54 protein-coding genes (2 of these 54 only partly in view) are annotated in these 57,671 nt (G+C 57.1%); 15 read left to right on the top strand and 39 right to left on the bottom strand.

The window, feature by feature from the left end:
• Positions 1-454, bottom strand: partial view of a GTP-binding protein gene (locus tag ACQR3R_RS17725; RefSeq protein ID WP_428273747.1) — the 5' portion only. It extends 518 nt beyond the left edge of the window; the window shows 454 of its 972 coding nt (coding positions 1-454); the start codon lies at positions 452-454; its stop codon lies off the left edge, out of view.
• Between the two features lie 27 nt (positions 455-481).
• Here ACQR3R_RS17725 and ACQR3R_RS17720 point away from each other — a divergent pair, with 27 nt between their 5' ends.
• Positions 482-838 (top strand): hypothetical protein, encoded by a 357-nt coding sequence (locus ACQR3R_RS17720; protein WP_428273745.1) that lies wholly within the window; start codon positions 482-484, stop codon positions 836-838.
• 4 nt (positions 839-842) lie between these two features.
• Here the strand turns inward: ACQR3R_RS17720 and ACQR3R_RS17715 are convergent, their stop codons facing one another.
• Together ACQR3R_RS17715 and zigA are read right to left on the bottom strand one after the other, a co-directional pair.
• Positions 843-1,493, bottom strand: a complete 651-nt coding sequence (locus tag ACQR3R_RS17715) for a DUF1826 domain-containing protein (RefSeq protein WP_428273743.1) — start codon at positions 1,491-1,493, stop codon at positions 843-845.
• Positions 1,493-2,704: a zinc metallochaperone GTPase ZigA gene (gene zigA / locus ACQR3R_RS17710; RefSeq protein ID WP_428274440.1), complete on the bottom strand. Its 1,212-nt coding sequence runs from the start codon at positions 2,702-2,704 to the stop codon at positions 1,493-1,495. Before zigA ends, ACQR3R_RS17715 begins: the two co-directional genes overlap by 1 nt.
• Before the next feature lie 139 nt (positions 2,705-2,843).
• Between zigA and ACQR3R_RS17705 the strand changes: the two genes are divergently transcribed.
• On the top strand, positions 2,844-3,221 hold the full coding sequence (locus tag ACQR3R_RS17705) for a hypothetical protein (RefSeq protein WP_428273741.1): 378 nt from the start codon (positions 2,844-2,846) through the stop codon (positions 3,219-3,221).
• Here ACQR3R_RS17705 and ACQR3R_RS17700 read toward each other — a convergent pair.
• The gene (locus ACQR3R_RS17700) at positions 3,218-4,411 is read right to left on the bottom strand and encodes an N-acetylmuramoyl-L-alanine amidase (protein ID WP_428273739.1); all 1,194 of its coding nucleotides are present in this window, start codon (positions 4,409-4,411) and stop codon (positions 3,218-3,220) included. The genes ACQR3R_RS17705 and ACQR3R_RS17700 overlap by 4 nt on opposite strands.
• A gap of 87 nt (positions 4,412-4,498) precedes the next feature.
• On the opposite strand from ACQR3R_RS17700, the gene ACQR3R_RS17695 reads away from it, so the two are divergent.
• The 4 genes from ACQR3R_RS17695 to ACQR3R_RS17680 are packed head-to-tail and all read left to right on the top strand — an operon-like array spanning position 4,499 to position 7,612.
• Positions 4,499-5,194, top strand: coding sequence for a GTP cyclohydrolase, FolE2/MptA family (locus tag ACQR3R_RS17695; protein ID WP_428273737.1), 696 nt, complete (start codon positions 4,499-4,501; stop codon positions 5,192-5,194).
• The gene (locus tag ACQR3R_RS17690; protein WP_428273735.1) at positions 5,191-5,859 is read left to right on the top strand and encodes an ATP-binding cassette domain-containing protein; all 669 of its coding nucleotides are present in this window, start codon (positions 5,191-5,193) and stop codon (positions 5,857-5,859) included. The genes ACQR3R_RS17695 and ACQR3R_RS17690 overlap by 4 nt, the downstream gene beginning before the upstream one ends.
• A 47-nt stretch (positions 5,860-5,906) precedes the next feature.
• Positions 5,907-6,725 (top strand): metal ABC transporter permease, encoded by an 819-nt coding sequence (locus ACQR3R_RS17685; protein WP_428273733.1) that lies wholly within the window; start codon positions 5,907-5,909, stop codon positions 6,723-6,725.
• Between the two features lie 11 nt (positions 6,726-6,736).
• Positions 6,737-7,612: a metal ABC transporter solute-binding protein, Zn/Mn family gene (locus ACQR3R_RS17680; RefSeq protein WP_428273731.1), complete on the top strand. Its 876-nt coding sequence runs from the start codon at positions 6,737-6,739 to the stop codon at positions 7,610-7,612.
• 56 nt (positions 7,613-7,668) lie between these two features.
• On the opposite strand, the gene ACQR3R_RS17675 is transcribed toward ACQR3R_RS17680, so the two are convergent.
• Positions 7,669-8,190, bottom strand: coding sequence for a DUF3617 family protein (locus ACQR3R_RS17675; RefSeq protein WP_428273729.1), 522 nt, complete (start codon positions 8,188-8,190; stop codon positions 7,669-7,671).
• 132 nt (positions 8,191-8,322) lie between these two features.
• On the opposite strand from ACQR3R_RS17675, the gene cls reads away from it, so the two are divergent.
• Entirely contained in the window at positions 8,323-9,762 is a 1,440-nt protein-coding gene (gene cls / locus ACQR3R_RS17670) for a cardiolipin synthase (RefSeq protein WP_428273727.1), read from the top strand.
• Here the strand turns inward: cls and cfaB are convergent.
• The 5 genes from cfaB to hflK (ACQR3R_RS17645) form a co-directional block, all read right to left on the bottom strand.
• Positions 9,759-10,943, bottom strand: coding sequence for a C17 cyclopropane fatty acid synthase CfaB (cfaB, locus tag ACQR3R_RS17665; protein ID WP_428273725.1), 1,185 nt, complete (start codon positions 10,941-10,943; stop codon positions 9,759-9,761). The two genes, cls and cfaB, sit on opposite strands and share 4 nt — an antisense overlap.
• A 181-nt stretch (positions 10,944-11,124) precedes the next feature.
• Positions 11,125-13,038 (bottom strand): heavy metal translocating P-type ATPase, encoded by a 1,914-nt coding sequence (locus ACQR3R_RS17660; RefSeq protein ID WP_428273723.1) that lies wholly within the window; start codon positions 13,036-13,038, stop codon positions 11,125-11,127.
• Positions 13,035-14,093 carry an SPFH domain-containing protein gene (gene hflK, locus ACQR3R_RS17655; RefSeq protein ID WP_428273721.1) on the bottom strand — a complete coding sequence of 353 codons (1,059 nt, stop codon included), beginning with the start codon at positions 14,091-14,093 and terminating at the stop codon, positions 13,035-13,037. The genes ACQR3R_RS17660 and hflK (ACQR3R_RS17655) overlap by 4 nt, the downstream gene beginning before the upstream one ends.
• Complete coding sequence (hflC, locus tag ACQR3R_RS17650) at positions 14,090-15,130, bottom strand: SPFH domain-containing protein (RefSeq protein ID WP_428273719.1); 1,041 nt, start codon at positions 15,128-15,130, stop codon at positions 14,090-14,092. Before hflC ends, hflK (ACQR3R_RS17655) begins: the two co-directional genes overlap by 4 nt.
• Entirely contained in the window at positions 15,127-17,091 is a 1,965-nt protein-coding gene (hflK, locus tag ACQR3R_RS17645; RefSeq protein WP_428273717.1) for an SPFH domain-containing protein, read from the bottom strand. Before hflK (ACQR3R_RS17645) ends, hflC begins: the two co-directional genes overlap by 4 nt.
• 214 nt (positions 17,092-17,305) lie before the next feature.
• Here hflK (ACQR3R_RS17645) and lpdA point away from each other — a divergent pair, with 214 nt between their 5' ends.
• Positions 17,306-18,706, top strand: coding sequence for a dihydrolipoyl dehydrogenase (gene lpdA, locus ACQR3R_RS17640; RefSeq protein ID WP_428273715.1), 1,401 nt, complete (start codon positions 17,306-17,308; stop codon positions 18,704-18,706).
• A gap of 36 nt (positions 18,707-18,742) precedes the next feature.
• On the opposite strand, the gene ACQR3R_RS17635 is transcribed toward lpdA, so the two are convergent.
• Positions 18,743-19,219, bottom strand: a complete 477-nt coding sequence (locus ACQR3R_RS17635; protein WP_428273713.1) for a winged helix-turn-helix transcriptional regulator — start codon at positions 19,217-19,219, stop codon at positions 18,743-18,745.
• A gap of 145 nt (positions 19,220-19,364) precedes the next feature.
• Between ACQR3R_RS17635 and ACQR3R_RS17630 the strand changes: the two genes are divergently transcribed.
• Positions 19,365-19,994, top strand: a complete 630-nt coding sequence (locus ACQR3R_RS17630; protein WP_428273711.1) for a LysE family transporter — start codon at positions 19,365-19,367, stop codon at positions 19,992-19,994.
• Between the two features lie 3 nt (positions 19,995-19,997).
• Here ACQR3R_RS17630 and ACQR3R_RS17625 read toward each other — a convergent pair whose 3' ends face one another.
• The 21 genes from ACQR3R_RS17625 to mnmG all read right to left on the bottom strand — a co-directional run bounded on the left by ACQR3R_RS17625 (position 19,998) and on the right by mnmG (position 42,839).
• Positions 19,998-22,130, bottom strand: a complete 2,133-nt coding sequence (locus ACQR3R_RS17625; RefSeq protein WP_428273709.1) for a hypothetical protein — start codon at positions 22,128-22,130, stop codon at positions 19,998-20,000.
• Entirely contained in the window at positions 22,117-23,313 is a 1,197-nt protein-coding gene (locus ACQR3R_RS17620; RefSeq protein ID WP_428273707.1) for a DUF3142 domain-containing protein, read from the bottom strand. Before ACQR3R_RS17620 ends, ACQR3R_RS17625 begins: the two co-directional genes overlap by 14 nt.
• A gap of 34 nt (positions 23,314-23,347) precedes the next feature.
• Positions 23,348-25,378: a 2Fe-2S iron-sulfur cluster-binding protein gene (locus tag ACQR3R_RS17615; protein ID WP_428273705.1), complete on the bottom strand. Its 2,031-nt coding sequence runs from the start codon at positions 25,376-25,378 to the stop codon at positions 23,348-23,350.
• Positions 25,379-25,407: 29 nt separating this feature from the next.
• Positions 25,408-26,034: a glutathione S-transferase N-terminal domain-containing protein gene (locus ACQR3R_RS17610; RefSeq protein ID WP_428273703.1), complete on the bottom strand. Its 627-nt coding sequence runs from the start codon at positions 26,032-26,034 to the stop codon at positions 25,408-25,410.
• 104 nt (positions 26,035-26,138) lie between these two features.
• On the bottom strand, positions 26,139-27,068 hold the full coding sequence (locus ACQR3R_RS17605) for a LysR substrate-binding domain-containing protein (RefSeq protein WP_428273701.1): 930 nt from the start codon (positions 27,066-27,068) through the stop codon (positions 26,139-26,141).
• A gap of 76 nt (positions 27,069-27,144) precedes the next feature.
• The gene (glmS, locus tag ACQR3R_RS17600; RefSeq protein ID WP_428273699.1) at positions 27,145-28,977 is read right to left on the bottom strand and encodes a glutamine--fructose-6-phosphate transaminase (isomerizing); all 1,833 of its coding nucleotides are present in this window, start codon (positions 28,975-28,977) and stop codon (positions 27,145-27,147) included.
• Between the two features lies 1 nt (position 28,978).
• Positions 28,979-29,755 carry a DeoR family transcriptional regulator gene (locus ACQR3R_RS17595; protein WP_428273697.1) on the bottom strand — a complete coding sequence of 259 codons (777 nt, stop codon included), beginning with the start codon at positions 29,753-29,755 and terminating at the stop codon, positions 28,979-28,981.
• Positions 29,756-29,852: 97 nt separating this feature from the next.
• The gene (gene glmU, locus ACQR3R_RS17590; RefSeq protein ID WP_428273695.1) at positions 29,853-31,220 is read right to left on the bottom strand and encodes a bifunctional UDP-N-acetylglucosamine diphosphorylase/glucosamine-1-phosphate N-acetyltransferase GlmU; all 1,368 of its coding nucleotides are present in this window, start codon (positions 31,218-31,220) and stop codon (positions 29,853-29,855) included.
• Positions 31,221-31,337: 117 nt separating this feature from the next.
• Entirely contained in the window at positions 31,338-31,763 is a 426-nt protein-coding gene (locus tag ACQR3R_RS17585) for a F0F1 ATP synthase subunit epsilon (RefSeq protein WP_140665201.1), read from the bottom strand.
• A 45-nt stretch (positions 31,764-31,808) separates the two neighbouring features.
• A complete protein-coding gene (gene atpD / locus ACQR3R_RS17580; protein ID WP_123408561.1) occupies positions 31,809-33,188 on the bottom strand; it encodes a F0F1 ATP synthase subunit beta in 1,380 nt (459 codons plus the stop codon).
• Positions 33,189-33,215: 27 nt separating this feature from the next.
• Complete coding sequence (atpG, locus tag ACQR3R_RS17575; protein ID WP_133835239.1) at positions 33,216-34,076, bottom strand: F0F1 ATP synthase subunit gamma; 861 nt, start codon at positions 34,074-34,076, stop codon at positions 33,216-33,218.
• Between the two features lie 50 nt (positions 34,077-34,126).
• The gene (atpA, locus tag ACQR3R_RS17570; protein ID WP_008007884.1) at positions 34,127-35,671 is read right to left on the bottom strand and encodes a F0F1 ATP synthase subunit alpha; all 1,545 of its coding nucleotides are present in this window, start codon (positions 35,669-35,671) and stop codon (positions 34,127-34,129) included.
• Between the two features lie 21 nt (positions 35,672-35,692).
• Complete coding sequence (locus ACQR3R_RS17565; RefSeq protein ID WP_428273692.1) at positions 35,693-36,229, bottom strand: F0F1 ATP synthase subunit delta; 537 nt, start codon at positions 36,227-36,229, stop codon at positions 35,693-35,695.
• Between the two features lie 12 nt (positions 36,230-36,241).
• Positions 36,242-36,712, bottom strand: a complete 471-nt coding sequence (locus ACQR3R_RS17560; RefSeq protein ID WP_008027535.1) for a F0F1 ATP synthase subunit B — start codon at positions 36,710-36,712, stop codon at positions 36,242-36,244.
• A gap of 56 nt (positions 36,713-36,768) precedes the next feature.
• Positions 36,769-37,026, bottom strand: a complete 258-nt coding sequence (gene atpE / locus ACQR3R_RS17555; RefSeq protein ID WP_002555987.1) for a F0F1 ATP synthase subunit C — start codon at positions 37,024-37,026, stop codon at positions 36,769-36,771.
• Between the two features lie 133 nt (positions 37,027-37,159).
• The gene (gene atpB, locus ACQR3R_RS17550) at positions 37,160-38,029 is read right to left on the bottom strand and encodes a F0F1 ATP synthase subunit A (protein ID WP_428273688.1); all 870 of its coding nucleotides are present in this window, start codon (positions 38,027-38,029) and stop codon (positions 37,160-37,162) included.
• Between the two features lie 16 nt (positions 38,030-38,045).
• On the bottom strand, positions 38,046-38,453 hold the full coding sequence (locus ACQR3R_RS17545; protein ID WP_428273686.1) for a F0F1 ATP synthase subunit I: 408 nt from the start codon (positions 38,451-38,453) through the stop codon (positions 38,046-38,048).
• 148 nt (positions 38,454-38,601) lie between these two features.
• Positions 38,602-39,474, bottom strand: a complete 873-nt coding sequence (locus tag ACQR3R_RS17540) for a ParB/RepB/Spo0J family partition protein (protein ID WP_428273684.1) — start codon at positions 39,472-39,474, stop codon at positions 38,602-38,604.
• 9 nt (positions 39,475-39,483) lie between these two features.
• A complete protein-coding gene (locus tag ACQR3R_RS17535) occupies positions 39,484-40,281 on the bottom strand; it encodes an AAA family ATPase (protein WP_428273682.1) in 798 nt (265 codons plus the stop codon).
• Between the two features lie 18 nt (positions 40,282-40,299).
• Positions 40,300-40,935: a 16S rRNA (guanine(527)-N(7))-methyltransferase RsmG gene (rsmG, locus tag ACQR3R_RS17530; RefSeq protein ID WP_428274438.1), complete on the bottom strand. Its 636-nt coding sequence runs from the start codon at positions 40,933-40,935 to the stop codon at positions 40,300-40,302.
• 5 nt (positions 40,936-40,940) lie between these two features.
• Positions 40,941-42,839 carry a tRNA uridine-5-carboxymethylaminomethyl(34) synthesis enzyme MnmG gene (mnmG, locus tag ACQR3R_RS17525; RefSeq protein ID WP_428273680.1) on the bottom strand — a complete coding sequence of 633 codons (1,899 nt, stop codon included), beginning with the start codon at positions 42,837-42,839 and terminating at the stop codon, positions 40,941-40,943.
• 752 nt (positions 42,840-43,591) lie between these two features.
• Between mnmG and ACQR3R_RS17520 the strand changes: the two genes are divergently transcribed.
• Entirely contained in the window at positions 43,592-43,765 is a 174-nt protein-coding gene (locus ACQR3R_RS17520) for a hypothetical protein (protein WP_428273678.1), read from the top strand.
• Between the two features lie 151 nt (positions 43,766-43,916).
• On the opposite strand, the gene mnmE is transcribed toward ACQR3R_RS17520, so the two are convergent.
• From mnmE to rpmH, 5 genes are all read right to left on the bottom strand, one after another.
• Positions 43,917-45,287 (bottom strand): tRNA uridine-5-carboxymethylaminomethyl(34) synthesis GTPase MnmE, encoded by a 1,371-nt coding sequence (gene mnmE / locus ACQR3R_RS17515; protein ID WP_428273676.1) that lies wholly within the window; start codon positions 45,285-45,287, stop codon positions 43,917-43,919.
• Between the two features lie 79 nt (positions 45,288-45,366).
• On the bottom strand, positions 45,367-47,073 hold the full coding sequence (gene yidC, locus ACQR3R_RS17510; RefSeq protein WP_428273674.1) for a membrane protein insertase YidC: 1,707 nt from the start codon (positions 47,071-47,073) through the stop codon (positions 45,367-45,369).
• 2 nt (positions 47,074-47,075) lie between these two features.
• Positions 47,076-47,321: a membrane protein insertion efficiency factor YidD gene (yidD, locus tag ACQR3R_RS17505; protein ID WP_074872215.1), complete on the bottom strand. Its 246-nt coding sequence runs from the start codon at positions 47,319-47,321 to the stop codon at positions 47,076-47,078.
• Complete coding sequence (rnpA, locus tag ACQR3R_RS17500) at positions 47,314-47,751, bottom strand: ribonuclease P protein component (RefSeq protein ID WP_428273672.1); 438 nt, start codon at positions 47,749-47,751, stop codon at positions 47,314-47,316. Before rnpA ends, yidD begins: the two co-directional genes overlap by 8 nt.
• The gene (rpmH, locus tag ACQR3R_RS17495; protein ID WP_003213577.1) at positions 47,732-47,866 is read right to left on the bottom strand and encodes a 50S ribosomal protein L34; all 135 of its coding nucleotides are present in this window, start codon (positions 47,864-47,866) and stop codon (positions 47,732-47,734) included. Before rpmH ends, rnpA begins: the two co-directional genes overlap by 20 nt.
• A gap of 567 nt (positions 47,867-48,433) precedes the next feature.
• On the opposite strand from rpmH, the gene dnaA reads away from it, so the two are divergent.
• The 4 genes from dnaA to gyrB are packed head-to-tail and all read left to right on the top strand — an operon-like array spanning position 48,434 to position 54,643.
• On the top strand, positions 48,434-49,954 hold the full coding sequence (gene dnaA / locus ACQR3R_RS17490) for a chromosomal replication initiator protein DnaA (RefSeq protein WP_428273669.1): 1,521 nt from the start codon (positions 48,434-48,436) through the stop codon (positions 49,952-49,954).
• 38 nt (positions 49,955-49,992) lie between these two features.
• On the top strand, positions 49,993-51,096 hold the full coding sequence (dnaN, locus tag ACQR3R_RS17485) for a DNA polymerase III subunit beta (protein ID WP_017341709.1): 1,104 nt from the start codon (positions 49,993-49,995) through the stop codon (positions 51,094-51,096).
• A 20-nt stretch (positions 51,097-51,116) separates the two neighbouring features.
• On the top strand, positions 51,117-52,220 hold the full coding sequence (gene recF / locus ACQR3R_RS17480; RefSeq protein WP_428273666.1) for a DNA replication/repair protein RecF: 1,104 nt from the start codon (positions 51,117-51,119) through the stop codon (positions 52,218-52,220).
• A 5-nt stretch (positions 52,221-52,225) separates the two neighbouring features.
• Positions 52,226-54,643, top strand: a complete 2,418-nt coding sequence (gene gyrB / locus ACQR3R_RS17475; RefSeq protein ID WP_428273664.1) for a DNA topoisomerase (ATP-hydrolyzing) subunit B — start codon at positions 52,226-52,228, stop codon at positions 54,641-54,643.
• 82 nt (positions 54,644-54,725) lie between these two features.
• On the opposite strand, the gene ACQR3R_RS17470 is transcribed toward gyrB, so the two are convergent.
• A complete protein-coding gene (locus ACQR3R_RS17470; RefSeq protein ID WP_428273662.1) occupies positions 54,726-55,409 on the bottom strand; it encodes a response regulator in 684 nt (227 codons plus the stop codon).
• Positions 55,410-55,588: 179 nt separating this feature from the next.
• Here ACQR3R_RS17470 and ACQR3R_RS17465 point away from each other — a divergent pair, with 179 nt between their 5' ends.
• Positions 55,589-57,160 carry an ATP-binding protein gene (locus ACQR3R_RS17465; RefSeq protein ID WP_428273660.1) on the top strand — a complete coding sequence of 524 codons (1,572 nt, stop codon included), beginning with the start codon at positions 55,589-55,591 and terminating at the stop codon, positions 57,158-57,160.
• Positions 57,161-57,340: 180 nt separating this feature from the next.
• Here ACQR3R_RS17465 and ACQR3R_RS17460 read toward each other — a convergent pair whose 3' ends face one another.
• On the bottom strand, positions 57,341-57,671 hold the final stretch of the coding sequence (locus tag ACQR3R_RS17460; RefSeq protein WP_428273658.1) for a 1-acyl-sn-glycerol-3-phosphate acyltransferase. The gene runs 449 nt beyond the window's last position; 331 of the gene's 780 nt are visible here — the last part of the coding sequence; the start codon falls outside the window, past its right edge; its stop codon occupies positions 57,341-57,343.

Raw genomic sequence — 57,671 nt, 5'->3', positions numbered from 1 at the left:
AACCGGCGATGTTCAAAGCGTCTTGTTGCGACTCGGGCAGCGACTTGCCAGCCGCAAGCGCTTGCGCATCCAGCACCAATACGCAGGGCTGAACCGCCAACACGCCTTTCCACGGCGCCTCGGTTAACTGTTTGAGCAACTGCACCGGATGCCCGAGCCCGGAGGGTTCGATGAACAAACGATCGGGTCGCGCCTTGCGCAGTAAACGGCCTAGTCCGATCTGGAATGGCGCACCGTTTACGCAACACAAACAACCGCCGGCCACTTCACCCAGTGCGATACCATCGGCGTCCCGAGTCAGCAGCGCTGCGTCGAGGCCGATCTGACCGAACTCGTTGATCAGCACCGCCCAGCGCTCGCCCGCAGGCCGCTGCGCCATCAAATGCCGGATCAGGCTGGTCTTGCCTGCGCCCAATGGCCCGGCAATGATGTGAGTCGGAATGTTCTGCAACATGGTCAATGTTTTCTGAGGAGATAAAGGATGCGGTGGTTGGGATTGTCGTTGCTCTTGGCGCTGAGTTCCGGCGAGGCGCTGGCTCAAGCATGCGTGGTACATAGCACGGCAGAACGACTCGACGTGAAAGTCTGCCAGCAGAACCGCAACATCCCGCCAAAGCTCTTCGCCAACGGCTTCTGCCAGCCAAATCTGCCCGGGCAAAAAGTTGACGTACGGTACGTCGACCAATGCCCCAGCGGCGCATTTGGGGTCTGCAGCAACGCGCAAGTCGCCAATATGCCTTACCGCCAGGATATTCACTATTACGGCGTGGCAACGGACGCGGCGTATTTGAAGCCGTTCTGTGAAGCCCAGAGCCAGGGAAACTGGCTAAAACCCTGACGCCTCAGGCCAGCCAGTCGAGGGTCAGGATCAAACGGCGCTCGCCCGGTGCCAATTGCGGAGATCGGTGGATCAAACCGAAACCTTCGTTGCCGTGCCACTTCTCGCCTTTGAGCAACGCCACTTCACCGGTGAGTGTTTGTTTAATCAGCGAATCCTGCACAGGCTCCGCCGCTGGCATACCTAATTGCCGACGATCCATGGCGCCTTCCTTCAGCCATTCACTGCCGACGCCGGCGTACGTGGTAATCAACCGCACCGGCACATGATCGACGTGAAAACGCGGGCACATGGCCTTGTCCAGAATGCGTAAGCGCAAGCCAACACGCTTGGCGCCCAACAGGCAGGCAAATGCACTGACGAGCCAGGAAACGTCAGAGATGAAGCCTTCGTAGCCCTCCAGATCACTGCAGTCTGAGGCCAACCCATGCAGATTGGGTTGGGCGTGGTCATCGGGTAATTCCAGCACCAACGCTTGCGCCAAAGGCTGGTTCAGTGACAGTAATAAATGACCAAAGTCTTCGACTTGTGCCGCAAGCTTGCGTTGCCAGACCGCCAGGTTGACGCCATCGTCCAGAATCGTAGCCAGCGTTTGTACCGTGTCGGCTTGAACCTGAAGAATAACCGGGCGCCGTTTCAAAGTGCTCGCCAACATCACGCCGCCGCCTCTTCATGCCACGGGCCAAATGGATCGGGCAGGTGTCGCCAGCCTTCGACGCCCGATGCCATTTCATCATCGTTCAGCAGGCAACCGTCGAGCTCTGCGGTGAGTTGCACGAAGTCGATATTCTGGCCGATGAACACCAGTTCCTGACGGCAATCGCCACAGGCGGCGGTCCAGTTCTGCATGATCCCGGCGGTACTTTCCGCGTCTTGCGGCCATTCGGTTTTCGGCACGAACCGCCACCAGCGACCAGCAAAACCGTGACGCATCAAGCCGCCCGCCTGTGACCAACTGCCGGCCTCCATGTGCTTGGTGGCCAACCAGAAAAACCCTTTGGAACGCAGCAATTTGCCATTGACCCACGGCCGATCGATAAAGTCGAAAAAACGCTGGGGATGAAACGGTCTGCGCGCTTGGTAGACCTTTGATGCGATGCCGTACTCCTCGGTTTCCGGCACGTGTTCGCCTCGCAGCTCCTGCAGCCAACCGGGCGCTTGAGCAGCCTTTTCAAAGTCAAAACGACCGGTGTTGAGGATCTTGGCCAGTGCAATTTCGCCCATCACCATCGGAATGATTTCTGCCTGGGCATTCAGCCGTTCAAGAATGGCGATCAGCTCAAGTCGCTCACTGCTGCTGATCAGGTCGATTTTGCTGATCAGAATCACGTCAGCAAACTCGATCTGCTCGATCAACAGGTCAGTGATTGAGCGGTCATCATCCTCACCCAGCGTTTCGCCACGAGAGGCCAGGCTCTCGGCGGCCTGGTAATCGAGCAGAAAATTCATGCCGTCGACCACGGTAACCATGGTGTCCAGCCGGGCAATGTCGGCCAGGCTCTGCCCTGCTTCGTCACGAAAGGTGAACGTTTCGGCGACCGGCAACGGTTCGGAGATACCGGTGGACTCAATCAGCAGATAATCAAAACGACCGTCCTTGGCGAGTTTGCTGACCTCTTCAAGCAAATCTTCGCGCAGCGTGCAGCAAATGCAGCCGTTGCTCATTTCCACCAGTTTTTCTTCGGCGCGGTTCAGGGTGACATCGCGCTGGACCTCGCTGCCATCGATGTTGATTTCGCTCATATCGTTGACGATAACGGCGACGCGCAGGTTTTCCCGGTTACGCAATACGTAGTTGAGCAGCGTGCTTTTGCCGGCGCCAAGAAAGCCCGACAAGACGGTTACGGTTAGACGATTGGGCATCAGGTAATCCTCACGGGAATGCCCGGTCGTGGTGTCGGGCTTAATTAATGTTATATTATAACAACACAATTAAACCAGTCCTCACTTGCCCCGAATGACAAAGGGCCTGATGCTGAGCCCTGATCGCACCTCGAGAATTCCCATGCGTATTGCCCTGAAATTAGTGCTGCTGAGCTTTTCGCTGCTGGTCGCGTTAGACGCTGCCGGGCAAGTTCCAACGCTTGCAAAGTGCACCCGCAGCGCCAATCTGCTGGCCTGTGCAGATGCCGATGGCAACGCGTACAGCGTCAACACCGCAGGCAACACTCTCTACCTGCGGGGCTTCGAAAAACTGGGCAAACGCTATTGGGCTCAAACCAATAGCCGCTACGGCCAACTGACGTTTTTTACCGGTATCGCTTCCGACGGCGAAGCATGGGTCGGTTACAACCGTCGGGTTGGCTGGACCACCATCAATCGATTTTCCAGCTCCGGCGGCAGCAGCGCGAAATTCACCTGCAGCCGAATTGCCGGCTGCTAGGCCTGCGCTTTCCTCTGTTGTTGCCAAGCGATGTAACTGTCGAGTGGCGGATTTTTTTGAAAGTAACGCTGCAACCCTTCAAACAAACCATCGGCCACGGCCTGCTGATGGCGTGCCGTTACCAGCCGCTGACTGTCGCGCGCATTGGAAATAAACCCGGTCTCGACCAGGATTGACGGTACATCCGGCGATTTCAGTACCGCGAAACCCGCCTGTTCCACACGCTTCTGATGCAGCGTGGTAATGCCCGCCAAACTGCCCAGTACGGTGCTGCCTAACTGCAAACTGGCGGCGATGGTGGCGTTCATCGACATGTCCAGAATCACCCCGGCGAGCATCGGATCCTTATCTTTCAGGTTCAGCAAACGGGTGGCACCCAACAGGTCCACACCGTTCTCGCGCTGAGCCATGAACCGCGCCGTGGCCGAAGTCGCGCCACCTTCAGACAGGCAATACACCGAGGCGCCCGACGCGGTGAGACGTGGCGCAGCGTCGGCGTGAACCGAGATGAACATATCGGCGTTGTACTTGTGCGCAATCTCGACGCGTTTGCGCAAAGGCACGAAGAAGTCATCGTTACGCACCAGTTTCACGTCAAAACCCTTTTCGCGTTTCAAGCGCTTGGCCAATAGCTGAGCGATCGACAACACCACGTCTTTTTCGCGCTCGCCTTTAGCGCCCACTGCGCCGGGGTCTTTGCCGCCGTGGCCGGGATCGACCACAACGATGATGTCGCGCTGCGGGTGGGCCTTATCGACGTTTACTGCAGGCACTGAAGCAACGTGCATTGGTGCAGAAGTTTTCAGGTCCAGCACCAACCGGTGGCCCTGGCCATCCTGCGGCGGCAGTAGAAAGCTGTTGAGCTGCACTGGGCCACTGAGGTCGAGGACGATTCGCGTATCACCCTGGCCAAAATGCCCCGAGCGAATCGAACGAATTACTGTATCGACAAGTGCCAGCTGACTGAAGTCGCCGCTGAGGTTAGCGCCGCTCAGATCAATGATCAGCCGGTCCGGGGAGCCCAAGGAAAAGGTTTTGTACTGCACCGGTCCACTCAGGTCGAACACCAATCGCAGCTTGTCATCTGAACGCCAAAGTCGCGCGTTACGAATCTGTGTAGCACCTACAGCAAAGGGCAGCGCGAAGGCCGTGCTGGCCAGAATCAGGTTCAAGAGGTGACGTCTGTGCATGGTGAAGGCTCGGTCATGAAAAAGGCGTAGTGAAATCTTATGTAATAACATAACATGCCAAACCGAACCCTACGATGGACCTCGCTCATGAATGCGCTGACTCTGCCGGATATCGCCGCGCAGGCCTCACGCCAAACTTTGCCACTCGAATGGGTGGGCATGTGCGGCATTGCTCTCCCGGTTCTGCTCGATGGCCAGCGGCTGAGCGCAACGGCCGATGCCGGCGTGAGTCTGGACGATGGTGATGCGCGCGGCATCCATATGTCGCGGCTGTACCAAAACGCAATGTTCCACGTGGAACTAAAAATCGACGTTGCTTATTCCTCTACTTGCCCCTGCTCGGCGGCACTTTCACGGCAACTGATTCAGCAACAATTCATCGACGACTTTGCTCATTCACCTCTGCTACACGCAGACGTATTGGCATGGCTTGGCTCGACAAAAGGTGTTATCGCCACACCCCATAGTCAGCGCAGCACTGCGCAACTACACCTGCATCTGGATGACTATGTGGAGGACTTCCCGCTGATCGCCATCATCAACGATGCAGAAGCCGCACTTGGCACTGCTGTGCAAACGGCGGTCAAGAGAGCAGATGAACAGGCGTTCGCCTTGGCTAACGGGCAGAACCTGATGTTCTGCGAAGACGCGGTACGGCGCTTGAATCTGGGGCTGAAACGTTCACCCGGGATCCGCGCGTTCCATCTTCGCGTGATTCACGCTGAAAGCCTGCACGCCCACGACGCCGTCGCTGAGAGCCGATGGAATGGGGAGTCCGCATGATCCGCTGCCAAGCGTTACGCTGGGGAGCACCCGGTCAACCGCTCACTCCACCCATCGATCTCGAGTTGCCGACGGGCAGCCTTACCGCCGTCATCGGAGCCAACGGCTCTGGCAAAAGTAGCCTGCTAAAGGTGATCGCCGGCCTGCAAAAACCATTGGCCGGAAAAGTCGTCCTCGATGTTCCACGCAAGGGATCTCTGTCGTTTCTACCCCAGCAACAACACCTGGATCGGCAATTCCCGATCAGTCTTCACGAGTTGGTGGCCGCGGGATTTTGGGGTAGCAAACAATCACCGCAGGTCCGCAGCCAACGCCTCGAATCCGTATTGCACGACTGGTGCCTGGGTGGCTTGGAACAACGTCCGTTGATGGCTCTTTCCGGTGGTGAATTGCAGCGCGCCCTGCTCGCTCGAATGAGCCTCGCTGAAGCGCCACTGTTGTTGCTCGACGAACCTCATGCGGCACTCGATGAGTTGGGCCAGGAACTGCTCTGGAGGCATATCCACGACTGGCATGTTCAAGGCCGAACAGTGGTGGTCGTGTGCCATGACCTGGCCGCCGTACGCCAACACATTCCGCAAACGCTGTTAATAAAAAGCAGCGGCTGCGTCCTTGGGCCGAGCATTGAGTTGATCCGCCAACAACCGCAAACACAGGTGGCCTGATGCTCGCTGCCGCTCATTTTTGGCAACCGTTCCAAGAATTCGTTTTCATGCGCCGAGCCTTGCTCGGGGGTTTGGTTCTGGCCTGCAGCACAGCACCGCTCGGGGTGTTCTTGATTTTGCGGCGCATGAGCCTGATCGGTGACGCCGTTGCTCACGGCATCTTGCCGGGCGCCGCTTTGGGCTTCTGGTTTGCTGGCCTGAGTTTGCCCGCGCTGACCATCGGTGGGCTCGGCGCCGGCATGAGCATGGCCGGGATTGCCGCGTGGATAACGCGTCGCACCGGTCTGCGCGAAGACGCGAGCCTTGCAGCGATCTACCCGATTTCACTGGCCAGCGGCGTGCTGATCCTGGGCATCGCGGGCAAACGCCTCGACCTGTTGCACCTGTTGTTCGGCTCGGCATTGGCCGTCGACGGCCCAACGCTAACGGGCATGTTATGGGTGTCGGGGTTCAGCCTGATCGCCATGGCACTGATCTACAAACCCTTATTGCTGGACACCCTCGACCCTCTGTTTTTGCAAACGGTCAGCCGACTCGGTCCCTTGGCCCATGGCGTATTTCTGACCTTGGTGGTGCTTAACCTGGTGATCGGTTTCCAAGCCATCGGTGCCTTGATGGTGGTGGGTTTAATGATGTTGCCCGCCGCTGCCTCACGGTTCTGGAGCCGTCGTTTGCCAGTGCTGATTGCAGTCGGCGCGGTCCTCGGTTGCCTGTCGGTATGGCTCGGTTTGTTGCTGTCGTTTTATTACTCGCTGCCCAGCGGCCCCGCCATCGTACTGGTCGCGGGCGGTTTGTACCTGTTGTCCGTGGTGTTCGGACCGGTGCACGGTTTGCTGCGCCGCCCACCTTTACTCACATCCCTATGAGGTGTTCCCTGATGCGCGCTCTACTTGTGCTGTTCAGTTTGATGGTATCGATGTCGCTGTCCGCGGCGGAGAAACTTCAAGTCGTCACCAGTTTCAGCATCCTCGCCGACATGACTCATCAGGTCGGCGGCGATCACATTCAGATAACCAATATGGTCGGTGCTGATGCGGATGCGCACACCTATGAGCCGACACCGGACGACGCCAAGGCGTTGCTTAAAGCCAAGGTAATAATCAAAAACGGATTGGGCTTCGAGCCATGGCTGGATCGCCTGGTGACCAGCACCGAAACCAAGGCAACGGTTATCAGCGCCAGTCATGGCGTGATTCCTCGCTCACTGGATGAGGACGGCGAGACCGTTCCCGATCCGCACGCGTGGCATAACCTGGCGAACACCGAGTTGTACATCAGCAACATCACCAAGGCATTGATCGCCGCCGACCCCGCCAATCAGGCCGACTACAAACGCAACAGCCAAGCGTACCTGAAACAGATACACGCGCTGCTCGCAGAAGCCAAAGCCAAGCTCGGTTCATTGCCGCCCGGCAACCGCAAGATCGTGACGTCACATGACGCGTTTGGTTATCTCGGCCAGGCTTACGGTATCGACTTCATGGCACCACAAGGGCTGTCCACTGAACGTGAACCGTCGGCCGCTGAAGTGGCCGCACTGATCACCCAGATTCGCCAGGCCAAGGTCAAAGCCGTGTTCATGGAAAACATCAAGGACGCGCGTTTGCTAAAACAGATTGCCGATGAGAGCGGCGCGCATATCGGTGGCACGTTGTACTCCGACGCGCTTGCCGCGACAGGGCCCGCGAGCACTTTTGCCGGACTGTTCGAGTACAACCTCAACACGCTGTACAACGCGCTGAGCACGCCTTGATTGCACAAGGAACAAGCCCTGCAGAACCTTTCTGAAGGGCCCTCCTGGTTCGGAACTCAAGCTCTCGGTTTAACCGTCCCGCAATCCTGACCCAACCACACGGCGCGGCTTTCCAGGCTGCCCTTCTGCTGAATACCGGTGGCATTGAACGTGCCGTTGACCTTGGTGGTGAACTCACGATCACTGAGGAACGTGGCAACACCCGCGCCTTGCGCTTTTGGACAACTGAAGCGGAATTTCCACTGGTTGCCGGTGCGGTCGGTGATCTCCTGTTTGCAGCCTGATTGTGGATCGGTGAGCGGAATATTGTCCGTCTTCACCTGTTCCGGAGTCAGGCATGCCCGGATACCTTTACCGCCCATGGTGATGCCCTGTTTTTCCAGCTGCGCACGTTGTTCCGGCGTCATCTGGCTCTGCAACTGACCGAGGATCAGCTGCAGGTCCGGCAGATTCTGGTCATCGACCTTCATGTTACTGGTGGTCAATTCCCACAAGCCCGGCTGCAGCATCTGCGCCTGAGCAACCAATGGAGTTGCCAAACCAAGCGCCATGGCCAAACCCAGCAGACGAACGTTCATCGTGTAACTCCCTGATCAGTAGTGGCCGTTAGACGTCAGCCGATAGCTTCGGTTCATGGGCCAATTAAATAGCGACATTCTGCACGGAACATGGTCTGTTAAGCACTGAATCTTCAGGAGCAAGGCTGCCCCATGGATTACTTTGGACCGCATATTTTTGGCTACACGATTGCACTGCTCCACTCGCTCGGCCTGATCGCTGCCATCCACGCCGTGCTCACCGTGCGCACCGCCCAAGGGTCCATCGCCTGGGCACTGTCGTTGGTGTTCATCCCCTACCTCACCCTGATCCCGTACCTGGTCTTCGGCCGCAGCACCTTCGATGGTTACATCAAGTCACGCAGGCAGGCCAACGAAGAAATGCGCAAGGCGATCTCCGAGCTCAACTGGCGGCCGTGGGTTGAGGAGGCGCTGACTGCGCGCGCCTCACATGCCTATGCCTCGTTGAGGGCGATGCCCAAACTGGGACGAATGCCGTGTCTTGCGAACAATGAAGTCCGGTTGTTGATCAACGGCGAAGCCACGTTTGAGGCCATTTTCACCGCCATCGACGACGCGAAAGAAGCGGTGTTGATCCAGTTCTTTATCATTCACGACGATCGACTCGGCCAACGCCTGCAAAATCTTCTGCTGAAAAAAGCGGCCGAGGGTGTAGCGGTGTACTTGCTGTTCGACCAAATCGGCAGCCATTCCCTGCCTCACAGTTACGTACAAAAGTTGCGAGACGCCGGTGTCGAGGTCAAAGCTTTCGCAACCCGCAGCGGATGGCTGAACCGCTTTCAGGTCAACTTCCGCAACCATCGCAAAATTGTGGTGGTGGATGGCGTTGTCGGATTCGTCGGCGGGCACAATGTGGGCGACGAATACATGGGCGAAAAACCACCCTTGGCGCCTTGGCGCGACACTCATGTAAAAGTCCGTGGTCCTGTCGTGGCCTGCCTGCAGGAATCCTTTGCTGAAGACTGGTTCTGGGCCGCCCGCTCACTGCCACCGCTGATTCTGCCGGACGTGTATCCGGACGACGGCGTGCTCTGCCAATTGCTCGCCAGCGGGCCGGCAGATGCCTATGAAACCTGTTCGTTATTCTTCGTGGAAGCGATTCACGCGGCAACCGAGCGCGTGTGGATCACCAGCCCTTACTTCATCCCGGACGAAGCCGTTTTCGCGGCACTGCGCCTGGCGGTATTGCGCGGTGTGGATGTGCGACTGCTGCTGCCTTCACGACCAGATCACCGAATCGTCTATGCCGCCTCCAGCCTGTACGCCTTCGAAGCTGTGCGCGCAGGCGTACGGGTGTTCCGCTACCAACCCGGTTTTCTGCATCAGAAAGTGGTGTTAATCGACAGCGAGATCAGCGCCATCGGCAGCGCTAACCTCGACAACCGCTCGTTCCGCTTGAATTTCGAAGTGATGTTGCTGACGGTCGACAGCGTATTTGCCGGCGAGGTGGAACACATGCTTATCGATGACTTCGCCCAATCCCATGAAATCGCCAAAGAAGAAAGCCAGGAAACCCACCGCCTGCAACAAGTCGGCATGCGGGTCGCCCGGCTTATTTCGCCGATACTCTAAGGGTTATAGATGTCGTCGCGAGTCCATGGCAGTTCATGACTTCCATCGGGGTGGGCTTTCACCGCCAGAATCTGGTGCAGATTGATCCAGCCCTTGGCGAATGCGTAAGCACAACCCGCCAGGTACAAGCGCCAGATACGCAACGCCTGGTCTGGCACCTGTTTGGCCGCAGCCTCCAGGTTATCCTCCAGGCGCTCACTCCAATGGTCGAGCGTTCGCGCGTAGTGCAGGCGCAGGCTTTCGACATCGACGATTTCCAGACCTGCTTCGCTGATCTCGGCAGAGATCATGGCCAGGTGCGGTAACTCACCGTTGGGGAACACATATTTCTCGATGAAGTCACCTGCACCGCGTCCCACGGGACGGCCGTCGGTATGTTTGGCGGTGATGCCATGGTTCATCACCAGGCCACCCTCCTTCACCGCACCAAACAGCGTTTTGCAATATTCAGCCAGATTGGCGTGGCCGACATGCTCGAACATGCCAACACTGACGACCTTGTCGAAGCGTCCGTCCTGAGGCAAATCGCGGTAATCGAGCAGTTGCAGCTCAACCAAATCATCCAGGCCCTCAGCAGTCACCCGCTCACGGGCGAGTGCCAATTGCTCTTTACTGAGCGTGATGCCAAACACTTTCGCGCCGAACTCACGCGCGGCATAACGCGCCAATCCACCCCAGCCGCAGCCGACATCGAGCAAGTAATCACCCGGTTGCAACCGCAGCTTGCGGCACAGGTGCCGAAACTTGGCTTGCTGGGCCTGCTCCAGCGTCTCACTGCCGGTCTCGAAATAGGCGCATGAATACGCCATGTCGCTGTCGAGCCACAGTTGGTAAAAGGCATTGGAGAGGTCGTAGTGGTAGGAAATCGCCTTGGCGTCGGTTTCCTTGTCGTGGACGATGCGCACCGGCTGACTGTCCTCGTCACCGAGCAGCGCCTGGCTCCATTCATCACACACACGAATCACGTCGCTGATGGACCCTTCAAGTTCCAGTTTGCCTTCGACAAACGCGGCCCCCAGCAAGTCGAGGCTGGGGTGCGTGAACTGGGAAACCATTTGTGGATCCTTAACCACAATGGTGACGCTGGGCGCCGGCCCCAGATTAAATTCATGGCCATCCCAGAGTCTCAGGCGTAACGGTAACTGCAGATTCTGTAAGGCCGGTGGAAGTTGCGCGAGCATGGAGAATCCCCCTTGTTTCAGACGTCTGATGAGAGGGTAGACCATCTTTGAAAAATAGCAGGCTATCGATTTAATAGCCGTTTTCTATGATCCAAAGCGCTCCATTAACGCGTCAAACGTCCATCGGATCGCCCTCTAACAGAGGACTACAAACCGGCCAAACAGTTCTGAATACTCAACTTCATTCAGCATCGTCCACAAGCTTCAACAATGGCTCTTGAAAACGCAGCAAACGCCCCGCGTTCCCCAGTACCAGCAAAGTGCTGAGGTTATGCAGCAAAGCGGCGATCATCGCACCTGCAGCGCCGAGCCAGCCAAATGCGGCGAAAGCGACGATGGCCAACGTCCACCCCAAACCAATGATGACGTTCACTTGCAGGGTTTGCCGGCACTGGCGACTCAAGCGTACGCACGTACCCAACCTGCGCAGGTCGCTGCCAATCAGCACGATGTCTGCCGAGGCCAGTGCGATATCCGCACCGCCAGCGCCCATCGCCACACCCACCACGCCAGCCTTCAGCGCCAACGAATCGTTGATGCCGTCGCCCACCACCATTGGCCGGAAGCCATTGTCGATTTCCGTCAGCACCCGGTTCAGTTTGTCTTCAGGCAAGGCTTGCGCCTCGACATTGCTGATGCCGACGTCTCGCGCCAACGTGTGCGCAACGCTTTGCCGATCACCGGTGAGTAATAGCTGGCGGCCCAGCCCCAAGTCGCGCAACTCATTCAAGGCAAACCGCGCTTCAGGCTTGACCGTGTCGGCCAACAGCAGCCACGCGATAAATTCACCGTTCAACGCGAGCCCGGCAATCGGTCCATCGTGCTCGGGCACCTCAGAGGTGGCGATGCCCAGCTGAGCGAACAGCTCCGGCCGCCCCAGCGCCGCTTCGCCCTCCCCGGTCATTGCCACCACTCCCAAACCCTGACGCTCGCGAATGTCCGACAGCAGCAGGAAATGCTCCTGTGTGACCAACCCGGCAAGTGCCCGGCTGACCGGATGGCTGCTGGCCGAACCGAGGCTGGCAGCAAGTTTCAGAATGCGTTCGCGATCCGCCAGTGGGCTGTCGATAGATTGCAATCGCAGCGTGCCGTAGGTCAGTGTTCCGGTCTTATCGACCACCAATGACGTCAGGTCCGCCAACTCTTCAAGGAACGCCGAACTGCGAATCAAAATACCGTGGCGCGCAGCAACAGCCACGCCGGCAATCGCCGTGGCGGGTGCCGATAAAACCAGTGCACAAGGACAAGCCGCTACCAACACCGCGAGCATGGCTTGTGCGTCGTTCGTCACAAACCAGGTGACCGCTGCCAACAGCAACACCAGCACCATGTAGCTGCCCGCGTAGCGTTCCAGCAAACGGGTTATCGGCGGCTTGGATCGCTCGGCGCTTTGCATCAGTGCGATGACTTTACCGAGGGTTGATTCATTACCGGTGCGCGTCACTTCGATACGCAACAGACCGTCCAGATTGATGGCCCCGCCGAAGACCGGCATGCCGACCATCGCCTCCATCGGCACCGACTCGCCGGTAATTGATGCGGTGTCCAGACTTGCCTGACCGGACAGAACGCGGCCGTCGGCCGGCACTCGATCACCAGCGCGCACCTCCACCACGTCACCTGCTTTGAGCGTGCTGTTATCAACTTCCAGCACGGCGCCGTCGAGCTGCACCTTGCGTGCATGGCTGCGTGTCAATTTGCCGAGGGCGTGAATGGCTTCCTGAGAACCTATTACGCTGCGCTCTTCCAGCACGTGACCGAAGATCATGATGATGGGCAACAGGGCCGCCGTCAGCAGATCGCCCGTCGCCCATGCACCGAGCATGGCCAAGGCAATCAATTGATCAGTGATTCCGTGCAGGCTCGGATAACGCAAGCTGTACCAGGCCGAACGCATCACCGGCACCGCGACCAATACAGAGGCAAACCCCAGCAACAGTTGGCTGACTCCGGTCTGTTCCGGCGACATCCAGCGCCAGATCAAGCCCAGCGCCAGCAAGCCGAGCGCGAGCATGGCCAGGGTCAATTGGCGAGCAGCACTGCGTTGTTCGGCCGAGGACAGCATGCTCGGTGCGGCAGCGGTTTGCGCAGTCATTGTGTCGCTCCCTGAATGATCAGGCGGGAATCGTCTTTCGGGTTGACGGTGGTGACCGAGCCAGCCTGGCTCAATATCTTCGGCATGCGCTCGCGATAGATCCGCAACAACATCTGTGGATCGGTGCCCCGCTGTTGAGCGGTGGCCAGGCTCAACACCGTCGCGGTGTCAGCCGATGCTTTGGCCAAGCGTTCGCTCGCTTGGGCATGGGCGACTTGCAGCGTGCGGTCGGCTTGCTCATTGGCGGTCTGGGTGAGTTTTTCGGCTTCGGTGCGCGCATTGGCCACCGCTTTATCGGCCTGTTGGCTGGCAGTCAAAACCGCATTGAAGGCATTCACTGCTGGCCCCGGCAAACTCGATTGCACATCGACACGCGCAACCTCGATACCGATTCCTTGACCGGTTGCGGTCAGTTCGGACAACCGTTGATTGATGCCTCGTACCAGATCACCCCGTAACCTTTCGCGCCGTTCGGCCGCTTGATTATCAGCGCCGATCAGCTCCGGACGCGCCACCAGAATGGTGTCCAGATCTCGTGCTGCTGTGAGGGCAACAGCGCTACGCGTCACCAGCCTATCCAGCGCCGGCAGTACATGCTCGCCCTGCAGCACAAAGGCATAAGGATCGGTGACCTTGTAAAAGACCCGCACGTCCAGTTGCACCACGCCGGCATCACCGGTCAACAAATACCCGGAACCGGCCAAGGCATCGCTCAATGGCGTGGCGAAAGAAGCAACGCGATCGGCTTGTAACGCGGTATCACTGCGTAACAGGTTCTCTACCCGCCGCTCGATCACTCGATCTGCCGCTGGCAACAAAATCACCTGTTCAAATGGACGTGGCCACGCCAAGAGCAAACCCGCATTCTGGATGCGATCCAATGCGCCGAAGTGCATGACCACTGCTCGATTCTGCGGGTCAATTTGCCGAACATTGGAGAATGCCCACGCCAATGCGGCGAGCACCGTGACTGCATACAGCGCTAAAAAAGCCACACGACCGGCCTGAATCCAAGCACTGCTCAGCTCATTTGTTCCACGTGGAACTATTTTCATGGCTGCGATCCGGACTTGATATCCAGCGTCGGCGGACCATCGACCAGAACGCGAAACGGTGCGGCATCAGTGCGCAGGATCAACTTGGTGCCGGGCGAGACAATGGTGCCCAACGTATCAAGAGACCGCAGCAGGTTGTACAGCTGCGGAGAACCCGCATAGGCGCGCCCATAAATCTGCGCCGCTTCGACTCGCGATTGAGCCTCGATATCGGCGGCTTTCACCGTAGCGTCGGCCTGCACAATGCGTGCGTCTCTTTCGGCGGCGGAACGAATCTGTGCAGCTTCGCGCTTACCGATGGCGGTACGTTCGGTGGCAATTGTTTCACGCTCGGCGCGCATTCGATCCACCGTCGCAGTGAGGGTAACCGACGGCAACGTCAGACGTTCAATGCCGACTTGCAACACCCGAACGCCATACGTGGTGAGCAACTGCTGATCAATTTGCTGACGCAGTTGCGCTTCGAAATCGGCGATGTGCACCTGATTGGCGTCGGTGTTTACCAGGTTTGCCAAGTCAAAACTGCTGGCAGTGGTTTCCAGTGCGGAACCGACAAAAGTACGAATCTGCCGCGCGGCTTCGTCCGGCTGATTCTGCACCGCACGCATGAAGCGCTGCACATTGTCGGGATCGCCCTGCACCTGCCACGCCACATAGGCTTGAACGATGATGCGCAAACCGTCGCGCGTGCCCACATCCTGCAAGCCGCTCGACGTGGTGCGCAGCCGCAGATCAACCGGGATAGCAGCCTCAAAAGGCGCGGGCCAGCGCCAGCCAAGACCTGGCGCAAGCAGAACGCGTGACGGGTTGCCGAAGCGAGTAATCACCGTCGCCTCCCCCGAGCGCACTTGCACCAGGCTCGCCGCCGCGATTGCAAACGCGACCAGCAATGCCGCCCAACCCATCCGCCGCCATGGAAACGGTCCCGCCTCCTGCGGATCACCGTGATGGTGATGATGATGCCCGTGGTGATGGCCGCCATGGCCGTGATCGTGACCGCTGTGGTCGTCGTGATCGTGAGTGTGCGACTGGCTCAATTGGCAGCTCCTGGCTGAGCGGTATGACGCGGCGGCGCGGGGTCAGCCGGCAGCGTAAACGTTCTTAAATCGATGGTCGGCGCGTTGCTGCTGCCACCCAGTCGATGATCGATAAGCAATAGCTTGGCGTTCGCCAGGCCTTGGGAGAGTTGGCTGAAGTACTGCTCCAGCACGAACGCCTGACCCGCGCTGGCATAGGCTTTTTGCTCGGCGCTGAACTTCAGGTCTGCCGCTTGCGCGGTAGCGCCAATTTCGCGTGCGTTGGCGGTGGCCTGATCACGAGCAACACTGGCCTGCAATTGCGCCTGATTGATGGCTTCGGCGGCGGCGCCACGCTCACGCGAGATCAACGCCTGCGCGCCGATCTGCGCGGCCTGCACAGCGTGATACGCGTTGGCAGCACCCGCCGGCGGATGAATGGCTTCCACCACCGTTGCAAGTATTTCCACACCGCTGTCGAGCGTTTGCAAATCAGCCTGAACAGCTTGGCCAATCTGTTCGCCCAGCCCTACCCGGTCTTCACCCAATAAGCCGTCGAGGGTTCGCGAGGCGAAATCGTGAACCAGAATTCGGCTCGCGGTACTGCGAATCAGCGTCGGTACGTCGGCGCTGTTGTAAGTCGCGGCCAGCGCGTCTTTGTCTGTCAGGCCAATGCGATAGACAAAGCGCACATCCATGTTGACGATTTGAAAGCTCTGCTTGTCGGCGCGGCTACTCGCAATGACCTGTGATTTGTCGTTCACGTGGCTGGCGTCCCACAAACGATTGGCGATTGCCGGGGCCGGGCCTTCTGCAGGTTCGGCGACTGCCGGCGCCGGAGCCTCGCCGACACTGGTCGCCAACTCGTGAACCACACCGTTCTCGACGCTTATCACGCGTCCCAATGGCCACGGCAAACCTGTGTGTAATCCGGGGCCGAACACCTCCACCGGCTTACCGAAGCGCTCGTAAATACCACGCCCTTGCAAAGGTATTTCGTGAACACCGGTGAGCGCCCAACCCACTACCGCCACAACCGCCAACACCGGCAAAAACGCGCGGCGCATGTAGGTGAACGCCCAGATTTGCCGCAGATCGATACCAAACCGGTTGTGCAACTCATGCTGCAAAGCCTGCAATGGTTGGGGCGGCCAGCGCAGCATGTCCGCCACAAAACTGCGGGCCAGCAATGTCGGCTCGAGTTGTTCGCGCTGCGGGCTGAACAACGACAACACGGCACGCAGCAATAATTCGACCGCGACCAGCCCCGGCAATAGACCGATCAACACCGCGAGGCGCACGGGCCAAATTGACGTTTCGCTGGCAAACAACAAGCACAATGCGCTGAGAACCAGGCAGATGATCGCCACACGCGTCAGTTGTGCCAACGTTCCCGCTTCAGGCCATTGCGCTGAATTTTCCTGGGCCAGTTGTCGCTCCAGCACCAGCAACCCAAAGGACAGCAGCAACGACAGCGCTGCCCCAACGCTGGCCGACAGACCCAACGCTGTCGCCGGTAATGCCAGGTTCCAGAATTGGCTGATGCTGAATAGCGCCAATACGGCCCACGCGCCCAGCCACAACGTCGGCGCGCCAATTTGCGAGAGCGTTAGCATCCAGCGTTGGCTGATGCGCTCTAAAAAGCGCTCGTACCAGCCAACCGGAGCAGTCACCTCGTGCGCGATGACAGTCGGCGCCGGCACAGAAGGGCTCATCACGCGTGCGCGCCATTGGGTCGTCCACCACGCGGACTGCAAGCCTGCCACCAGCACCAACAAGCCAGCGCTTTGATTGACCAGCAGTGCCGGCCATAACGACAGCGGCGCGAACAACCCGACGAAAAACGCCAACAACAGGCCTGTTGCCGCCAGCGCCCCCAAACCAAAGGCTATCTGGCGTAATCGCCGCCCTTGAAATACAGCCTGTTGAAAACGCGGCAGCTCTGCTACCGCTGCTCCATCAACGTCGAGATCGACTTGCATACCACTCCGGTCTTATCGTTGCTCACGTAATAATTCGTTACGATATAACGATTACGGTGAAATTTTTGTACTAAATCTGCCTATCTAAAAACGCTCGACCTGTCGCTTGGCTGAAGCCTTGACCAAAAGCCTGTAAAACGCACATATTACGATCGTAATTTTTACCGAGAATGTTGCTACCAATCCTGACCCCGTTCAATCCAGGAGTGAAACCATGAGCACTTACGACATCGTGATTTTGGGCGCAGGCCCCGGTGGTTATAACGCAGCCATCCGTGCCGGCCAACTCGGCCTTAAAGCGGCGTGCGTAGAAGGACGCGCAACGTTGGGTGGCACTTGCCTGAACGTTGGCTGCATGCCATCCAAAGCATTGCTGCACGCCTCCGAGCTTTACGATGCCGCTATGGGCGCTGAATTTGCCGACCTGGGGATTGAGGTCAAACCTGTCCTTAACCTCGCCCAGATGATGAAGCAGAAGGATGAAAGCGTTACCGCACTGACCAAAGGGGTCGAGTTTCTTTTTCGCAAAAACAAGGTCGACTGGATCAAGGGCTGGGGGCACATTGATGGTCCGGGAAAAGTCACGGTGACCGACAGCCAAGGCAACAAGACTTCGCTGAGCGCCAAAGACATCATCATTGCCACCGGCTCTGAACCCACTCCCCTGCCGGGCGTCGAGGTCGATAACAAACGCATTCTTGATTCCACTGGCGCGCTGTCATTGACCGAGGTGCCCAAGCATCTGGTGGTGATCGGCGCGGGGGTTATCGGCCTCGAACTGGGTTCGGTATGGCGGCGTCTGGGCGCACAGGTAACGGTGGTCGAGTTTCTGGACCGGATCTGTCCCGGCGTGGACGGCGAGGCAGGCAAAACCCTGCAACGCTCGCTGAGTAAACAAGGCATCACTTTCAAATTGGGCGCCAAGGTCACCAGTGCCACCACCTCGCAAAATGGGGTTCAACTCAGCGTCGAGCCTGCAGCGGGCGGCACGGCCGAGTTACTCGAGGCTGATTACGTGTTGGTGGCGATTGGGCGTCGGGCTTATACCCAGGGCCTGGGCCTGGAAAACGTCAACCTCGCCACTGATAAGCGCGGGATGCTGGCCAACAAGGGCCATCGCACCGAAGCTGCCGGCGTTTGGGTCATTGGTGACGTCACCTCAGGACCGATGCTTGCCCACAAGGCAGAAGACGAAGCAATGGCGTGTGTCGAACAAATTGTCGGCAAGGCTGGCGAGGTCAATTACAACCTGATCCCCAACGTTATCTATACCCGGCCGGAGCTGGCCAGCGTCGGCAAAACCGAAGAGCAACTCAAGGCTGAAGGTCGCGCGTACAAGGTTGGCAAATTCCCGTTTACCGCCAACAGCCGAGCGAAGATCAACCATGAAACCGAGGGCTTCGCCAAAGTGCTGGCCGATGAACGCACCGACGAAATTCTGGGCGTGCACCTGGTGGGCCCGAGCGTCAGCGAAATGATCGGTGAATATTGCGTGGCCATGGAGTTCAGCGCCTCGGCCGAGGACATTGCCCTAACCTGCCATCCACACCCGACTCGCTCCGAAGCATTGCGCCAGGCCGCGATGAATGTGGAAGGGATGGCGACGCAGATGTAAGCCCTGGAGCTTCCCACGCCCGGCGTGGGAACGCTGCTATGAGGCAGGCAAATGTTCCAGCGGCAGTGCACCTGGGGTTTTGACGGTGTGAATCGCAAAGTTGCTGCGGATGTCACTCACACCCGGCAATTTCAATAATCGACCCGTTAGGAAGCGGTCATAGGCCCGCAGATCCGGCACCACCACCTGCAGCAGAAAGTCAGATTCGCCAGACACCAAAAACGCAGAAATCACTTCAGGTAGAGCGGTCACCGCCAGCCGAAAAGAGTCAGCCTGCTCGTCGTTGTGACGTTCCACTTTTACCCCGACAAACACGGTCAGGCCGAGCCCGACTTCGTCGCGATCCAGATTGGCCTGATAGCCGCGAATGACGCCTGCCTCTTCCAGCATGCGTACCCGGCGCAAACAAGGCGACGCCGACAGGCCGATCTCGTCAGCTAACTGTACGTTGCTTAACCGACCGTCACGTTGCAGGGCTGCCAGAATTTTTCGGTCATAAGCGTCCAGTTTCATGATTTGGCAGATCCTGATGGTTAAAGCACGATTTGATGGCAGGTTATGCCAAGCCGAGCTGTATGAGAAGCAAACTACGCAACCACCTGCCCTGCCCTTCAGCCCTAGACTGGCCCCACCAGATCGACAGCGAATGGGGTGTGACATGGCAGGACTTTGGCTTTTTTGTATGGCATTGGCCGTGGTTTATCTGTTGCCGGGGCCAGACATGATCCTGCTGCTGCAGACCGGCGCGCGCCAGGGCAAACATGCCGCGCTGGCGACTGCGGTCGGCCTGGGAATTGCTCGCGCATGCCATGTGGCGTTAGCCGCTTTAGGGCTGGCGGCGTTGTTCAAGGCTGCACCCTGGACCTTCGATGTGGTTCGTCTGGCCGGGGCCGCTTACCTGTTGTGGATCGGTATTCAGTGCTTGCGAACCACGATGCTGCCACGCTTTGCAGAAACCAACACCGCCAGCGAGCAACCGCGCTGGACCGCTGCCATTCAGCGCGGCGTATTGACCAACCTGCTCAACCCCAAGGCTCTGCTGTTTTGTTCAGTGCTGTTGCCACAATTCATCGATCCGCAGGCTGGACCGGTGCTCGCGCAATTCGCGGTGCTGGGCATGATGTTGGTTGGCGTGGGTTTGTTGTTCGACAGCGCCTACGCACTGACGGGCGCCGCGCTAGGCCGTTGGCTGCAACGCAGTCCATCAGCCCAACGCCTGCAGCAGTGGCTGTTTGGCAGTCTGTTGATCGGCTTCGCGGTGCGGCTGACGTTCGTTCAACAGGCATGAGCCTTATCGGGTTTGGCGTCTGCGTCGAATGATGAACAGCAACACCGCGGCCGTTATCGCGATCACAGCGCCGAACTGCAAGGGTTTCTTGTAGGGACGCAGCTGCGATCGTACTGAGTCAGTGACCTGGGTCACGTAGTACTTGTCAACGTTCTGGAAGTCAGGTGTCGGGCATTGATGACCAAAATCACCGGCCCAGACTACATACGGACCTTGCTCTACGTAACGCTTATAAAAAGCGCTTTGTTCCTGCAGGCTGGTGCCCCATGACGACGCCGAGCACAGCACCGCTGCAAATGCCTGACTGGTGTGGGGCAGATGATCGGCGGCCCTGCTCGCCAAGGCTGTAGCGACATAGCGATAATGGAATCGCTCATCAGGTTTCGCGACGGTGGCTTGCTGGCGCTGCACTTCACTGGCGGTTATCAGCGGTCCAACCTGAAGTTGCGCAGACTCCAGGCTGTAGTTGCCGCCCAAGGTTGCGTAATCCGGTGACATCTCATAACCCAGAAGCTCCATGCCATCGAATCGGGCGACTGTTGCGGCGTAGTAATAGGCAAATGCACGCTTGGTCGGCCACCATTTTGATTCGGCGTCGTGGCGTAACTGGCCGTACCACGTAGCCTTTTTTTGCCATTCCACGTTATCAAAATACGCTGGCGCCTGATCGTAGCGCTCCTCACGCAGCAATCGCCGAGCGAGCAAATTGCGCAGTTTGGCGGCCACCGGCAATGGCACGTAATTATCGCGATCCTGCTGAGTCTGCGCTGGCGGCGCAGGCACATGGGTGTCGACGTAAGCTTTCAATTCATCGAGCGTCAGTACCCGCTCGGCAACGGTGGCCGCGTCGAGCCAATAGATCCCGTTGCTGCGATATAGCTGATCAAACGCCTGCAGGTAATCCCCACGCTGCAACGCCAAAATCGCGCTTTCACCTTCAACTCGGCACTTGGGTTGCAGCGTTTCGACATCCCAATCAGGGGTACGACGTTCGCCCCAAGACTCGCTTTGCGGGAATGCCTGGGCTGCTTTGGCGTAGGCCGCGGCGGCCGCGGTCTGGTCGCCCTCGCGCATCGCCAGTTTGGCCCGCAGCCACCATGCCAGCCCACCGTCGCCAGCATGCTCAAGGAAGGTTTTGGCGCTGGCGTAATCGCCTTGTTGATAATTCACTGCCGCCAGACGATCTGCATTATCGAGGCTGCCCCGCGTGCTGTTTTGCAGCAGTTTGATCAACTTGAGCTGATTCGGCGGTTGCTCGTCGAACGACCAGCCCAATCGGCTGAGCAACGAGGCCGTGACCAATTGCTGCACCTGTTTGCCTTTCAGCAAAACAGCCAATTGATCGTCTGGCATTGCCGCCAGATCAGCCATCAACAATTTCAATGAGCTGTAGCCCACGGCCGAACCGTGCAGGTTTTGCGTGGCATACAGTTCGATGGCACTGTCCCAGTCGCCAGCGGTACGTGCAACGCGAGCCTCTTCCCCCAGGCTGGCAACGCCCAGTTCCAATGGATCGCTGAAGCCATCGATGCTTAGCTGACGTGTCTGCTCAAACGCTTGTCGAGACTGCGCCAGCACGTTCGGGGTCGCGTTCGCTTCGGCGCTCATGGCGAACAGCGCACGGCCCAGCGAATAAGCCGCCCACGTGCTGCGTGTCGCCCTTTGATCGGCCGGCAGCGCCAGTACTTTCTGGAAGTACTCGACTGCCAGTGCATGCTCGCCAGCGTTGAACGCCACCGCGCCCGCCAGGTAGAACCTGAGTTCAGCCGCCAGGTTCGCGCCCTGAGCCTCAACCTGATGCGCATCGGTGAGGCCGCGCAACTGTTTAATCAACGCCTGCTGTTCGGCCGTCAAACCGGACTGCTCAGCCTCCTCACGTTGATCGGCGTAGTGCGGGGCATCACCGTAGCCATCATTCGGATTGTTCGTGGCGGCTGTCGCGTTCTTCAGCCCGGCGATTGCATGCCCTAGACGATTGATCTCAAAGTTGAAGTTACCTTCCGGCAGCTCTGCCAATGACTGGCCCCGGTTGTCGAGCAGGCGCATCGGGAAGTCCGGTCCGCAGGCCAGCGCCGAACCCAGCGGCAGGCTGAGACCCAGGCACAGCAGATGACGCGGCCAGTTACGGGTAAACATTCCAAGCTCCTTGATCAATATGGGCGCAGCGTGCCCAACCGATGGCACGCTGCCCGCCGGCGGCTATTCGCCCGTCGCGCACGCGTGTGAAGGTAAGCAGATCCGAAGTCTGCTGCAACGTATAACCGGCCAACGCATCAGCCCCCTCACAACCTTGGGCTGCAAGTGTCAGACGCTCGGGCCACGCACTGTCGAGATTGCCTTGGTTGCGGACACTGATGTCATACAGACCTTCTTGTGCCGAGAGGTTGAGCGTCAGCCGACTGTCGAGAGCGTCACCCCGCGCCACGGCGCGCAACGTGGTCAGGCTCCAGGCCCGGCGATCATTGACCAATGGCAGGCGAAACCAGATCAAACCGGCCATGTGCGCCGGCGGATCATCGCGCAGTTCGCGGGCCAGCGTGCTCAGTTGTTGTGGATCGGCCAACAACTCGCGACGCTTGCCGCCACGCTCGATCGGCACTTCACTTTCAACCACAGGTGCACCGCCGTCGCTCGGCAGCAGTGCGACGCCATAAGCGGGAAGCGCCAGATAAAACGGCTTTTGGGTGATGCGGCTCCAGTCCTTGGCCCACTTTTTTGCCTGTGCGGGATCGAACAAGCCACGCTGCGGATCGCTGACCGCGTGCACTTGCAGCACACTGCTATCGGCTGTGGATAACAACGCAGGCAATTGCGGGCTGTTCAGCCACGCCGGCAACGCGGTGATACTCAGCGCTAACGCACTCGGTAACGCGGCGCGCAGGTCTGTCAGAAATATCCGGTAAGCCGGTAGCCGTGCGTTACCGGCGTCGTGGTCAATCTCCACGCCGTCCACACGCAGGCCGAGTGCTTGCCAATCAGCGATGACGTGTTGAATCTGCGCAATGACGTCGGCCGTGTCCAGTGACTGGAGTTGGCCGTCCAGGCGCACCACGGCAATCAACGGACGGCCATCACGCTTTAGCAGCTCGGGATCAATCCTGGACCGGCGCAAGCCTGATTGCGCGAAGGCCTGCAAGGCCAATACGCGCAACGTCGAAAAATCCGCCCTGCTGTCTTTTAGCGCGGCTTCGTGTGCCTGCGTCCACTGTCGTTGCCAGACATACAATTGCTGATCAAGCGGCGGCGCATCGGGTTTATCGCAACCGTTGAGCAACACCAGCGCCGTCAGCAAGGCCGACAGACGAGCCAGAAAATACATAAAACATCCTGATAGCTTCAGCGTTCGGCAGATGCTACAGGTCGAGTACCAAAGGCTGCGAGCCTTGCGCGGGGATCGCACAACAAATCAGCACGTTTCCATCCTCCGGCACCTCGGCCGGTGGCTGTGGATAATTCACCTGACCGCTGATCAAGCGTGTTTTACAGGTACCGCATGAACCACCGCGGCAACTGAACTCCGGGCGCAGTCCACGGCTTTCCGCCAATTCCAGCAGGCTACCGCTGTCAGGCTGCCAGCGCGCCTCCTTGGCCGAGCGCTGGAACACTACCGGCACCGCAATCGTAGCCGCCGGTGGCTGCTCGATGATCACCGCGTCGGGGTCGGGTTGGCGGCGCAACGTCGAGGGGCCAAAGGTTTCGGCGTGAATGCGCGCATCGCTGATGTGCAGATCTCGCAGACTGTCATACAGACCTTGGGTAAAGCTGCCAGGGCCGCAGAGTACAAAATCCAGCTGATCGTAGTCTTCTACGTCAAGCATGCGCTGGAGCAAGGCGATGTCGATCCGTGCGCTCACGTCAAAATCGTCTCCTTCCACAGCCTCTGCTTCAGGCTGACTAAGCAGGCGCACCACGCGCACCGAATCACCCGCCGCCTCCAGCAAACGATCCAGCTCGACGCGAAACGCCTGGTCGGCCAACGTGCGTGAACTCTGGAACAGCCATGTAGGACGAATGTGTCGAGTGCGCAGGCCTTGATACACCACCTCACGCAGCATCGACAGCAACGGCGTGATGCCGACGCCCGCCGCCAGCAACACCAATGGCCGACGTTCATGAGGGGCCACAGTGAAATGTCCCTGGGGCGCGCGGGCCTGCACAATGTCGCCCACGCGCAGTTGTTCATGCAGATGCGATGACACCACACCTTCACGCTTCACACTGATACGAAAAAAATCATCCGACGGCGCACTCGACAAGCTGTAGGTGCGGATATGCCGCTCACCGTCAATGTTGAAACACAGCGGCAAATGTTGCCCCGCCTGAAATACCGGCAACCCTGCACCCTCGACAGGCTCCAGGTAAATCGAGCGAATGCTGCGGCTTTGCGCTTCAATACGCGCCACCCGCAATGGCCGCCAGCGATCCCCCAATGCCTGGGCCTGCAACCGCGCAGCGGTCTGCTGCCAGGTACCGGTCATCAAACTGTTGGGTGACATGCCGTCGAAGCGCCAACGCAATGCCAGCGCGGCAGGCCGCCGTACCAGCATTTCCACCTCAAATGTCCACAAGCGTTCCGCCCCCTGAAAGGCTTGGACCTGCGGGCCGTCGAGAATGATGTCGGTGCGGCCGCTGAGGTGCAACAGATCGCCCGAACTGAAATCGATGAACAGCAAACCGGCGCGAGGATTGATCAGCAAATTACCCAAGGTGTTGAAAAACAGATTGCCGGCGAAATCCGGAATGGTCAGGCGATTACCTTCAACCTTTACAAAACCGGCCTGCCCGCCACGGTGCGAAACGTCCACCGAACGTTGCCCATCGACGTCCACATAACTGGCGACAAAAAAAGTGTCGGCGCCAGCGATCATGCTTCTTGCCGCCTCATCAAGTCCTTTCAGGTGTTGCGCGATACGACTCGAAGCCTCCGCCATTGGTACCGATTGCAACTGGCGCAACTGAATGTACTGCGGGCAATTGCCGAATGACTGCTGCACGTTCACATCAAAGCCTTGGGGTGTTACCGCGCTGACATGGCCGTTAAGCCGATTACGGCGTCGGGTATGCAGCTCGATTCCAAGCAAGCCAATGGCCGCCCCATCCTTTATTTGCGCAGGATCATCAGCGGCAGGCACACTTTCGAACCGCAGCACACTTGGCTCTGGTGATTGAGCGAAGCCCGGCGCACCTTCAAGAATACTGGCCCATGGGTGGCCATCGGCATCCACTGCGCCGTACAACATGAACGGTAATTGCCGATAGAACGCGCGGTGCTGGTCCGGCATTTGAGTGCGAATAACCTTACGACCGAACGCCTCCATTCGCTCGGCGACACCGACACGAGCCTGCATCTGTATTTCGCCGCTGTGCCAAGGTGAACGGTCCATAACGGCATCCCCTTTACGCTAATCAAGCATCAGGCAGTTTTTTGCAGGCCGGCCACGGTGCGCGGCATCCCCGTAAAACCAGGCAACGCTTCAATCCGTGCCAGCCAGGCCTGCACGTTGGCGTAGTCGTCGAGCGACACGTTGCCTTCCGGCGCATGGGCAATGTAGCTGTAGGCCGCGACGTCAGCGATGGTCGGTTCATTGCCGACCAGATAAGGCGAATCGGCCAGTTCCTGATCAATCAATTTGAGCCACAGATGAGAAAAAGCGATCACTTCTTCGGCGTTATACGGTGCCCCAAACACGGTGATCAACCTTGCGCGGCCGGGACCAAAGGCAATCGGCCCAGCCGCTACAGACAGCCAGCGCTGGACCTTCGCCGCGCCAACCGGATCAGCCGGCAGCCAACGGCCATTCCCGTATTTTTGCGCCAGGTAAACCAGAATCGCATTGGAATCCGCCAGCACCAGGCCTTGATCATCAATGACCGGAACCTGCCCAAAAGGGTTGAGCGCGAGAAAATCCGGCTGTTTGTGCTCACCTTTCGCCAGATCGACGAAAATCAGCTCTGTCGGCAATTGCAGCAGAGACAGCATCAACTCCACACGGTGTGCGTGGCCGGAACGAGGGAAGTTGTAGAGTTTGATCGCTTGCATGGTCGACTCCGCAGGTGATGGCGCCGCTCACAAACAATCCGGCGCCGGTAGAGCTATCTTCTACCCATCACCAAAACAACAGAATAACCAGGCAACGCAATCAATTATTTCACCCTGCGCAATAAATGATCGCCCTGCAACGCAGGGTGCTCACGCAAGGTTTGCGCCGCAAAATCCACAAAACTGCGAATGCGCGCGGGTGCCTTCCGACCGCCCTGATACACCAGGTGGATCGGCAAGGGAGGCCATTCAAAGTCCGCCAGCACTATTTCCAGTTCTCCGGCCGCGACCTTGCTCGCGACTTGATAGGACAACACCCGTGTCAGTCCCAGCCCCAGGCACGCCGCGGTGATAGCCGCCTGATTGGCTGTGACCACCAATCGCGGTTCTGGCCGGACACTGAGCGGCACAGTGCCGTCCATAAACGGCCAGTTTCTGAGTTGGCCGATAGAGGACGTCGCAATAACCGGTGCCTGAGCCAGGTCATGTGGGTGCCGAGGTCGATTGTGGTGGGCGAAAAAACCCGGGGATGCGCAAATCACCCGCCGCACTTCGCCCACACGAATGGCGTGCTGATTACTGTCGGGCAGCTCGCCGATGCGCACCGCCACATCGATACCCTCCTCGACCATGCTCACCACTCTGTCGACCAGTAAACCGTTGATGCTGACTTCCGGGTACCGAGTCAGGTACTCCACCATGATCGGCGTAACAAACAATTCGCCAAACAGCACCGGTGCAGTGATGGTCAGTTGCCCACGAGGATGAGCGTGGCTGCCGGCTGCCGAATCCTCGGCTTCCTGCACTTCGTTGAGAATTCTCCGACAGTCTTCAAGGTAACGCTGACCCGGCTCAGTCAAATACACGCTGCGTGTGGTGCGCGTCAGCAACGGCGTGCCAATACGCTTTTCCAACGCCGCCACCGCACGAGTGACGCTCGCAGCCGACAGACCCAAACGTCGCGCTGCCGCCGAAAAGCTTTGGTCTTGGGCGACAGCGGCAAAGACTTGCATTTCCTGAAATCGGTCCATCATGCGTGTCCTTTATCCGGGTAAAAAAAATCGCAACCAAGGCTGCGATTTTTTACTGCTTCGGTCAGCTGTGGATAACTTATTCCACCGTCACCGACTTCGCCAGGTTGCGTGGCTGATCGACGTCTGTGCCTTTCAGTACGGCCACGTAGTAAGACAGTAATTGCAGCGGGATGGTGTAGAGGATCGGCGACAGGATGTCGTGGATGTGCGGCATTTGTACAACATAAGTGCCTTCACCATTGGTCATGCCAGCCTTTTCGTCGGCGAAAACGATCAGTTGACCGCCGCGTGCACGGACCTCCTGCAAGTTGGACTTCAGCTTCTCCAACAATTCGTTGTTCGGCGCCACGGTGACCACTGGCATGTCGTTATCCACAAGCGCCAACGGGCCGTGTTTCAGTTCACCGGCCGGATAGGCTTCGGCGTGGATGTAAGAAATTTCCTTTAACTTGAGTGCGCCTTCCATCGCGACCGGGTATTGCGCGCCACGGCCAAGGAACAGGGTGTGATTCTTGTCAGCGAACAGCTCGGCGATTTTCTCGACGGTGCTGTCCATTGCCAAGGCTTCGCCCAGACGAATTGGCAGGCGACGTAATTCTTCGACGAGCGTGGCTTCAACGCCTTCGGCCAACGAGCCGCGAACCTGGCCCAGTGAAAGGGTCAGCAGCAGCAGGCCAACCAGTTGAGTGGTGAACGCTTTGGTGGAGGCGACGCCGATTTCGCGACCGGCCTGAGTCAGCAGGGTCAGATCGGATTCGCGCACCAGTGAGCTGATGCCGACGTTACAGATCGCCAGGCTGGCCAGGAAACCCAGCTCTTTGGCGTTGCGCAGCGCGGCCAGCGTGTCGGCCGTTTCGCCGGACTGGGAAATGGTCACGAACAGCGTGTCGGGTTGCACCACGACCTTGCGGTAGCGGAACTCACTGGCCACTTCGACCTGGCAAGGAATGCCGGCCAGCTCTTCGAGCCAGTAACGGGCAACCATGCCGGCATGGTAGCTGGTGCCACATGCGACGATCTGCACATTGCGCACTTTGGCAAACAGCTCGGCAGCCTGCGGACCAAAAGCCTGCACCAGCACACCGTTCGGGCTCAGGCGGCCTTCGAGGGTGCGTTGTACAACGATCGGTTGTTCGTGAATTTCCTTGAGCATGAAGTGGCGAAATTCGCCTTTATCAGCAGCGTCGGCACCGTCCCGATACTGCACGGCTTCACGTTCGACAGCCTGACCGTCGATGTCCCAGATCTGCACATGGTCGCGACGAATCTCGGCGATATCGCCTTCTTCCAGGTACATGAAGCGGTCAGTAACCTGACGCAACGCCAGTTGATCGGAAGCCAGGAAGTTTTCGCCAAGGCCCAGGCCGATGACCAGCGGGGCGCCGCTGCGCGCAGCCAACAAACGGTCCGGTTGCTGGGCGCTGATGACCGCCAAACCGTAGGCACCGTGCAGCTCTTTGACGGTCGCTTTCAGCGCTACCGTCAGATCGTGCAGGTCTTTGAGTTTGTGGTTCAGCAGGTGAGCAATGACTTCGGTATCCGTGTCCGAGATAAACACGTAGCCCAAGCCCTTGAGTTGCTCACGCAGGACTTCGTGGTTCTCGATGATGCCGTTGTGTACCACGGCCAGGTCACCGGAAAAATGCGGGTGAGCGTTGCGTTCACAAGGTGCGCCGTGAGTAGCCCAGCGGGTGTGGGCAATGCCGAGGCGACCTACCAGCGGTTCTGCGGCCAGGGCCTGTTCCAACTCGCTGACTTTGCCTGGACGGCGCACACGCTCAAGCTTTCCATCATTGGTGTAGACCGCCACACCCGCGCTGTCATAACCCCGGTACTCGAGGCGCTTCAGGCCTTCGAGCAGGATGGCGGTGATGTTACGTTCTGCGACGGCGCCAACAATTCCACACATGCTATTTCTCCTGACTGACAGCCGCGCAAATCAACGTGATACCGCGGGCCTGAATCTGATCCCGTGCCGCTGTCGGCAGGCGATCATCGGTAATTAGGGTATGGACACTGCTCCATGGCAGTTCCAGGTTGGGAATCTTGCGGCCGATCTTGTCGGATTCGACCATCACCACTACTTCACGTGCGACCTCGGCCATGACTCGGCTCAGGCCCAACAATTCGTTAAAAGTGGTCGTACCGCGCACCAGGTCGATGCCATCAGCCCCGATAAACAACTGGTCGAAGTCGTAAGAGCGTAGTACTTGCTCTGCCACTTGGCCCTGAAAGGACTCGGAGTGAGGATCCCAAGTGCCGCCCGTCATCAACAGCACAGGTTCGTGTTCGAGTTCGCTCAGGGCGTTGGCTACGTGCAGGGAATTGGTCATCACCACCAAACCCGGTTGTTGCCCGAGTTCAGGGATCATCGCCGCCGTGGTACTGCCGCTGTCGATGATGATGCGGGCATGCTCGCGAATGCGTGTAACAGCAGCCCGGGCAATAGCCTGCTTGTATTTGGAGACCGGTTGACCGATATCGGCTACCAGTTCTTGCGGCATGGTGATTGCCCCGCCATATCGACGCAGCAACAAACCATTGCTTTCAAGTGCAGCCAGATCCTTGCGGATCGTAACTTCCGATGTTTCGAATCGCTTGGCGAGCTCATCGACACTGACTTCGCCCTGTTCATTGAGCAAGGCGAGGATATTATGGCGACGTTGAGGCGTATTGCGTTTCGACATGGCTGACTAAGTTTCGATTCGAAAGATAACGGAAGCAATCAAAACCTATTAGCGAAACTTCGTCAAGCGCATGCCGATAAAAAGATCTGTGGATAACTCAGGTCTTTTTGATTTTCTCTGGCCGCTTCCAACCATCGATATTGCGCTGGCGAGCGCGGGCAACGGCCAGTTGCGACTTATCCACATCTTGATTGATGGTCGAGCCGGCAGCAGTGTTTGATCCATCACCGATAGTCACCGGGGCAACCAGTGAGTTATTGGAGCCAATGAACACATCTTCCCCAATCACGATTTTCCACTTGTTGACCCCATCGTAGTTGCACGTGATGGTGCCGGCTCCGACGTTGGTTCGCGCCCCGATCTCTGCATCACCCAAATAGCTAAGGTGCCCTGCCTTGGCGCCCTCACCCATGTGCGCATTCTTCAATTCGACAAAGTTACCCACATGCGCGCGCGCCTCCAGCACAGTGCCTGGGCGCAACCGGGCAAACGGGCCCGCGTCGCTGCCTTCACCCAGCACCGCACCGTCGATATGACTGTTGGCCTTGATCACCACACCTTTGCGCAGGGTGCTGTCCTTGATCACGCAGTTCGGACCGATCACCACGTCATCCTCTATCACGACGTTGCCTTCGAGGATCACGTTGATGTCGATCAGCACGTCGCGCCCGACAGTCACTTCACCTCGTACGTCGAATCGCGCCGGATCGCGCAGGGTCACGCCTTGAGCCATCAAGCGACGGCCCGCGCGCAATTGATAATGGCGCTCAAGCTCCGAAAGCTGTTTGCGATCGTTGGCGCCCTGCACTTCCATAGCGTCATGCGGTTGCTCGGTGGCCACCACCAGACCATCGCTGACGGCCATGGCAATCACGTCGGTCAGGTAGTACTCGCCTTGAGCGTTGTTATTGGAGAGTCGGCTCATCCAGTCGCCAAGGCGAGCGAAGGGCACCGCCAGAATGCCGGTGTTGCCTTCAGTGATTGCACGCTCGGCTTCACTGGCGTCTTTTTGCTCAACGATCGCGGTGACCTTTCCTTCAGCGTCACGCACGATGCGACCGTATCCAGTAGGGTCGGCGAGCTCCACGGTGAGCAAACCCAGTTGCTTTGGTGCAACTTTCTTCAACAGGCGTTGCAAGGTATCGACTTCAATCAGCGGCACATCGCCGTACAGGATCAATACGTTTTCGGATTCGATAAATGGCACGGCCTGCGCAACCGCGTGGCCAGTACCCAATTGCTTGTCTTGCAGAACAAAATTCAAATCATCCGCAGCCAGTCGCTCGCGCACCGCTTCCGCACCGTGGCCAATCACCACGTGAATGCGTTGTGGATCAAGTTGCCGGGCGCTGTGGATAACATGGCCGAGCATCGAATTACCGGCAATCGGGTGCAAAACCTTCGGCAATGCAGAACGCATGCGTGTGCCCTGACCGGCAGCAAGGATTACGATTTCTAGAGACATGACTGGCTACCAATCCTGGGTGTTCAGCGGCGACAGCGCGCTGAGGAAAGTCGGAAAAGAAAAAAGGGTAGCCGAGGCTACCCTTTTTAATCAATCGCACAACAAGTCCGGGACGGATTAACCGCCAAACTTCTTGCGGATCTGCTGGACGGTGCGCAGCTGAGCTGTCGCCTCGGCCAGACGTGCGGCGGCAGAACCGTAATCGAATTCTGCACCACGTTCATGCAAGGCCTTCTCGGCAGCCTTAACGGCTTCCTGAGCGGAGGCTTCATCCAGGTCGGCAGCACGTTGCACAGTGTCGGCAAGCACCTTGACCATGTTCGGCTGAACCTCGAGGAAACCACCCGAGATGTAAAACACCTCGGCTTCCCCGCCCTGCTTGATCAGGCGGATAGGACCTGGCTTGAGATTAGTGATCAGCGGCGCGTGACCCAGGGCGATACCAAGATCACCGAGTGCACCGTGCGCAATCACCATCTCGACCAGGCCGGAAAAGATTTCCCCTTCCGCGCTGACGATATCGCAATGGACTGTCATAGCCATCTGATTGCCTCAACCTAAATTAGCGCCCGTTGCCGGGCGCCGGGATTACAGTTTCTTGGCTTTCTCGATCGCTTCTTCGATGCCGCCGACCATGTAGAACGCTTGTTCTGGCAGGTGGTCGTAGTCACCGTTGAGGATGCCTTTGAAGCCAGCAATGGTGTCTTTCAGGGAAACGTATTTACCCGAAGCACCGGTGAAGACTTCAGCCACGAAGAACGGTTGCGACAAGAAGCGCTGGATCTTACGAGCACGGTTTACCAACTGCTTATCGGCTTCCGACAGCTCGTCCATACCCAGGATCGCAATGATGTCCTTCAGTTCTTTGTAACGCTGCAGAACGTACTGGACGCCGCGAGCGGTGTCGTAGTGGTCCTGGCCGATCACGTTTGGATCCAGCTGGCGCGAAGTCGAGTCGAGTGGATCGACCGCTGGGTAGATACCCAGGGAAGCGATGTCACGGGACAGAACGACGGTGGCGTCCAAGTGAGCGAACGTGGTCGCTGGCGACGGGTCAGTCAAGTCATCCGCAGGTACGTATACCGCTTGGATCGAGGTGATCGAACCGTTTTTGGTCGAAGTGATACGCTCTTGCAGAGTACCCATCTCTTCGGCCAGGGTTGGCTGGTAACCTACTGCGGAAGGCATACGGCCCAGCAGTGCGGATACTTCAGTACCGGCCAGGGTGTAACGATAGATGTTGTCGACGAACAGCAGAACGTCGTTACCTTCGTCACGGAACTTCTCGGCCATGGTCAGGCCGGTCAGTGCTACGCGCAGACGGTTACCCGGCGGCTCGTTCATCTGACCGTAAACCAGTGCCACTTTGTCCAGAACGTTGGAATCCTTCATCTCGTGGTAGAAGTCGTTACCCTCACGAGTACGCTCACCCACACCGGCGAACACGGAATAACCGCTGTGCTCGATGGCGATGTTACGGATCAGTTCCATCATGTTTACGGTTTTGCCTACACCGGCACCACCGAACAGACCGACTTTACCACCCTTGGCGAACGGGCAAACCAGGTCGATAACCTTGATGCCGGTTTCCAGCAGGTCGTTGCCGCCCGCTTGTTCTGCGAAGGTTGGCGCAGGACGGTGAATGCCCCAGCGCTCTTCGGTGTCGATCGGGCCAGCTTCGTCGATCGGGTTACCGAGGACGTCCATGATCCGGCCCAGGGTCGCTTTACCGACCGGTACGGAAATGGCTGCGCCAGAGTCGGTGACTTCCAGACCGCGCTTCAAGCCTTCGGTGGAACCCATCGCAATGGTACGAACCACGCCGTCGCCCAGCTGCTGCTGAACTTCCAGGGTGGTGCCGGCATCGCTTTGTACTTTCAACGCGTTGTAGATGCTCGGTACGCTGTCGCGTGGAAATTCCACGTCGATAACGGCGCCGATGATTTGAACGATACGTCCGCTACTCATAGCTGGATCCTCTGAATATTTGAACCGTTAAACCGCGGCAGCGCCGCCGACGATTTCCGAGATCTCTTGGGTGATCGCAGCCTGACGCGCCTTGTTGTAGATCAGCTGCAAATCGCTGATCAAATCACCGGCGTTGTCGGTAGCGTTCTTCATCGCGATCATCCGCGCAGCTTGTTCGGCCGCGTTGTTCTCGACCACCGCCTGGTAGACCTGCGACTCGACGTAACGGACCATCAAGCCGTCTAGCAGCTCTTTGGCATCCGGTTCGTAGAGATAGTCCCAGTGGTGCTTGAGTTCTTGATCCGGGGTTGCCACCAGTGGAATCAACTGCTCCACGGTAGGCTGTTGCGTCATGGTGTTGATGAACTTGTTGGACACAACGCTCAAACGGTCGATACGACCATCGAGGTAGGCATCCAGCATCACCTTGACGCTGCCGATCAGATCATTGATCGACGGTTCTTCACCCAGGTGGCTGATAGCTGCTACGACGTTACCGCCGAAGTTGCGGAAGAAAGCCGCACCCTTGCTACCAACAACACACAGATCGATCTCGACGCCGTTTTCACGGTTTTTCGCCATGTCCTTGACCAAGGCCTTGAACAGGTTGGTGTTCAAACCACCGCACAGACCACGGTCACTGCTCACTACAACATAACCAACGCGCTTGATTTCACGGTCGAGCATGAAGGGGTGGCGATATTCCGGGTTGGCGTTGGCCAAATGACCAATAACCTGGCGGATGCGCTCCGCATAAGGACGGCTAGCAGCCATGCGCATTTGTGCCTTGCGCATTTTACTGACCGCCACTTTTTCCATGGCGCTGGTAATCTTTTGCGTGCTTTTGATGCTCGCAATCTTACTGCGAATCTCTTTTGCGCCTGCCATGTAACACCTATCAGGTTAGCAAGCGGGAGCCTTGCGACTCCCGCTGCGGCTTACCAGGTTTGGGTGGCCTTGAACTTCTCGATACCGGCTTTCATGCCAGCGTCGATTTCGTCATTGAAGTCACCCTTCACGTTGATCTTCGCCATCAAATCGGCGTGATCGCGGTTGAAGAAAGCAATCAGCGCTTGTTCGAAGCTGCCGATCTTGGCGATTTCAACGTCAGTCAGGAACCCACGCTCAGCGGCATACAGCGACAGCGCCATGTCAGCAATCGACATTGGTGCGTATTGCTTCTGCTTCATCAGCTCGGTAACGCGCTGACCATGCTCAAGTTGCTTACGGGTCGCTTCGTCCAGGTCAGAAGCGAACTGGGCGAATGCCGCCAGTTCACGGTACTGAGCCAGAGCGGTACGGATACCACCGGAGAGCTTCTTGATGATCTTGGTCTGCGCGGCACCACCCACACGGGATACCGAAACACCGGCGTTCACAGCAGGACGGATCCCGGAGTTGAACATGGCCGATTCCAGGAAGATCTGACCGTCGGTGATGGAAATCACGTTGGTCGGAACGAACGCGGAAACGTCGCCAGCCTGGGTTTCGATGATCGGCAGTGCGGTCAGGGAACCGGTTTTGCCGGTCACTGCGCCGTTGGTGAACTTCTCTACGTATTCTTCCGAAACGCGCGAAGCACGCTCCAGCAGACGGGAGTGGAGATAGAACACGTCGCCTGGGTAAGCTTCACGGCCTGGTGGACGGCGCAGCAGCAGGGAAATCTGGCGGTAAGCCACTGCTTGCTTGGACAGATCGTCATAAACGATCAGCGCGTCTTCACCGCGGTCGCGGAAGAATTCACCCATGGTGCAACCGGAGTACGGTGCCAGGAATTGCAGTGCTGCAGATTCCGAAGCGCTCGCAGCCACGACAATGGTGTTAGCCAGTGCGCCGTTTTCTTCCAGCTTGCGAACTACGTTGGCGATGGTCGATTGTTTCTGACCGATTGCTACGTAGACGCAGAAGATGCCGCTGTCTTTCTGGTTGATGATCGCGTCGATCGCCAGAGCGGTTTTACCGATCTGACGGTCACCGATGATCAGCTCACGCTGGCCACGGCCGACAGGGATCATGGCATCGACAGCCTTGTAGCCAGTCTGTACAGGCTGGTCTACCGACTTACGCCAGATCACGCCTGGAGCAACTTTCTCGACCGCATCGGTCTCGGTGTTGTTCAGCGGACCTTTGCCGTCAACTGGGTTACCCAATGCGTCGACTACGCGACCCAGCAGTTCCTTACCAACCGGAACTTCGAGGATGCGGCCGGTGCACTTGGCGCTCATGCCTTCAGCCAGAGACTGGTAGGAGCCCAATACCACGGCACCTACAGAGTCTTGCTCAAGGTTGAGAGCCATACCGAAGACGCCGCCCGGAAACTCGATCATCTCGCCGTACATGACGTCGGCTAGACCGTGAATCCGCACGATACCGTCAGATACGCTGACGACAGTGCCTTCGTTACGGGCTTGGGAGGTCACATCGAGTTTGTCGATGCGGCCCTTGATAATTTCACTTATTTCGGAAGGATTGAGTTGCTGCATTGCTCTGCTGCCCCTTCAAACTCAAGATTTCAATGCTTCGGCAAGGTTCGCGAGTTTGCCGCGAACCGAGCCATCGATAACCAGGTCGCCGGCGCGGATGACAATGCCCCCAATAAGGGATTTGTCTTCCTCGACTTGCAGGCGCACTTCCCGGTTGAGTCGTGCACTGAGAACCTTGGCGAGTTTGTCTTTCTGTTCTTGGTTCAATGCAAAAGCACTGGTCACTTCAACGTCTACCGATTTCTCTTGTTCGGCCTTGTACAGGTCGAACAGAGCGGATATCTCCGGCAAAAGCGGGAGACGGTCGTTTTCGGCAACGACGTGAATGAAGTTCTGTGCCTTGGCATCAAACTTGTCGCCGCACACGTCAATAAACGTGGCGGCCTTGTCTGCGCTCGTCAGTCGCGGGGCCTTGAGCACGCGCTGCATGGTGTCGTCTTGCGACACTGCTGCAGCCAGGCCGAGCATGGCTGACCAAGAGGCCAGTTGCTGGTGGGCCTGGGCGTGCTCGAAGGCTGCCTTAGCGTAAGGTCGGGCCAACGTGGTCAATTCTGCCATGATCGCCCTCGCTTAAATTTCAGCAGCCAGTTTGTTTACCAGCTCCGCGTGCGCGTTTTGATCGATTGTGGCACCCAGGATCTTCTCGGCGCCGCCAACGGCCAGTGCACCCAATTGGGCACGCAGCGCGTCTTTGACACTGTTCAGTTCCTGCTCGATCTCGGCCTGAGCCTGAACCTTCACACGGTCAGCGTCGATACGGGCTTTTTCAACAGCCTCTTCGACGATCTGGTTACCGCGTTTCTTGGCTTGCTCAATGATTTCGGCTGCCTGAGCTTTTGCTTCGCGCAGTTGTTGACCCGCTTTATCTTGGGCCAACTCCAGGTCGCGAGCTGCTCGGGCGGCAGCGTCCAGTCCATCCGCGATCTTCTTCTGACGTTCGTGCAAAGCCGCGATGACCGGAGGCCACACGAACTTCATGCAAAACAGTACAAAAATGAAGAACGCAACGGACTGGCCAATCAGGGTTGCATTAATGTTCACGCCAACACCTCGCTCGTTCGTTGCACATCACACCAATTACTCGAAGGTTCGAGTAATTAGCCAGCGAGTTGACCAACGAATGGGTTCGCGAAGGTGAAGAACAGAGCGATACCAACACCGATCATGGTTACGGCGTCGAGCAGACCGGCAACGATGAACATTTTGACTTGCAGCATTGGAACCATCTCTGGTTGACGCGCTGCGCCTTCCAGGAACTTGCCGCCCAACAGGCCGAAACCAATTGCGGTACCCAGTGCGCCCAGGCCGATCAACAGTGCAACAGCGATAGCGGTTAGACCAACTACAGTTTCCATCTTTCCTCCCGACTTTTACGTCGTATGGTTTAGGTTTTTTAGATTTTAAAGCGGTAAAACAAATCGTTTCAAAGCCCTGTTCGGGCACCCACTCGTTTGACCGAGTGGGACATCAGACTAGTCGAGACTGGTCTTAATGGTTTTCTTCGTGCGCCATCGACAAGTAAACGATGGTCAGCATCATGAAGATAAACGCCTGCAGGGTGATGATCAGGATGTGGAACACAGCCCACGCCCACTGCAGAACTACACCCAGGCCACTAAGCCAGAGCAGACCGCTGCCGAACATCACAGCAATCAGAATGAAGACCAGTTCGCCGGCGTACATGTTGCCGAACAGACGCAGAGCCAGAGAAATAGGCTTGGCGATCAGTGTCACGAACTCCAGCAGGAAGTTCACCGGAATCAGCAGGGCTTGAACGAAGATGTTCTTGCTGCCGAATGGGTGCAGGGTCAGTTCGCCGATGAAGCCGCCGATGCCCTTTACCTTGATGCTGTAGAAAATGATCAATGCGAACACAGACAGGGCCATGCCCAGGGTTGCGTTCGGATCTGTTGTCGATACGGCACGGAATGGAATGTGCGCATCCCCCGTGATCAACATGGCCAACTGAGGAATCCAGTCAACCGGTACCAGGTCGACAGCGTTCATCAGGAAGACCCAGACGAAGATGGTCAGTGCCAACGGTGCAATCACCGGGCTACGGCCATGGAAGCTGTCTTTCACGCTGCCATCGACGAATTCGACCAATACTTCAACGAAGTTCTGCAAAGCACCCGGTTGACCCGACGTCGCCTTCTTTGCCGCCATGCGGAAAATCAGAACGAAGATCAAACCCAACGCGACCGACCAGCCGAGGGTATCGACGTGGAAAGCCCAAAAGCCCATTTCCTTGGCTTCTGCTGCGGTGTGAGCAAAGCCCCAGCCGCCGTTAGGTAGCTGCCCGAAGGTCAGGTTCTGCAAGTGGTGCTGGATATAGCCCGAAGCGGTTGTTTCTGCCATGGTTGCCTCAAACGCCCTAAGGTCTCGAAAGTCTTGTTCTCATCAGCAGGGGCGAAAACCAGCTGACCAGTTGGGTCAACACGAAGACGCCAAATACAGCTAGTGGCGCCAATGGCTTTACACCTGCAAACGTCAATGCAAAGAGCACTGCCGTCAAAATCAGTTTGCCCGCCTCACCGGCATAAAAAGACCGGACGATGGCTTGGGCTGCTCGGGCGCCGGAAAACCGAAATGCCCTGTGAGCAAAATAAACATTGGGTAGCAAGGCTATCAGGCCTCCGCAAAGTCCTGAGTACCCGGCAACGACTCCGTGCCATTGCCAGAGCGCCAAAGCGCCAACCAGCAAAACGACAAATTGAGCCATTAACACCGGAAAAACTGCCAGGCGATGGAACGGCAAGCGGTTTGGCGTGCGGCTTTCCATCACTATTGCTCTCCAATGGTCGGCTGCCAGAATTCAATAACTTGGCATAATTTGTGCCGACAAAATGCGCGCAGAGTATAGGGGCGGTTCTGCCCCTATTCAACTGTCAGGTAGTGATTTCCGACTGCGCGCTACATGAGGAAATGTTTCAGCGGATGTGTGCGAGCACACCTTGAAGCTCATCAAGGGAGTTGTAACCGATCACCAACTGCCCTTTCCCCTTCTTACCGTGTCTGATCTGCACCGCAGAGCCTAGGCGCTCGGCCAGGCGCTGCTCGAGTCGAGCAATATCCGGGTCTGTTTTTGTGGGTTCCACAGGCTCCGGTTTGCCACTCAGCCATTGGCGAACCAATGCCTCAGTCTGGCGCACCGTCAGCCCTCGTGCGACAACATGTCGCGCCCCTTCAACCTGTTGATTTTCCGGCAAACCGAGCAAAGCACGGGCATGGCCCATCTCCAGGTCACCGTGCGACAGCATGGTTTTTATCACTTCCGGCAATGCGATCAAGCGTAGCAGGTTGGCAACAGTCACACGGGATTTGCCCACCGCTTCGGCTACTTGCTGCTGGGTCAGCTGGAATTCCTGCTGCAAGCGCTGCAAAGCCACCGCTTCTTCGATCGGGTTCAGGTCTTCGCGCTGGATGTTTTCGATCAGTGCCATGGCGATGGCGGTTTCATCCGGTACATCGCGAACCATCGCCGGGATGGTTTCCTGCCCGGCTTGCTGGCTGGCGCGCCAGCGGCGCTCACCGGCAATAATCTCAAAACGACCGCTGCCGATCGGGCGAACCACAATCGGTTGCATGACGCCCTGGGCCTTGATCGACTGGGCCAGCTCTTCCAACGCCTGAGGATCCATATCACGGCGCGGCTGGTACTTGCCGCGCTGGATCAGGTCCAGCGGCAGGTGCTGCAACTCACGCTGATCTGCCTGCACCGCTTGTTCTTCGAGCGAGCTGACAGTCGGACCGCTCAGCAGTGCATCCAGTCCACGTCCGAGACCTCGTTTCTTGACGGCCATGGGGATTCCTTAAGTTGCCTGAGCGGCGGCGGTGCGTGAGTTTTTGCGTTGACGGCGAACCATCTCGCCGGCCAGCGCCAGATAGGCGATAGCACCTCGCGACGATTTGTCGTACGCCAACGCCGGCATGCCATAGCTTGGAGCTTCGGCCAAGCGGATGTTGCGCGGAATGACCGTGTCGTAAAGCTGCTCGCCAAAGTGTTCCTTCAGCTGCGCCGAAACATCGTTCATCAGGCTAAGACGCGGGTCATACATGGTCCGCAGCAAGCCTTCGACTTTCAGCTCAGGGTTCAACAGTTCAGCAATACGCTTGATGTTATCCACAAGGTCGCTCAACCCTTCGAGCGCAAAGTACTCGCACTGCATGGGGATAATGACCCCATCGGCTGCCACCAATGCGTTAAGCGTCAGCATCGACAGCGACGGTGGGCAGTCGATCAAAATGTAATCGTAGTTTTCGCGAATCGGCGCCAACGCACTGCGCAGGCGGCTTTCCTTCATCTGCATTTCCAGCAGAACCACTTCGGCAGCGGTCAAATCGCGGTTGGCCGGCAGCAGTTGATAACCGCCGTGCTCGGAGTAGTGCATGGCCTGAGCCAGGTCACATTCGCCGATCAGCAAATCGTAAACCGAGTTTTCCAGGCCATGTTTATCCACACCGCTACCCATGGTGGCGTTGCCTTGTGGATCGAGATCGATCAACAGCACCCGGCGCTTGGTAGCGACCAGGGAAGCTGCGAGGTTGATGCAGGTGGTGGTTTTACCCACACCACCCTTTTGGTTCGCTATCGCGAATACCTTAGCCATTCTTGCTTTTGTTCCCAATCATGCCGTGCGGCGCAGTATCAGCAGATGGCGTTGGCCTTGGCAACCAGGTACGGCCAGGGCGTGTTCGCTATCGAGGTGGAAGTCTGCCGGCAATGCTACCAGTTCATCGGCCGGATGGACGCCCTTCATTGCCAGCCAGCGTGTATCGACATCGCCGAGGTGGCGGGTCCAGTTGCTGAAATTCTCCATGCTGCTGAACGCACGGGAAATAATCCCGGTGAATGGCTGAGCGGGCTGAAAAGCTTCGACGCGACTGTGGATAACTTGCAGGTTATCCAGTTTGAGTTCCAGTTTGACCTGGGTCAGGAAGCGGGTTTTCTTGCCGTTACTGTCCAGGCAGGTCACTTGCGAGTCAGGAAACAGGATGGCCAACGGGATACCCGGCATACCACCACCACTTCCCACATCCAGCCAACGGCCGTTTTCGACAAATGACATGACGCTCAAACTGTCGAGCAGGTGGCGAGAGACCATTTCGTCCGGATCACGCACGGCGGTCAGGTTGTAAGCCTTGTTCCATTTGATCAACAGGGCCAGATAGCCCAGCAATTGCGCATGCTGGGCCTCTGTCAGTGGGACACCGAGTTGGCGAGCACCTGTGGATAACTCTTCGGCGTGTTGCAAGGTGACCATTGAACTCAAGCGCTTTGCTCCAACTGACGGCCCGCGCCGCGTTTTTTCAAATGAATCATCAACAGCGAGATAGCTGCCGGCGTAACGCCCGGGATACGCGATGCCTGGCCCAGTGTTTCCGGACGTGTGGCACCGAGCTTGCTCTGGATCTCTTTGGACAGTCCCGAGATGTTGGTGTAGTCGATATCCACAGGCAATTTGGTGTTTTCGCTGGCCCGCAGACGCACAATTTCGTCTTGCTGACGGTCGATATAACCCGCGTATTTGGTCTTGATCTCGACCTGCTCGGCGACCTGTGGATCTTCCGCGCCCCCGCCGGTGACGGCGATCAGACCCATGTAGTCGATTTCCGGACGGCTCAGCAGGTTGAGCAAATTGTATTCATGGGTCAGCGGTGTACCGAATTTTTCTGAAATAGCATCGCCTTGCTCGGTGCCTGGGCGAACCCAGGTACTTTTCAGGCGCTGCTCTTCCAGATCGATGCTTTCGCGTTTTTTGCAGAAAGCCGCCCAACGCGCGTCATCCACCAGGCCCAGTTCGCGACCTTTTTCGGTCAAGCGCAGGTCGGCGTTGTCTTCGCGCAGGATCAAACGGTACTCGGCACGGGACGTGAACATCCGGTATGGCTCTTGAGTACCCAGAGTAATCAGGTCGTCAACCAGCACGCCGATGTATGCCTCATCTCGACGTGGGCACCAGGCATCTTTGCCCTGTGCACGCAATGCAGCGTTGGCTCCGGCCAGCAAACCCTGGGCGCCAGCTTCTTCGTAGCCGGTGGTGCCGTTGATTTGCCCGGCGAAGAACAGGCCGCCGATCACTTTGGTTTCAAGGCTGTACTTCAGGTCACGCGGGTCAAAATAGTCGTATTCAATGGCGTAGCCAGGGCGAACGATGTGCGCGTTTTCCATGCCGCGAATCGATTGCACGATCTGCAACTGCACATCGAACGGCAAAGAGGTGGATATCCCGTTGGGGTACAGCTCGTGTGTCGTCAAACCTTCTGGCTCGATAAAGACCTGGTGGCTTTCCTTATCGGCAAAGCGGTGGATCTTGTCTTCGATCGACGGGCAATAGCGCGGGCCGATACCTTCGATCAACCCGGCATCGGAGTACATCGGCGACCGATCAAGGTTGGCGGCAATAATTTCGTGGGTGCGGGCGTTGGTATGAGTGATCCAGCAGCTGACCTGTTTTGGATGCTGTTCTTTGGACCCCATGAACGACATCACCGGTATCGGTGTGTCGCCCGCCTGCTCGGTCATCACCGAGAAATCCACGGAACGACCGTCAATACGCGGCGGCGTACCGGTTTTCAAACGGCCGACGCGCAGTGGCAATTCACGCAAACGGTGAGCCAGGGCAATCGATGGCGGATCACCGGCCCGGCCACCCGAATAATTCTGCATTCCGATGTGGATAAGTCCACCGAGGAAGGTACCAGTGGTCAACACCACGGAATCGGCAAAGAAACGCAGACCCATTTGGGTGACGACACCGCGCACTGTTTCCTGTTCGACGATCAGGTCATCGGCAGCTTGTTGAAATATCCACAGGTTCGGCTGGTTTTCCAGCGCTTCGCGGACAGCAGCCTTGTACAAAACCCGGTCAGCCTGGGCGCGAGTCGCACGCACTGCCGGGCCTTTTCGGCTGTTCAACACACGGAATTGAATGCCGCCCTTATCGGTCGCCATGGCCATCGCGCCACCGAGGGCATCGATTTCCTTAACCAGGTGGCTTTTGCCGATACCGCCAATGGCGGGGTTGCAACTCATGGCACCGAGGGTTTCCACGTTATGCGTCAGCAACAGGGTTTTTGCCCCCATACGTGCTGAGGCCAGTGCTGCCTCGGTACCGGCATGACCGCCGCCGATGACGATCACTTCAAAACGGGAAGGGAAATCCACCACGCACCTCGTGCCTGCTTCAGTTAGGTAATCAGGAATAGTTTGAGCTCAGGTTTTTGGACCTGGTCGACAAGTATAGGGACTTCAACCCTTCTAAAGAACCCTCTGCACAAAATTTAACCAGCTGTGGAGAAGTCGCGGTTATAGAAATTAAAAAGAAAGAAATTTATTAAATCTTTGTTTTTATGTTTATTTCTACTGAGGCCATTTTCTGTGGATAGATCTCTATAGGCCTTTATATTCAATGTGTACAAAGATTCAAAACCCTGTGTTCATGTGCCAATGAGGCCCTTGGATAACCGGTCTAAGCCTGTGGATTAAAGAGGTGGTTATCCACAGGGGCGGTTATCTTCAGTTTTCAGGCCCTGTTATCAACTGCCCTTAGAGGCACTTATTCACAGGGCTTAATCCACAGGAGTCGACGATTTTTCACGAATGAGGGGCGCATAAATGTCGACCCACGACGTTTGTCAGGCGTATGGATTCAAAAAAGTGAGGGGACGACGATGACTACTGTGAGAGGACGTAGCAGAAGGTAATAGCTATTATCATCAGCTCCCCCGCCCTTACCCTCCCATAGCGCAGCCGTTCAGGGCATCTAAAAGCAGTACCGTTCCTGGTTGTAAGGTGGCTCAAGGGCAAATTGCATAACACTTGCGATGCGGCCGATATCGCACACGAAACGTTTGTACGCATTCTCGGCCCGCGTGACGCCGCACGGATTCGTGGACCAAAGGGCTCCCCGGCGACCGTTGCGCGAGGGTTGGGTTATCAGCGAATCAGACAAGGCCCTGATCATAGAAGCCATGGTGGCCGTGGATAAGGAAATGGTCGGTCTGGGCTTGAGAGCGCGACGTAGCTTCATGCTGTCGCAGATAGAGGGGCTGACTTATCAACAGATTGCGCTGGAGTTGAGGGTTCGCTGACCACAGTGAAGAAGCACATGTTTCGCGCCCTTACTAAATGCGCTTTGATCATGGCAAGTATTTGATGGCTGCGCACGTTACAGGGCTCGGTTTCCTACAACGGGTGATGCATAAAAAAGGGGCTGTGGGTGACTTATCCACAGCCCTTTGGTTATTTACCGATACAAAAACTTGAAAAGATTCTTCCCAACAGGTCATCAGAGCTGAACGCGCCGGTGATCTCTCCCAGCGAATGCTGGGCTTGCCGCAAATCTTCCGCCAACAATTCGCCAGCACCTGCAAGGGTCAGCTGCGCACGGCCATGCTCGAGGGAAGCGCTGGCATGACGCAATGCGTCCAAGTGACGCCTGCGGGCACTGAAGCTGCTCTCTGAGGTTTGCTCGTAACCCATGCAAGCCTTTAGATGATCGCGCAGCAACTCCAGGCCTTCGCCAGCCGATTTCGCGCTCAAGCTGATGGTGACGTGGCCATCCTCGCTGACATCCAGGGCAATCGCTTCACCGGTCAGATCCGCTTTATTGCGGATCAATGTAACGTTGGCTGGATCTGGGCGAACTTCCAGGAACTCCGGCCACAACGCGAACGGATCAAGCGCCTCAGGCGCGGTGGCATCGACTACCAGCAACACCCGGTCAGCTTCGCCGATGGCTTTCAACGCACGTTCCACGCCGATTTTTTCGACGTGATCATCGGTATCGCGCAATCCAGCGGTGTCCACCACGTGCAATGGCATGCCATCGATGTGGATATGTTCGCGAAGAATATCCCGCGTGGTGCCGGCAATCTCGGTAACGATCGCAGCCTCACGGCCCGCCAACGCATTCAACAGGCTGGATTTACCGGCATTGGGCCGCCCGGCAATCACCACGGTCATACCGTCACGTAACAAGGCACCCTGCCCGGCCTCACGCAATACGGTGGATAACTCGTCGCGTACTTTGTCGAGCATGCTCAGCACGTGGCCATCGGCCAGGAAGTCGATTTCCTCCTCCGGAAAGTCGATGGCAGCCTCAACGTATATCCGCAGCCCGATCAGTTGTTCAGTGAGGTTATGCACACGCGCAGAGAATGCCCCCTGCAATGAACGCAGGGCATTGCGCGCAGCCTGTGCAGAACTTGCTTCGATCAAATCGGCAATAGCCTCGGCCTGAGCCAGGTCGAGTTTGTCGTTGAGGAAAGCGCGCTCGCTGAACTCGCCCGGCCGGGCCAGTCGACAGCCCAGTTCCAGGCAGCGTGTCAGTAACATGTCCAGCACGACCGGGCCGCCATGGCCCTGAAGCTCCAATACATCTTCGCCAGTGAAAGAGTTGGGCCCCGGGAAATACAAAGCGATGCCCTGATCCAACACTTCATCGTTTTCGCCCAGGAACGGGCCGTAGTGGGCGAATCGTGGTTTCAGTTCACGACCGCTGAAGGCTTTGGCCGCCATGCTCGCCAGCGGTCCCGAAATACGGACGATGCCAACACCGCCGCGACCTTGAGCGGTTGCGACAGCAGCGATGGTTTCTCGAGAAACGCTCATAAACCGGTATCCAGACAAAAATGGCAGATAGCAAAACGCCCCACTAGGGGGCGTTTTGAGTGGTTATCCACAGTGTAAATCAAGCGGCAGCTTTGGCGGCCCGTTCGATTTTACGCGTGATGTACCACTGTTGGCTGATGGACAGGCAGTTGTTGACTACCCAGTACAGCACCAGACCAGCCGGGAACCACAGGAAGAAGAAGGTGAAGATGATTGGCATCAGCTTCATCACCTTGGCCTGCATCGGATCCGGAGGTGTTGGGTTCAACCGCTGCTGAATGAACATGGTTGCACCCATGATAATCGGCAGAATGAAGAACGGATCCTTGATCGACAGGTCAGTAATCCACAGCATGAACGGCGCTTGGCGCATTTCAACGCTTTCCAGCAGAACCCAGTACAGCGAGAGGAAAACCGGCATCTGCACGAGGATTGGCAAGCAACCACCCAGCGGATTGATCTTCTCTTTCTTGTACAGCTCCATCATGGCTTGCGACATTTTCTGCCGATCGTCGCCGTGCTGCTCTTTCAGTGCAGCCAGTTTCGGAGCCACTGCACGCATGCGCGCCATGGATTTGTAGCTGGCAGCCGACAGCGGGAAGAAAATCCCTTTGATCAGCATGGTCAGGAAGATGATCGACCAGCCCCAGTTACCGACAATGGCGTGAATATGTTGCAGCAACCAGAAGATTGGCTGGGCAATGAACCACAGGATGCCGTAGTCGACGGTCAATTCCAGACCTGGGGACAACTCTTTCAACACAGCCTGGCTTTTCGGCCCGGCATACAGAACAGCGCTGACTTCAGCTTTGGCACCTGGCGCAACCGTCAACGCTGGCGCGGTGTAGCCGATGATGTAGTTGCCCTTCGTATCTTTACGAGCAAGTACCGCATTGTTCTGGCCTGGCTGAGGAATCCATGCAGTTACAAAATAGTGCTGCAACCACGCCACCCAGCCGCCGGTCACGTTGTACGCGATGGCTGGCTTGGTTTTGTCCTCACTCACTTTGTCCATGTCCTTCATGGACACTTTTTTGTACGGCTCGTTACTTGTCCACAGGGCTGCGCCCAGGTAAGTAGCGGTACCAGTAGCAGTGCTGGACGAAGGATCGGAGCTGGCGTCACGCTTCAATTGCGCGAACATCGCACCGGACCACGGCTTGGCACTTTCGTTGTCGATCAGATAGGAAACGGTTACGTCATACAGGCCACGTTTCACAGTGAAACGCTTGATGTAGTTGACGCCGTCCTTGCTGAACTTCAGGTCCACGACCAATTGGTCCTGACCGTCAGCCAGTTGGTAAACCTTCTTCTCCGAGGAGTAAATCGGGCGACCGGCAGGACTTGCGTCCGGACCGTCGGTACCAATCAAACCGCTCTGGGCCAGATAAGTCCGCTCGTTGCCGTTATCGAACAACTGGAATGGAATTTCCGGATGGTCCTGGCGACGTGGATACAGCGGCAGCGTCAACTGAGCAACATCACCACCTTGTGGGTCGATAGCCAGGTTGAGCACATCCGTTTTGATCTGGATGAGGTCTTTGCTTACAGCTACTGGTGTTTCAGCAGGTGCAGTTGCACTGGTATCGCTTGCGGCGCGTGGAATGTCATCACTGACAGTACCGGTATTGCCAGTCGCCGTATCCGGTAGGCCCGGTGCGGTAGTACTGGAAGCAACATTCTGAGTCGGCAGGGCAGCCTGGCCATAGTCCTGGTTCCATTTAAGAACCATAACGTAGGTCACGATTGCCAGGGCGACGATCAGGATCGTGCGTTTGATATCCATGATTACTCGGCCATCGAAGAAGAACGGGAGGTAGGGATAGATGGAACCGGGTCATAACCACCGGGATTCCACGGATGACAGCGGCCTAAACGACGAAAGGCCAGCCAGCCACCGCGCAGAAGGCCATGATTTTCTATGGCTTCATACGCGTAGCAGGAACAACTGGGGTAGAAACGACAGTGACTGGCCATCAGGGGACTAATGGCATAGCGATAGAACTGGATCGGAACGAGTGCCAGTTTACGCATCGGGACTGTCTACCCCTACAGTTTCGGTTTTGACTGCTGGTACCGGCGTGCTGCGTGCCAGACGCTTCCAGAGTTTGCCGAAATGCTGAATCAATTCGGGGTTTTCTACGTCACCCAAACCTTTACGCGCGACGATAACGATGTCCCAACCGACCAGTGAATCCTGGTGCAGACGGAACGATTCGCGCATCAGACGTTTGAGGCGATTGCGCTCGACGGAGAGCTTTACGCTCTTTTTCCCGATAACCAGCCCGAGACGGGGGTGATCAAGATCGTTGTTGCGCGCAAGGAGCAGGAGATTTTTCCCCGGAACCTTGCCGGTAGGGGAGTCAAAGACTGCCTTGAAATGCCGGGGAGTAAGCAGACGCTTTTCCCGACTGAAGTCCTGACTCACCTCCAGTGCCGGATTATCAAACTGCCAGACGCGCACGACCTTTGGCGCGACGACGCGACAGGACGGCACGACCGTTCTTGGTAGCCATGCGAGCACGGAAACCGTGGGTACGAGCGCGTTTGATAGTGCTTGGTTGGAAAGTACGTTTCATTGTCGTGTTACCTGGTTCGTCCACAACGGGCCGGAATGGCCCCCGTTTTAAGAGACCGGGGATTCTAGAGAAAGCAAGCCTCTAGGTCAATTTCCAACCAACGTTTCCTTATAAATAGATCTCAAGGTGTTTTCTTAACGGACCGCCCTTCGCTAGATATAGAAATAAAGAAGGAAAGTATTTAAAGCTTTTTTGTAAAGCTTATAAAAGCTAGGGAGGCGATCTTCTGTGGATAACTACCTTTAGCCCTTTTAATGCGTGGTGTACAGAGAATGACAACTACAGTGGAAAACGGTGACAAGCCTGTGCCGCACTGTCGGATAACCTGTGTGTGAAAGGGCTACTTATCCACAGGCCAGTTATCCACCGGGTTTCGCCCCTACTTGTGCAACGACCTCAGGGGCGGTTATCCACAGAGCTTATGCACAGACCATTGGTCGTCTTTTTTGCGTATAACGCGTTGATTCTTCTTGGTCAGCGAACAACCTTCGTGTGGATAAGTCGGCGTCTGGCCGCTACAATGGCCGCTTGTTTTTGCCTCACCGGCTTTCAACTTAGGGGATATCCGTGTCAGTGGAACTTTGGCAGCAGTGCGTGGAGCTTTTGCGCGATGAGCTGCCTGCCCAACAATTCAACACTTGGATCCGTCCACTACAGGTCGAAGCCGAAGGCGACGAGCTGCGTGTTTATGCACCGAACCGTTTTGTTCTCGACTGGGTCAACGAAAAGTACCTTGGGCGCGTCCTTGAACTGCTGGATGAGCACGGCAATGGTTCGACGCCTGCGCTTTCCTTATTAATAGGTAGCAAGCGCAGTTCTGCACCTCGAGCTGCACCCAATGCACCGCTGGCCGCCGCCGCATCACAGGCTCAGGCTGCTCATGCGCCAGCGAGTGCTGCGGTTTCGGCCCCTTCCGCGCTTCCAACCAAGCGTGCAACCCATAAGGTTGCCGATGTCAGCGAAGAGCCGTCTCGCGACAGCTTCGACCCAATGGCCGGTGCCAGTTCACAACAGGCCCCGGTTCGCGCCGAGCAGCGGACCGTTCAGGTTGAGGGTGCCTTGAAGCACACCAGTTACCTGAACCGAACGTTCACGTTTGAAAACTTCGTCGAGGGCAAGTCCAACCAACTGGCACGGGCTGCGGCCTGGCAGGTGGCGGACAACCCCAAGCACGGTTACAACCCGCTCTTCCTTTATGGTGGCGTCGGCTTGGGTAAAACCCACTTGATGCACGCAGTGGGTAACCATCTATTAAAGAAGAACCCGAATGCGAAGGTCGTTTACCTGCATTCGGAGCGTTTCGTGGCCGACATGGTCAAGGCGCTGCAACTGAACGCAATCAACGAGTTCAAGCGTTTCTACCGATCGGTGGATGCGTTGCTGATCGATGATATTCAGTTCTTTGCCCGCAAAGAGCGCTCTCAGGAAGAGTTCTTCCATACTTTCAACGCCTTGCTTGAAGGTGGTCAGCAGGTCATTCTCACCAGTGACCGCTACCCTAAGGAAATCGAAGGCCTTGAAGAACGTCTGAAATCGCGTTTTGGTTGGGGGCTGACGGTTGCAGTCGAGCCGCCGGAGCTGGAAACCCGGGTCGCGATCCTGATGAAGAAGGCCGATCAGGCCAAAGTCGATCTGCCTCACGACGCGGCGTTCTTCATTGCCCAACGCATTCGCTCCAACGTCCGCGAGCTGGAAGGCGCCCTCAAACGCGTCATCGCCCACTCGCACTTCATGGGACGCGATATCACGATCGAGTTGATTCGCGAATCCCTGAAAGACTTGTTGGCACTGCAGGACAAACTGGTGTCTGTGGATAACATTCAGCGTACCGTCGCTGAGTACTACAAGATCAAGATCTCCGACTTGCTGTCCAAGCGCCGTTCGCGCTCGGTTGCGCGTCCGCGTCAGGTCGCCATGGCATTGTCAAAAGAGCTGACCAACCACAGCCTGCCGGAAATCGGTGATGTGTTTGGCGGTCGTGATCACACCACTGTTTTGCACGCCTGCCGCAAGATCAACGAACTTAAGGAATCCGACGCGGACATCCGCGAGGACTACAAGAACCTGCTGCGTACACTGACCACTTGATGACACCAGCGCAGCTTATTAAGGCAAGGGACTAGACCATGCATTTCACCATTCAACGCGAAGCCCTGTTGAAACCCCTGCAACTGGTCGCAGGCGTCGTCGAGCGCCGACAGACCTTGCCGGTGCTATCCAACGTGCTGTTGGTTGTCGAAGGCCAGCAACTGTCGCTAACCGGTACCGACCTGGAAGTCGAGCTGGTCGGTCGGGTTCAACTCGAAGAGCCAGCTGATCCAGGTTCGATAACCGTGCCTGCGCGCAAGCTGATGGATATTTGCAAGAGCTTGCCGAATGACGCGCTGATCGACATCAAGGTCGACGAGCAGAAGCTTGTGGTGAAGGCTGGTCGTAGCCGCTTCACCTTGTCGACCCTGCCTGCCAACGATTTCCCGACCGTAGAAGAAGGTCCGGGTTCTCTGACCTGCAGCCTTGAGCAAAGCAAACTGCGGCGTTTGATCGAGCGCACCAGTTTCGCCATGGCCCAACAGGACGTGCGTTACTACCTGAACGGTATGTTGCTGGAAGTATCGGCCGGAATCATTCGTGCTGTGGCGACCGACGGTCACCGTTTGGCCATGTGCTCGATGCAGGCTGATATCGGTCAGCCCGACCGTCACCAGGTCATCGTGCCGCGCAAGGGTATTCTCGAGCTTGCTCGTCTGCTGACTGAACCGGACGGCATCGTCAGCATCGTCCTTGGCCAGCATCACATTCGTGCCACCACAGGCGAATTCACGTTCACCTCGAAATTGGTCGACGGCAAGTTCCCTGACTATGAGCGCGTGCTGCCTAAAGGTGGCGACAAGCTGGTACTGGGTGATCGCCAGGCGTTGCGTGAAGCGTTCAGCCGTACCGCGATTTTGTCCAACGAGAAGTACCGCGGTATTCGTCTGCAACTGGCTAACGGTCAACTGAAGATTCAGGCAAATAACCCTGAGCAGGAAGAAGCAGAGGAAGAGGTCGGCGTTGAATACAACGGTGGCAATCTGGAAATCGGCTTTAACGTGAGCTACTTGCTGGACGTACTGGGCGTGATGACGACCGAACAAGTTCGCCTGATCCTGTCTGACTCCAACAGCAGTGCGCTGGTACAAGAGTCCGACAATGATGACTCGGCCTACGTTGTCATGCCGATGCGCCTGTAACCATGTTCAGCAGAACCTAGATGTCCTTAAGTCGCGTCTCAGTCACCGCGGTGCGTAATTTGCACCCGGTGACCTTCTCCCCCTCCCCCCGCATCAATATTCTTTACGGCGCCAACGGCAGCGGCAAAACCAGTGTTCTGGAAGCCATTCACCTGCTGGGGCTTGCCCGCTCGTTTCGAAGCACCCGTCTATTGCCAGTCATTCAATATGAACAATTGGCATGCACGGTGTTTGGTCAGGTTGAATTGGCCGAGGGCGGACATAGCGCTTTGGGGATATCTCGAGATCGCCAGGGCGAGTTCCAGATCCGTATCGATGGGCAGAATGCGCGCAGCGCAGCGCAGCTGGCAGAAATCCTGCCCTTGCAGTTGATCAACCCGGACAGTTTCCGCCTATTGGAAGGCGCCCCCAAGATTCGTCGACAATTCCTCGACTGGGGAGTGTTCCACGTGGAACCCAGGTTCATGTCTACCTGGCAGCGCTTGCAGAAGGCCCTGCGCCAGAGAAACTCTTGGCTGCGACATGGTACACTTGACGCCGTTTCGCAAGCGGTTTGGGACAGGGAACTGTGCCAGGCCAGCGCTGAAATCGATGATTACCGCCGCGCTTATATCAAAGCCTTGAAACCAGTCTTTGAACAAACCTTGAGTGAGCTGGTTGAGCTGGAAGGCTTAACACTCAGCTATTACCGAGGTTGGGACAAAGACCGCGAACTGAGTGCTGTCCTCGCGGGTTCCGTACAGCGGGATCAGCAAATGGGCCATACCCAGGCCGGACCACAACGTGCTGATTTGCGTCTTCGATTGGGCGCACATAATGCCGCGGACATATTGTCCCGCGGTCAGCAAAAGTTGGTGGTATGTGCATTGCGTATTGCTCAAGGGCACTTGGTTAGCCAGGCCCGGCGCGGTCAGTGTATTTATCTGGTGGATGATTTGCCGTCCGAACTGGACGAGCATCACCGCCGCGCCCTCTGCCGCTTGCTGGAAGACTTACGCTGCCAGGTTTTTATTACCTGTGTAGATCACGAATTATTGAGGGAAAGCTGGCAGACGGAAACGCCAGTCGCTCTGTTCCACGTGGAACAGGGCCGTATCACCCAGACCCACGACCATCGGGAGTGAAGGCATTGAGCGAAGAAAATACGTACGACTCAACGAGCATTAAAGTGCTGAAAGGCCTGGATGCCGTACGCAAACGTCCCGGTATGTACATTGGTGACACCGACGATGGCAGCGGTCTGCACCACATGGTGTTCGAGGTGGTCGATAACTCGATCGACGAAGCTTTGGCTGGCCATTGCGACGACATCAGTATCATCATCCATCCAGACGAATCGATCACCGTTCGCGACAATGGTCGTGGCATCCCGGTAGACGTGCACAAAGAAGAAGGCGTTTCAGCAGCTGAAGTCATCATGACCGTGCTGCACGCCGGCGGTAAGTTTGACGACAACTCTTACAAAGTATCCGGCGGCCTGCACGGCGTTGGCGTATCGGTTGTGAACGCACTGTCTGAAGAGCTCATTCTGACCGTTCGCCGTAGTGGCAAGATCTGGGAGCAGACCTACATTCACGGTGTTCCGAAAGAGCCGATGAAAATCGTTGGCGAGAGCGAGACGACCGGTACCCAGATTCACTTCAAGCCATCTGATCTTACTTTCAAGAACATCCACTTCAGCTGGGATATTCTGGCCAAGCGGATTCGTGAGCTGTCTTTCCTCAACTCCGGTGTTGGTATCGTCCTCAAGGACGAGCGCAGCGGTAAGGAAGAGCTGTTCAAGTACGAAGGTGGTTTGCGCGCGTTCGTTGAATACCTGAACACCAACAAGACTCCGGTCAACCAAGTGTTCCACTTCAACATCCAGCGTGAAGACGGCATCGGCGTGGAAATCGCCTTGCAGTGGAACGACAGCTTCAACGAGAACCTGTTGTGCTTCACCAACAACATTCCTCAGCGCGATGGCGGTACTCACCTGGTGGGTTTCCGTTCGGCGTTGACGCGTAACCTGAACACTTATATCGAAGCAGAAGGTCTTGCGAAGAAGCACAAAGTCGCGACCACGGGTGACGATGCCCGTGAAGGTCTGACCGCCATTATTTCGGTGAAGGTGCCAGATCCGAAGTTCAGCTCCCAGACTAAAGACAAGCTGGTTTCTTCCGAAGTGAAGACCGCGGTCGAACAGGAAATGGGCAAGTACTTCTCCGACTTCCTGTTGGAGAACCCGAACGAAGCCAAACTGGTCGTCGGTAAGATGATCGATGCGGCACGTGCGCGTGAAGCTGCCCGTAAAGCCCGTGAGATGACCCGTCGTAAAGGCGCTCTGGACATTGCAGGCTTGCCCGGCAAACTGGCTGACTGCCAGGAAAAAGACCCTGCCCTTTCCGAACTGTACCTCGTGGAAGGTGACTCTGCTGGCGGTTCCGCCAAGCAGGGTCGCAACCGTCGTACCCAGGCCATCCTGCCCCTGAAGGGCAAGATCCTGAACGTCGAAAAAGCACGTTTCGACAAGATGATTTCTTCGCAAGAAGTGGGCACCTTGATCACCGCGCTGGGCTGCGGCATTGGTCGTGACGAGTACAACATCGACAAGCTGCGCTATCACAACATCATCATCATGACCGATGCTGACGTCGACGGTTCGCACATTCGTACCCTGCTGCTGACCTTCTTCTTCCGTCAGCTGCCTGAGCTGATCGAGCGCGGTTACATCTACATCGCCCAGCCACCGTTGTACAAGGTCAAGAAAGGCAAGCAAGAGCAATACATCAAAGACGACGACGCCATGGAAGAGTACATGACGCAGTCGGCCCTGGAGGATGCAAGCCTGCACCTGAACGAAGAAGCGCCTGGTATTTCCGGTGAAGCGCTGGAGCGTCTGGTAAATGACTTCCGTCTGGTGATGAAGACCCTCAAGCGTCTGTCGCGCCTGTACCCACAGGAACTGACCGAGCACTTCATCTACTTGCCACCGGTAAGCCTGGAACAACTGTCTGATCACGCAGCGATGCAGGATTGGATGGCCAAGTATGAAGTTCGCCTGCGCACTGTCGAGAAGTCGGGTCTGGTTTACAAAGCCAGCCTACGTGAAGACCGTGAACGTAATGTCTGGCTGCCAGAGGTCGAGTTGATCTCCCACGGCCTGTCGAACTACGTCACCTTCAACCGTGACTTCTTCGGTAGCAACGACTACAAAACCGTGGTCTCGCTGGGCGCTCAGTTGAGCACGCTGCTCGATGACGGCGCGTACATCCAGCGCGGGGAGCGCAAGAAGCCTGTCACCGAGTTCAAGGAAGCACTTGAATGGTTGATGGCTGAAAGCACCAAGCGTCATACCATCCAGCGCTATAAAGGTCTGGGCGAAATGAACCCGGATCAGCTGTGGGAAACCACCATGGACCCAGCGCAACGCCGGATGCTCAGAGTGACCATCGAAGACGCCATTGGCGCGGATCAGATCTTCAACACCCTGATGGGTGATGCGGTCGAGCCACGCCGTGACTTCATCGAAAGCAATGCCTTGGCGGTCTCCAACCTGGACTTCTGATCCAGCAAGTAACGCCAAGCAAAAAGGCCAACTCTCTTGAGTTGGCCTTTTTTTTCGCCGTGAAAAACCAATGAGTTCCGCTTTAATCTGCCGCTGCCGCAACACTTTCCAATCGATAGCCATAGCCATAAATAGTCAGCAACTGCCAACCGCGGTCGGCCGTCAGTCCAAGCTTGTTGCGCAGACGATAGATGTGGGTATCCAGCGGTCGGGAAGAATCCATCTCTTCATGGCTCCAGAATTTGGAGTACAGGTATTCGCGCGACAGTGGGCGCCCCAGATTGCTGAACAGGCATCGCGCAAGTCGATACTCTCGTTCGGTCATCACAATGGGGACGTCCGCACGGGTGACGGTCAGTTCCGCGTCATCGAATACCAGATCATTAAAACTGAGCACCTCAGCCGCTGCTGAGCGCTGCGAGCTGTGCCGGCGCAATACTGCAGCCACACGTGCCTTTAACTCATTGGGTCGAAACGGCTTACTGACGTAATCGTCGGCGCCGGCGTTAAGCGCCTGCACGATGTCACTCTCTGCGTCGCGGCTGGTAAGCATGATGGCCGCGGGCGGCGATTCCATGTGTTCGCGGGTCCAGCGCAATAGCGAGAGGCCGTTGAGGTCTGGTAACTGCCAGTCGAGTATCAGCAGGTCAAAGGTTTCCCGACGCAGTTGCCGCAAGAGGTCTTCTGCACGCTCGAAACTGTGCAATGACCACGCATCCTCGCCGGGTTGAGTCATCTGGTGCAGTGTTTGCTCTACCCGCCGCAATTCGGCCGGTTAGTCGTCCAGTATCGCAACACGCATGTGCAGTGACTCCTTGATCTCTAAAAGGTGTCCCTTGAATCGCAGACGATAGCCGCTTCACCAGCGTAGTCAAAGTAGCGACCCACCACTGGTCGACGTCCGCTATGATTCTTCGGGCAATCTCGCACTAAGACCTTTGATTGATGAACGAAATTCCTCCCCCCGCCAAACCTCCTTCGCCAGCGAGCAGTGAGCGTCGTCGGGAAAGTCGCGAGCCGACGCAGGTTCAGCGCCTTTTCCGGCAACTGGTGCGTGAATGGTTGTGGATAAGTTTGCTGCTGTTGCCCCTCACCGCCCTCCTCTCTTACAACGACCCGACCAGCCGCCTGTACGGTTCGGGTGTTCAGTCGGCACTGCTCTCGGCATTTCTGGTGGCCTGTGTTCTCGGTTTGCTATTGCTGCGCCCACGTTGGGCTTTGTGGCTGACCGTGGGTGGAATGGGTTGCGCGTTGTTGGCAAGTATCGGCTTGGCTCAGTTGCAATGGTGGTGGTCGCCTGGCGCGAGTCTTTTGGGCATGTTGTTCGGTTATTTGATCTGGAACTGGCGACGTCTTAGCGTGGTGCTGACCTATTTCGGTTGGGAACTTGCGCGACTGGACGACGAGCCGAAGGTCTTTCCCGAACGCCGCCACGTGCGCTTTACCGGCGACCGCTTGCAGGGGCAAATCATGGCGCTGGAACAAGCCATGAGCCGTACACGCGACACACGCCGTTTTATCGCGGACGGTCTTGAATACCTGCCGGTCGCAACATTGATCAGCAATCCCAACGGCAGGATTTTGCTGGGCAATCGCAAGGCTCGCGAACTGTTTGGCTGCGACCTGGGCGGGGATGATGTGCTGAGACAATTGGCGAAACTCGGTTATCCAGAACTGCAAGACGTCGCAAGCAGGCCGCTTTTGTCTACGCTGCCATTGCTGGAGTTCCGGGATATCAAGGGGCGCAGCCTGCGTCTTGAGCGAGCGGCGCTGTTGCCTGTGGAGGGAGAAGTCCCCGTCGGCTGGCTACTGAGCCTTACCGACTTGAGTGTGGAGCGTGATGCTGAAGAGCAACGCAGTGTGCTGCTGCGTTTCCTGTCGCATGACCTTCGGGCACCCCACTCAGCCATTCTTGCGTTGCTTGATGTGCATCGGCATCAGGTCGGCGGCGATGTGCAATTGTTTGATCAAATTGAGCTTCAGGTGCGTCGGGCGCTTGAGCTGACGGACGGCTTTGTGCAATTGGCCAAAGCTGAATCAGAAGCCTATCAATTTCAGCCGAGCCTGTTCGCGATGCTGGTGATGGATGTTTTTGACCAGGCGCTGATGATCGCTCAGTTGAAGCGGATCGAATTGATCCACGACGTGGATGATCAGGCGCAGGAAACGCTGATCATGGCAGACCAGGCATTGCTGACGCGGGCATTGTTCAATTTGCTGGAAAACGCCATCAAGTACAGTCCCGCCGATACCATGATTCGGGTTCAGGTCAGCTGCAACGACGGTTGGCTGCAATGCGATTTGTGGGATCAGGGTAAAGGGATTGCCGCTGAAGAATTGCCCGAACTGTTTAGCCAATACCGGCGCTTTTCGTCGGCCCAGGGCATTGACGGAATTGGCTTGGGATTGTCGATGGTCAAGGCTGTGGTCGACCGCCACCACGGGCGAATTGAATGCCAGAGTGTGGTCGGACAGGGTACACGCTTCAGTCTGTATTTCCCTGTGCACCAAGCGTGAACAGCGCCAGATTGCAGGCATGAAAAAACCGGCTATATTCGCCGGTTTTTTTACGTCCGAAAAAACTTATGCACCTTTTTTCGATTTTTATGAGCTTAAGAAATATGTATTTAAATCAGTCATTTAAAAACGAATTTAGCCACTTTTTGAACAAACGGTACACAGGTTATCCACAGAATCTCAGACAGCCACTTGATCACTGGCGGGCGGAGCTTCAGGAGCCGGTGGAAGTGAGCCCATTTCACGCTGCATCTGCTCGTTCCACGCTTGAACACGATCGTTTAGCGCTGCAATAGCACGTGGGCCGCTGCCTTCGGCATACATCGGTTGACCTATGATCACCGTGATAACCCCCTGCTTCTTTGCCCAGCCGGTTTTCGGCCAGAACTTTCCGGCATTGTGCGCAATCGGCAACACGGGGAGCTCGGCATTGACGGCCAACGCTGTGCCACCCCGAGAGAATTTGCCGACAGTACCGTACGGAACGCGAGTGCCTTCAGGAAAGATAAGT

Source organism: Gordonia sp. IEGM753 (assembly GCF_050321825.1).
GTDB lineage: Bacteria > Pseudomonadota > Gammaproteobacteria > Pseudomonadales > Pseudomonadaceae > Aquipseudomonas.
The sequence above is the reverse complement of the archived record's forward strand: the minus strand, read 5'-3'. Positions and strand labels throughout refer to the sequence as shown.

Coding starts and splice junctions, on each gene's coding strand:
- hflK (WP_428273717.1), bottom strand. CDS start 17,091: ATGCAAGTCGATCTCGACGTTGATGGAGCAGCGGTAGCAGAGCTGCCG.
- cfaB (WP_428273725.1), bottom strand. CDS start 10,943: ATGCTCGCGCAACTTCCACCGGCCTTACAGAATCTGCAGTTACCGTTA.
- ACQR3R_RS17605 (WP_428273701.1), bottom strand. CDS start 27,068: ATGATGGACCGATTTCAGGAAATGCAAGTCTTTGCCGCTGTCGCCCAA.
- dnaN (WP_017341709.1), top strand. CDS start 49,993: ATGCATTTCACCATTCAACGCGAAGCCCTGTTGAAACCCCTGCAACTG.
- ACQR3R_RS17675 (WP_428273729.1), bottom strand. CDS start 8,190: ATGAACGTTCGTCTGCTGGGTTTGGCCATGGCGCTTGGTTTGGCAACT.
- ACQR3R_RS17680 (WP_428273731.1), top strand. CDS start 6,737: ATGCGCGCTCTACTTGTGCTGTTCAGTTTGATGGTATCGATGTCGCTG.
- ACQR3R_RS17615 (WP_428273705.1), bottom strand. CDS start 25,378: ATGGACCGTTCACCTTGGCACAGCGGCGAAATACAGATGCAGGCTCGT.
- ACQR3R_RS17540 (WP_428273684.1), bottom strand. CDS start 39,474: ATGGCCGTCAAGAAACGAGGTCTCGGACGTGGACTGGATGCACTGCTG.
- mnmE (WP_428273676.1), bottom strand. CDS start 45,287: ATGAGCGTTTCTCGAGAAACCATCGCTGCTGTCGCAACCGCTCAAGGT.
- ACQR3R_RS17695 (WP_428273737.1), top strand. CDS start 4,499: ATGAATGCGCTGACTCTGCCGGATATCGCCGCGCAGGCCTCACGCCAA.
- atpB (WP_428273688.1), bottom strand. CDS start 38,029: ATGGCAGAAACAACCGCTTCGGGCTATATCCAGCACCACTTGCAGAAC.
- ACQR3R_RS17685 (WP_428273733.1), top strand. CDS start 5,907: ATGCGCCGAGCCTTGCTCGGGGGTTTGGTTCTGGCCTGCAGCACAGCA.
- atpD (WP_123408561.1), bottom strand. CDS start 33,188: ATGAGTAGCGGACGTATCGTTCAAATCATCGGCGCCGTTATCGACGTG.
- atpE (WP_002555987.1), bottom strand. CDS start 37,026: ATGGAAACTGTAGTTGGTCTAACCGCTATCGCTGTTGCACTGTTGATC.
- ACQR3R_RS17690 (WP_428273735.1), top strand. CDS start 5,191: ATGATCCGCTGCCAAGCGTTACGCTGGGGAGCACCCGGTCAACCGCTC.
- ACQR3R_RS17705 (WP_428273741.1), top strand. CDS start 2,844: ATGCGTATTGCCCTGAAATTAGTGCTGCTGAGCTTTTCGCTGCTGGTC.
- ACQR3R_RS17630 (WP_428273711.1), top strand. CDS start 19,365: ATGGCAGGACTTTGGCTTTTTTGTATGGCATTGGCCGTGGTTTATCTG.
- yidC (WP_428273674.1), bottom strand. CDS start 47,073: ATGGATATCAAACGCACGATCCTGATCGTCGCCCTGGCAATCGTGACC.
- ACQR3R_RS17620 (WP_428273707.1), bottom strand. CDS start 23,313: ATGTATTTTCTGGCTCGTCTGTCGGCCTTGCTGACGGCGCTGGTGTTG.
- lpdA (WP_428273715.1), top strand. CDS start 17,306: ATGAGCACTTACGACATCGTGATTTTGGGCGCAGGCCCCGGTGGTTAT.
- ACQR3R_RS17635 (WP_428273713.1), bottom strand. CDS start 19,219: ATGAAACTGGACGCTTATGACCGAAAAATTCTGGCAGCCCTGCAACGT.
- ACQR3R_RS17715 (WP_428273743.1), bottom strand. CDS start 1,493: ATGTTGGCGAGCACTTTGAAACGGCGCCCGGTTATTCTTCAGGTTCAA.
- ACQR3R_RS17610 (WP_428273703.1), bottom strand. CDS start 26,034: ATGCAAGCGATCAAACTCTACAACTTCCCTCGTTCCGGCCACGCACAC.
- recF (WP_428273666.1), top strand. CDS start 51,117: ATGTCCTTAAGTCGCGTCTCAGTCACCGCGGTGCGTAATTTGCACCCG.
- hflK (WP_428273721.1), bottom strand. CDS start 14,093: ATGAAAATAGTTCCACGTGGAACAAATGAGCTGAGCAGTGCTTGGATT.
- ACQR3R_RS17585 (WP_140665201.1), bottom strand. CDS start 31,763: ATGGCTATGACAGTCCATTGCGATATCGTCAGCGCGGAAGGGGAAATC.
- rsmG (WP_428274438.1), bottom strand. CDS start 40,935: ATGGTCACCTTGCAACACGCCGAAGAGTTATCCACAGGTGCTCGCCAA.
- ACQR3R_RS17700 (WP_428273739.1), bottom strand. CDS start 4,411: ATGCACAGACGTCACCTCTTGAACCTGATTCTGGCCAGCACGGCCTTC.
- glmU (WP_428273695.1), bottom strand. CDS start 31,220: ATGTCTCTAGAAATCGTAATCCTTGCTGCCGGTCAGGGCACACGCATG.
- glmS (WP_428273699.1), bottom strand. CDS start 28,977: ATGTGTGGAATTGTTGGCGCCGTCGCAGAACGTAACATCACCGCCATC.
- ACQR3R_RS17545 (WP_428273686.1), bottom strand. CDS start 38,453: ATGGAAAGCCGCACGCCAAACCGCTTGCCGTTCCATCGCCTGGCAGTT.
- atpG (WP_133835239.1), bottom strand. CDS start 34,076: ATGGCAGGCGCAAAAGAGATTCGCAGTAAGATTGCGAGCATCAAAAGC.
- cls (WP_428273727.1), top strand. CDS start 8,323: ATGGATTACTTTGGACCGCATATTTTTGGCTACACGATTGCACTGCTC.
- ACQR3R_RS17660 (WP_428273723.1), bottom strand. CDS start 13,038: ATGACTGCGCAAACCGCTGCCGCACCGAGCATGCTGTCCTCGGCCGAA.
- yidD (WP_074872215.1), bottom strand. CDS start 47,321: ATGCGTAAACTGGCACTCGTTCCGATCCAGTTCTATCGCTATGCCATT.
- ACQR3R_RS17625 (WP_428273709.1), bottom strand. CDS start 22,130: ATGTTTACCCGTAACTGGCCGCGTCATCTGCTGTGCCTGGGTCTCAGC.
- ACQR3R_RS17465 (WP_428273660.1), top strand. CDS start 55,589: ATGAACGAAATTCCTCCCCCCGCCAAACCTCCTTCGCCAGCGAGCAGT.
- ACQR3R_RS17720 (WP_428273745.1), top strand. CDS start 482: ATGCGGTGGTTGGGATTGTCGTTGCTCTTGGCGCTGAGTTCCGGCGAG.
- rpmH (WP_003213577.1), bottom strand. CDS start 47,866: ATGAAACGTACTTTCCAACCAAGCACTATCAAACGCGCTCGTACCCAC.
- ACQR3R_RS17595 (WP_428273697.1), bottom strand. CDS start 29,755: ATGTCGAAACGCAATACGCCTCAACGTCGCCATAATATCCTCGCCTTG.
- ACQR3R_RS17535 (WP_428273682.1), bottom strand. CDS start 40,281: ATGGCTAAGGTATTCGCGATAGCGAACCAAAAGGGTGGTGTGGGTAAA.
- atpA (WP_008007884.1), bottom strand. CDS start 35,671: ATGCAGCAACTCAATCCTTCCGAAATAAGTGAAATTATCAAGGGCCGC.
- ACQR3R_RS17565 (WP_428273692.1), bottom strand. CDS start 36,229: ATGGCAGAATTGACCACGTTGGCCCGACCTTACGCTAAGGCAGCCTTC.